Raw genomic sequence first — 55,979 nt, forward strand, 5'->3', positions numbered from 1 at the left:
CCGGCCTACTCGGGCAAACCCATCAACACCCAGGTGATCCTCGACACCGTCGGGGTGATTCAGGACGCCTATGTGCTGGAGCACCACGAACCGATTCTGCTGATCGGCATCCCCGAAGAAAAACTCCACGGTTTCAGCGCCCGATACAAAGGGATCAAGGTCAGCCAGCGGGTAGTCGTCGGGCATTCCAGCGACCCGAGCGCGGTCACCGTGGATGCCATCGCCGGCGCAACCGTCACCGCCATGGTGGTCAATGAGGTCATCATGCGTGCCGCCCATGAAGTGGCCGTATCGTTGAAGCTGATCGAGGACAGGGGCGGGGTGGTGAACAAGCCCGCCACCGTGCGCCAGGATTTTTACGAGCCCGCCACCTGGGAGCAACTGACCGGTAACGGCGCCATTCGCCGGTTGAACCTGACCCGTGGGCAGGTCGATGCCGCCTTCAAGGGCACCGACGCCGAAGGCGTCGACAACGCCGGCCCGGATCAAGTCGATGACACTTTTATCGAGCTGTACACCGCCGACTTGAATCCACCGACCATTGGCCGTGCGCTGCTGGGCGACAATCAATATCGCTTCCTCATGCAGGAACTTAAACCCGGCGAACAGGCCATCGTGGTGCTGGGGCGTGGGCTGTTTTCCTATAAAGGCTCGGGTTATGTGCGCGGCGGGATTTTCGATCGGGTGCAATTGCGCCAGTTCGGCAACGTCATCAGCTTTCGCGACATGGACCATCAGCGGCTCTCCGACGTATTTGCCAAGGGCATGCCCGAGTTCACTGAAATGTCGGTGTTCATTGTGCGCAAACCGGCCGGTTTCGATCCGGGATCGCCTTGGTCCCTGGAGCTCCTGGTGCGGCGTCAGACGGGACCGGTCAGCGGCACCTTCAGCAGCTTCGAACTGCCTTATCAACTGCCCGAACCCTACCTTGAGCGACCTGCGCCCAGTGCCGAAGAACGGGCGGCCATCGAGGAAGCCAGCCGGCCGATGTGGTTGAACATCTGGTACCAGAAACACTTCCAGATCGCCGTCCTCGCAAGCGCGTTGTTGCTGCTGACGGCCATCCTGTTCCTGCAAGACAAATTCACCCGCCGGCCACGCTTTCTGCACTGGCTGCGTCGTGGTTACTTGCTCTTTACCGTGGTCTTTCTGGGTTGGTATGCCCTGGGGCAGCTGTCGGTGGTCAATGTCCTGACCTTCGCCCATGCGCTGTTCGATCACTTTCGCTGGGAGCTGTTTCTCACCGATCCGCTGATCTTCATGCTCTGGGTCTTCACCGCCGCGAGCATTCTGCTGTGGGGCCGTGGCGTGTTCTGCGGCTGGCTGTGCCCGTTCGGCGCCTTGCAAGAGCTGATCAACGAAGCCGCGCGCAAGCTGAAAATCCCCCAGTACGAATTGCCCTTCGCAGTGCATGAACGCTTATGGGCGATCAAATACATCATTTTGCTGCTGCTGTTCGGCATCTCCCTGGAGTCGATGTCCACCGCCGAACTGTTCGCCGAGGTGGAACCGTTCAAGACCGCCATCACCCTCAGGTTCGACCGCCAGTGGTGGTTCGTGCTCTACGCGGTGGCGCTGCTGGTCATCAACCTCTTCACGCGCAAAGTCTATTGCCGCTACATCTGCCCGTTGGGTGCGGCGCTGGCGATTCCGAGCAAATTTCGCCTGTTCGACTGGCTCAAACGCCGCAAGGAGTGCGGCACGCCCTGCCAACTGTGCGCCAAGGAATGCGAAATCCAGGCGATTCATCCTGATGGCCGGATCAACGCCAACGAGTGCCACTACTGCCTCGATTGCCAGATGACGTACCAGAACGACAACAAATGCCCGCCGCTGATCAACAAGCGCAGGAAGCGCGACAAAGCGGCACCCGCTCCTGTGCAACTGATACCTGTCGTGGAAGTGACCGCTCTGGAATGAACCCCACGAGCGCCTGTCCGCAGTGACCGTTTTTATCCCTTCAAGGAAAACACCTGATGAACGACACAGAGTCCAAGAAAACCACTGAAGTGCCGGAACCGACCGGCCTCAGCCGTCGCGGCTTCCTGGGCACCAGCGCGGTGACCGGTGCGGTACTGGCCGGTGCCACGGCCATTGGTGGCGCGGTGTTCACCCGTGAGACCTGGGCAGCAGCGGCCAAGGACGCGCAACTGAAAACCCACGTCGGGCCGGGCGAACTGGATCAGTACTACGGTTTCTGGAGCGGTGGCCATCAAGGTGAAGTGCGGATCATGGGCATTCCGTCAATGCGCGAGTTGTTGCGTGTTCCGGTGTTCAACGTCGATTCCGCCACCGGTTGGGGCCTGACCAACGAAAGCAAACGGATCATGGGCGACAGCGCGCATTTCCAGAATGGCGACTGCCACCACCCGCATTTGTCGATGACCGACGGCAAGTACGACGGCAAATACCTGTTCATCAACGACAAGGCCAACAGCCGCGTCGCGCGTATCCGCCTGGACATCATGAAGTGCGACAAGATGCTCACCGTGCCCAATGTTCAGGCTGTTCACGGGTTGCGCCTGCAGAAAGTGCCGCACACCAAGTACGTGTTCGCCAATGCCGAATTCGTGATTCCGCACCCCAATGACGGCAGCACCTTCGACCTGCAAGACAAGAACAGCTACACCCTGTTCAACGCCATCGATGCCGAGAAAATGGAGATGGCGTTCCAGGTCATCGTCGACGGCAACCTGGACAACACCGACGCCGACTACACCGGTAAATATGCGGCGTCGACCTGCTACAACTCGGAGAAAGCCTACGACCTGGGCGGCATGATGCGCAATGAGCGCGACTGGGTGGTGGTGTTCAACATCCCGCGCATCGAAGCGGCGATCAAGGCCGGCAAGTTCATCACCCTCGACGGCTCGAAAGTGCCGGTGGTCGACGGTCGTAAAACCGAAGGCAAGGACAGCGCGTTCACCCGTTACATCCCGACGCCGAAGAACCCCCACGGCCTCAATACCTCGCCCGATGGCAAGTACTTCATTGCCAACGGCAAGCTTTCGCCGACTTGCACCATCATTGCCATCGCCAAGCTTGACGATCTGTTCGACGACAAATTCAAGGACCCGCGAGACGTGGTGGTCGGTGAGCCCGAGCTCGGTCTGGGCCCGCTGCACACCACTTTCGACGGCCGCGGCAATGCCTACACCACGCTGTTTATCGACAGTCAGGTGGTGAAGTGGAACGTGGAAGAAGCCATTCGCGCCTACACCGGCGAGAAGGTCAACTACATCAAGCAGAAACTCGATGTGCAGTATCAGCCGGGCCACAACCACGCCTCGCTGACCGAAACCAGTGAGGCCGACGGCCAATGGCTGATGGTGCTCAGCAAGTTTTCCAAGGACCGCTTCCTGCCGACCGGCCCGTTGCACCCGGAAAACGATCAGTTGATCGATATCTCCGGCGAGGAAATGAAACTGGTGCACGACGGCCCGGCCTTTGCCGAACCCCACGACTGCGTCATGGCCCGCCGCGACCAGATCAAGACCAAGAAGATCTGGGACCGCAACGACCCGTTTTTTGCCGAAACCGTGGTCATCGCCGCGAAGGACGGGATCAAGCTGGAGACCGACAACAAGGTCATCCGTGACGGTAACAAAGTCCGCGTCTACATGACCTCGATGGCCCCGGCCTACGGCCTGCCGGAGTTCACCGTCAAACAGGGCAACGAGGTCACGGTGACCATCACCAACATCGACCAGATTGAAGACGTGACCCACGGCTTCGTGATGACCAACCATGGCGTCAGCATGGAGATCAGCCCGCAGCAGACTTCATCGATCACCTTCATCGCCGACAAGGCTGGCCTGCATTGGTACTACTGCAGCTGGTTCTGCCATGCGCTGCACATGGAAATGGTCGGTCGCATGAAGGTCGAGAAGGCCTGACCGTTGCCCATCGACAGGAGCGAAGCAATGACTGATAGCAAGGGAAACCCGGTGAAGGTCATTGCGCTTGCGCTCCTGCTGATGTCCGGCAGTGCGCTGGCGGTGCAACCCGTCACCACGTTGCCGTTGACGGTGGACGCCGATCAACGCTGGCACCTGCCGGCCGGGGAATACCGTGGCTCGTTCAGCGTCGATCAACCGATGCAGATTGTCTGCGAGCCGGGCGCGGTATTTCAGGGCGAGGGGCAGGGCAACGGCTTGATCATCAGTGCGCCGGATGTCGGCATTGAGGGCTGCACGTTTTTGGACTGGGGGCACGACCTCACCGTCATGAATGCAGCGGTATTTATCCAGCCCAAGGCCCATGGTGCGGTGATAAAAGGCAATCGCCTACAGGGTAAGGGTTTCGGTATCTGGGTCGATGGCACTCAGGATGTGAGCCTGATCGACAACCGCATTCAGGGGGATCCGGCGCTGCGCTCCCAGGATCGCGGCAACGGCATTCATCTGTATGCCGTGCATGGCGCCCGGGTCATCGGCAACCAGGTGCGCGACACCCGCGATGGCATCTACATCGACACCTCCAACGGCAACCTGCTGCAGGGCAATACCCTGGAAGACCTGCGTTACGGCGTGCATTACATGTTCGCCAACGACAACCGGCTGATCGGCAATACCACCCGCCGCACCCGCACCGGCTACGCCCTGATGCAAAGCCGCAAGCTCACGGTGATTGGCAACCGCTCCGAACAGGATCAGAACTACGGCATCCTGATGAACTACATCACCTATTCAACCTTGCGCGATAACTTCGTCACGGACGTGCGCGACGGCTCGACCGGCGACAGCATGATCAGCGGCGCCGAGGGCAAGGCGTTGTTCATCTACAACTCGCTGTTCAACAGCATCGAACACAACCACTTCGAGCACAGCGCCGTGGGCATTCACCTCACCGCCGGTTCCGAAGACAACCGCATCGCCGACAACGCCTTTGTCGGCAACCAACGGCAGGTCAAATACGTCGCCACCCGCTTGCAGGAATGGTCGGCGGATGGTCGGGGCAATTACTGGAGCGATTACCTGGGCTGGGATCGCAACAACGATGGCCTGGGCGATATCGCCTATGAACCCAACGACAACGTCGACCGCCTGCTGTGGCTATACCCGCAAGTGCGGCTGTTGATGAACAGCCCCGGGATTGAATTGCTGCGCTGGGTGCAACGGGCCTTTCCGGTGATGAAATCGCCGGGTGTCCTGGACAGCCATCCGCTGATGAATCCCACCACCCAACCCCTGACCCAGGAGCCCACCGCATGAACGTCATCGACATGGAAGGCGTCAGCCAGCGCTATGGGTACACCACCGTGTTGCATCAATTGAACCTGAGCCTGGGCGAAGGCGAAGTGCTGGGCTTGTTCGGGCACAACGGCGCGGGCAAGACCACCAGCATGAAACTGGTGCTCGGTCTGCTTCAGGCCAGTGAAGGGCAGGTCAGGGTGTTCGGCCGCACGCCCAGTGATCCGCAGGTTCGGCGTTTACTGGGCTATTTGCCGGAGAACGTGACCTTCTATCCGCAGATGAGCGGCCTGGAGACCTTGCGGCATTTCGCCCGACTCAAAGGCGCAGCGCCCGCGCAGGTGGACGTGCTGCTGGAGGAGGTCGGCCTGGCGGGCGCGGCGCATCGACGGGTCAAGACCTATTCCAAAGGCATGCGCCAGCGCCTGGGACTGGCGCAAGCCTTGCTCGGCGAGCCGCGTTTATTGCTGCTCGACGAACCGACCGTCGGCCTCGATCCGATCGCCACTCAAGACCTCTATCGGTTACTCGACCGGCTGCGCAGCCAGGGCACCAGCATCATTCTCTGTTCCCACGTATTGCCGGGGGTCGAGGCGCATATCAACCGTGCCGCGATTCTGACCCAGGGGCGCCTGCTGGCCCTCGGCAGTCTGCGCAGTTTGCGCGAGGAAGCCGGGTTGCCGACGCTGATTCGCGCCAACGGGCTCAAGCACGCCGGGCCGTTGCAGCGATCCTGGAACAACGCCGGGCATGTCACTCAGCGCTGGGGCGTGGAGGGCCTTGAAGTGGCAGCGCTCAATGGCAACAAATTGGACCTGTTGCGCCAATTACTCAATGAACACGAGCCGGCCGACGTGGAAATCGACCCACCGTCCCTGGAGGACATCTACCGCTATTACATGGGCCGGGCCGGTGCGACCCCCAGTGGAGAGACCGTATGAACCCGATCTGGAACATGGCCCGCAAGGAATTCAATGACGGTTTGCGCAACCGCTGGTTGTTGGCGATCAGCCTGTTGTTCGCCGTGTTGGCGACCGGCATCGCCTGGTTGGGGGCGGCGGCTTCCGGGCAATTGGGCTTCACTTCAGTGCCCGCCACCATCGCCAGCCTGGCCAGCCTGGCGACGTTCCTGATGCCGCTGATTGCCTTGCTGCTGGCCTATGACGCCATTGTCGGCGAAGACGAAAGCGGCACGTTGCTGCTGTTGCTGACCTATCCGCTGGGGCGCGGGCATATTCTGCTTGGCAAGTTCGTCGGCCACGGATTGATCCTGGCGCTGGCGACCCTCATCGGTTTCGGCTGCGCGATGCTCGCGATTGCGGTGCTGGTGGAGGACGTCGAACTGAACCTGCTGCTCTGGGCGTTTGGACGATTCATGCTGTCGTCGACGTTACTGGGTTGGGGCTTTCTAGGGCTGGCCTATGTGCTGAGCAGTGTGTCTGCCGAGAAATCCACGGCCGCCGGGTTGGCGCTGGGGGTGTGGTTCTTCTTCGTGCTGGTGTTCGACCTGGCGTTGTTGGCACTGCTGGTGCTCAGCGAAGGGCAGTTCAACCCGAAAGTATTGCCCTGGTTACTGCTACTCAACCCCGCCGATGTCTATCGCCTGATCAATCTCTCCGGTTTCGAGCCCGGCGCCGGCAGTGCTGGTGTACTGACCCTGGGCAGCGATTTGCCTGTACCGGGCTCGATGCTCTGGTTGTGCCTGTTGCTGTGGGTGGCGGTGCCTTTGGGCTTGGCCTGGTTGCTGTTCCGTCGACGGGCGACATGAATTCACACCCTGGTTTTTGGAGCATCTGACGATGAGTAATCTTTGTTCGACGACGATACGCGCCGTGGCGGGCCTGATGGTTTGTCTGCTGCTGGCGGCCTGTGACAAACCCGTGCAAGCCACCTACAGCGACGCCGCCGCTGCCTTCCATCCCAGTGATGAATGCCATGTTTGCGGCATGATCATCGACGGCTTCCCCGGGCCCAAGGGCGAAGTGGTCGAGCGCAGTGGCATCAAGAAATTCTGCTCCACGGCGGAGATGATCGGTTGGTGGCTGCAACCGGAAAATCATCATGGCGAGGCTCGGTTGTATGTCCACGACATGGGCCGCAGCCCGTGGAATGCACCCAATGATTCCCATCTGATCGATGCCAAGGATGCGTTTTACGTGGTCGGCACCCAACTCAAGGGGGCAATGGGTGTGGTGTTGGCGTCCTTCTCCAGTCAGCAGGCTGCGGAAAAACTGGCCGCCGACCAGGGCGGTCGTGTGCTGCGGTTCAGCGAGATCGATCAGGCGGTGCTTCAGCAGCCAGCGATGTCGCACTCGACTCATTGATTGGCGAGCCATCGAGAAAAGTGATCGCCGTCAAGTCAGTATTTCTGCGTCTGTTCAAAGATAGGGGCTCACAACGTCCCCAGTGCTTGGCATTAACGATGCCCAGGAGAACATGATGCAAACCGAGTTTCAGGATCGTCTGGCGGTGATCACCGGTGCCAGCTCCGGGATTGGCCTGGCGTTGTGCGCCGCGCTGTTGCCGCGTGGGGTCAAGGTGCTGGCGATGTCACGCACTGCCGGTGATTTGCCAGCCTTGCAGCAGATCTACGGTGAACGGCTGCAATGGTGTGCCGGGGACGTCACGTGCGAGGAAGACTTGCAAGGGTTGGCCCGGAGGGCTGCGGCGCTGGGGCGGGTGGATTATCTGGTGCCCAACGCGGGCATTGCCGAAATGGCCGACAGCCTGGACATGCCGGCCTTCCAGCGCCAATGGGCGGTCAACGGTGCCGGGGCGTTGAACACCCTGGCGGCGTTGCGCGGTGAGTTGGCGAGCCCGGCTTCGGTGGTGTTTGTCGGTAGTTTCCTGATCGGTTCGAGCTTTCCCGGTCTGGCTGCCTGCATCGCCAGCAAGGCCGCGCTGGTGGCTCAGGCACGCACATTGGCGGTGGAGTTTGCGCGGTATGACGTGCGCATCAATCTGGTCTCGCCAGGGCCGACCGCGACCTCGATGTGGGACAACCTGGGGTTGAGCGACGGTGAGCTCGATGACGTCGCTGATACCTTGGGCAAACGTCTGCTGCCCGGTCATTTCCTCGATGCGTCGGCGGTGGCCAATGTGATTATTTTTCAACTGTCCCAAGGCGCCCGGGGTGTCTATGGGCAGGATTGGAAGGTTGATAACGGTTATACGTTGGGGTGATGGGTGAGCTCGGCGTACATATCCGTTTCTGCGATAACGGCTGCTTAGGGTTCCGCCCTTACGGCGGGTCACTTTGGAAAAGCGCCAAAGTAACCAAAACGCTTTCGCCCCTGACGTACGGCCCTTCGCCTAGGCTCAGGGTACCCTCGCTCCGGTCCTGCTCCGTGGGCCCGCCGCCATCGGCCATCCATGGCCGGGGGCGGCTACCGCGGCATCCTTGCCGCGGTGCCCACTGCGCAGAACCTGCGCTCGGCCTTCCGACGGGGCAGATCAAGATCAAAAGCCAAAGCCAAAGCCAAAGCAACAGGAGTCGTTCCCACACTGATCGTTCCCACGCTCTGCGTGGGAATGCCGCCGGGGACGCTCCGCGTTCCGCTCGCGACGCAAGACTTGAGTCCTGCGCACTGGTGACGCGGAGCGTCACGGGATGCATTCCCACGCGGAGCGTGGGAACGATCAGGTGTACGCGCAGGTGTTGAGGACGCAGGCCGGCCGGTAGGCCGCCTCGCGGTGCTTTTGCGGTACTCGCCCCCTCGAGAGGACGAGTGGAGGTTCTGCGTAGTGGGCAACCCGGCATGGATGCCGGGTTAGCCGCCCCCGGCCATGGATGGCCGATGGCGGCGGGCCCACCGAACGACAGGGGCAAAAGCGCTTGGTTACTTGGCGCTTTTCCAAGTAACCCGCTGTAAGAGCGGAACCAATAGCAGCCGTTACCGCAGAAACGGATATACACCCAAACCCAAACCCAAACCCAAACCCAAACCCAAACCCAAACCCAAACCCAAACCCAAGCCCAAGCCCAAGCCCAAGCCCAAGCCCAAGCCCTAATGCGAAGTCCCCTCCACAAACTCAATCTTGTTCCCCACGTTGTACTTACCCGACGGCTTGTTCATCGGCAGTCGCTTGATCTCTTCAAGGGTATTACTGTCATACACAATCAGCGCGCCATCGCTGGCCCAGACGCTCAGCAACAAGTAGCGGCCATCGCGAGTGAACTCAACGTGGGCAGCCGTCTTGCCGGGCATCGGGCGCAAGGTGTGGGCGATTTCCAGAGTCTGTTTGTCAATCAGGTGGATCGCATCGTTGTCCGGCCCGAAGAACACGTCGGTCCAGGCATACCGCGAGTTGACATGACTGCGCATGAAGAAACCCGGCCCCAGGGTCGGAATTTCCTTGATCAGTTTCCAGGTTTTGAAGTCGATGACCGAGATCAGCCCCTTGCTGATGTTCGGCGTGGCGAACACCCACTCACCGTTGCGTTTCCAGTAGGTCCCCGACCCAAGATGCGGCATGCCCGGCAGCGGTATGTCGGTGACCACCTTGCCACTGTCGAGGTCGATCACCTGACCGCCCTTGGCCTTGCGCGACGTGGCCAGCAGTTGCTTGTAGTCCGGTGAAAAGGAAAAGTCGTCCAGCACATCCTCGGCCTGGATGCGTCGTGGTACGAAGTCCGGTGTACCGGCGCTCGACAACTCCCAGACTTCCTTCACATCCTTGAGCGCCACGATGAAACTGTCCCGTGGCGGGGCGGTGTAGACCGCGCTGACCCGTGACGCGGTGCCGTCCTGGCCGATTGCGGGGATGGTTTTGACCAGCGACAGATCGCGGGCATCGAGCACCACCAGATTGCCCGGCAGATAATTGCCCACCAGCACCCAGCGGCCATCCTTGCTCACCGCCAGGTTGCGGGTGTTGAGCCCGGCGCGGACCTCGGCGATCAGCTTCAGGTTGTGCAGGTCGTACAGGCTGACCCAGCCATCCCGTGAGGCGACGTAGACGAAGCGTCCATCCGGCGAGAACTTCGGCCCGCCATGCACCGCAAAGTGCGAAGCAAACCGTGCCAGCACTTCGAAGCGATCGCCGTCGAGGATGTTGATGTGGTGGTCGCCGGCTTCCACTACCACAAACAGGTTCAGCGGATCGGCGCCATGCTGGGGCGTGTCGGGCAGTTTACTGATGTCGGCGAGGATGGAATGACTGCCGCTAATGTCGTCGTTATTCCAGGTGGGCGGGGTGGCGGGTGGTTGCTGAAGGTAATCCACCAGCGCGTCGATCTGTGCCGGGCTGAACACATTGGCATACCCGGTCATCTGACTCGCGGGGCGACCATTCTGGATGACACTGCGGATTTCATCGGGTTTGATCCGGCTCAGACTCTCCGGCAGCAAGGCCGGCCCCGTACCGCCTAAACGGTTGGCGCCATGGCAGCGCTGGCAATGTTGTTGGTAGAGGTCGGCGGCCGCGTCGGAGGATGGAAGCGCTGCACCGGCATGGGCTGCACCGATCCATAACAATGGGGCAAGCAGCATGCGCCTCATATCGCCACCTTGCCGTGGCGTTGCAACACGGGAACGGAGTAAAAGCGCGCCGGGTATTCCTGCTGTTGGGCAGCGAACAGATCGACCACTTTGCCGATCACCGTCAGCGTCGGAATGCCCGGTGGGCAATCCAGCGCCAGGGTCGGCAACTGGTGCAGCATGCCTCGGGCGACGTGCTGGTCGGGACGCGTGCCATTGCTGATCAGCGCCGCCGGTGTCTCGGCGGCCATTCCGGCCTCGATCAGGCGCTGGGCAATAATCCCGAGGTTCGATAACCCCATGTAAAACACCAGGGTCTGGCTGCTGTCGGCGAGGCTGCTCCAGGGCAATTGCAACTCACCATCGCGCTGCAAATGCCCGGTAATGAAGCGGCAGGAGTTGACCAGATCCCGGTGGGTCAGCGGAATGCCGGCATAAGCGCTGCACCCGGAAGCGGCGGTGATGCCCGGGACCACCTGGCAGTCAATGTTGCGTTGCAGCAGATACTCCAGCTCCTCGGCGCCACGGCCGAATATGAACGGGTCGCCTCCCTTGAGCCGGACCACGCGCTGCCCCGAATCGGCGAGGTCGGCGAGCAGTTCGTTGATCTGTTCCTGGGGCAGGCTATGGCAGCCGCTGGCCTTGCCGACGTAATGCCGGGCGCAAGTGAGGGGGATCAACGTCAGCAGCTCGGGGCTGATCAGGCGGTCGTAAACCACGGCGTCGGCCTGCATCAACAGGCTCCAGGCACGCAGGGTCAGCAAGCGTGGATCACCGGGGCCGGCGCCGACCAGGGCCACTTCGCCCGGTCTGAACGGGGACGCAAGTGCGGCCGGTAAAACAATCGATGGGTGCATGGGACGTCCTTGGTTCTTCATCAGGTTGGCCGGCCCCATCCTTTGCCAGATGGCTCGCCAGGCGGGTGCTTCAGTGCATGACGCAAGGGATGGTGATTAATGGCGGCATACCGATTTCTTCATCACTGAGGTGACAACCGGGGTCCTGGCCCCAGAGGTCGCCTTCGGCCCAGGCACGGGTGCGGGTATTGCCGTTGCAGATGTTCAACCAGCGGCATTGGCCACAACGGCCACCGACGGCGCGAGGATGCGCGCGCAGCTGCTGCAACAAGGCGTCCGGCCGGTCCAGCCAGAGCGTGCGGAACGGCGTGTGCCGGACGTTGCCCACCGAGTGCTGCCACCAGTAGGTGTCGGGATGCACTTCGCCGGTGTTGTCGATGTTGGCGATGCCGCTGCCCGACGCGTTGCCGCCCCAGGCCCGGAGCATGTGTTCCAGGCGCGGGTAATGTTCGGGCAGATGCAGGCCCACCCATTGCAGCAAGAGAATCGCGTCGGCGTCGTTGTTGCCGCTGACAAAATCGCTGTCGCGACCCTGCTCGATGTCTTCCCAGGCCTGTTCGAAGATCAGTGTCATCGCTTCGCGGCTCATCTGCTGCCGGGCGTCGAGCTTGCGGCTGCGTTTGCCGCGACCGCTGTAGTTGAGGTGCGACAGATAAAACTTCTGCACGTCGTACTCGCGCATCAGCGCCAGTAATTGGGGCAATTGTTGATGGTTCTCTTGGGTCAGGGTGGTGCGCAGGCCGACGCGAATACCCTGCTCACGACAGAGACGGATCGCCCGCATGGAACTGGCGAAGCTGCCCTTGAGTTGGCGGAACGCATCATGGGTGGCTTCCAGGCCATCAATGCTGATCCCGACATAGTCGAAATTCGCCGCGCGGATCTGCGCGATGTTCTGCTCATTGATCAGCGTGCCGTTGGTGGACAACGCCACAAAGAAACCCTTGGTGCGGGCGTAGGCGCTGAGCACAAACAGATCGTCGCGCAACAGCGGTTCGCCGCCGGAAAGAATCAGCACCTTCACCCCGGCGTCGTGCAGGTCGTCGATCACGGTCAGTGCGGCGGGCGTATCCAGTTCGTCGCGAAAGACGCTGTCGGCAGAAGTGGCGTAGCAGTGTTTGCAGGTCAGGTTGCAGCGCCTGAGCAGGTTCCAGATCACCACCGGCGGCCGGTTGCTGCCCGGTGGGCTGGTTCTGGGGGCAGGCGCCTGGCCGGTCAGGGCACGCAGGTATTGGCTGATCCTCAACATGCAAATCTCCTTGAACAAGCACGTGTTCAGCGTGGCACTGGCGATAGCCGCAAACCGGTTTTCTTCAGGATGCGGCTGCTCACCAGCATCTCGTCGGCGGCGCAGGCGTCGCCCAGCAAGTAGCGCAGGTGTTCGCGGTAGCTGTCGATTTCCTCGCGGCTGCGGCCGTGGACCATGGCGAACAGGTTGTAGCGCCACGCGGTTCGTCGCGGGCGCCGATAGCAGTGGCTGACGAAGGGCTGCGCACCGATCAGTGCGCCGAGGCGCGGCATGTCCGTGTCGCGCACATCCCAGACCGTCATGCCGTTGTAGCGATAACCCAGGCGATAGTGGTTGGGGACGGCGGCGATGCGCCGGATGGCGCCCTCGGCCTGCAAGCGCTTGAGCAAATCCAGGGTGGATTCGATGCTCAGCTCCAGCTGTTCGGCGAGCCAGGCCCACGGGTCGTCCAGCAGCGGCAGGCCGGCCTGGGTCAGCTCGATCAGATGCCGAGCCAGGGTGGCTTCAGACCGGGAAGTACAGACCGACATGGTACGTCTCCTCTTTGGGCAAGTTGAGCAGCGGCAGGCCGGTCAGGGTTTCGATGTGCTGCAGGGTCTCGGCGATACCTTGTTCGGTCGGGCAACCGAGCACAAACCACATGTTCCAGGCGTGTTCGCGTCGGTAGTTGTGCGCCACTTCAGGCAGGGCCTGCAGTTGCTCGGCGACGTCTTCGAAACGCTCCTCCGGCACCGCCAATGCGGCAAGGGTGAAGGCGCCGCCGAGGCGTTCGATGTCGAACATCGGGCCGAAGCGCGTGAGCATGCCGTCTTCCAGCAATTCATGGAGGCGGTCGAGCAGTTCGGTACTGCTGCTCTCCAGTTCGGTGGCCAGTGCCTGCCACGGGTGGCGCACCAGCGGCAGGCCCAGTTGCAGGCGGTTGATCAGCCGACGGTCGAGGTCATCCATGGGTGGGGGCTCCGGTTGGTGAGGGGGTAAAGCGTCCGCCGCACTGTTTGAACGCGTGAGTGCTGAACAGCAGTTGGTGGGGCAGGTCGCTCAGCAGGTGTTTTTCCAGTAACGCCTGGATCTGCGCTTCGACCCGCTCACGTTGGCGCCCATGAACCATGCAAAAGAGGTTGTAGCGCCACTGCGGCAGGCGCCGCGGCCGTTGGTAGCAGAGGGTTATGCCGTGCGCCCGGCCCAGGCGCTGGCCGACTTCGTCGATCAGCGCGTCCGGAACATCCAGTACCAGCATGGCGTTGGCGGTAAAACCCAGCGCGCGATGGTTGAGCACCAGGCCGACCCGGCGAAACAGCCCTTGCTCGTGCCACTGGTGCATTTGCGCGAGTACCTGGTTTTCGTCGGCGTCTATCCGTTCGGCGAGGGCCAGGTAGGGGCGCGATACCAGCGGCAATCCGCCTTCCAGATGCCGACGCAGCGCCAGTGCCTGTTTGGGATTCAACCCCGGCTTCATGAGCTTTCTCCCAGGGCAAAACCGAGGTCGATGCGGTAAGCGGTCAACATCGGCAGATCCAGCGGCATGAGGCCGGTGTCTTTCTCAAGTTGTTCGAGAACGCGTTCGATGTGTTGGCGATCAGGACCGGTCAGCACAAACCACAGGTTGTAGAAATGCTCCCGCGCGTAGTTATGGTTGACCTCGGGATACTGGCTGACGTGCTCGGCGACCTGTTGCAAGCGTTCGGCGGGCACGGCGAGGGCGGCGAGGGTGCTGGCCCCGGCGCGGCTGTGTTCGAACACCGGGCCGATCCGTGAGAGGGTGCCGGCCTGATCCATTTCTTCCAGGCAAGTCATCACCTGGGCCACGCGACAACCGAGAATCCGCGCCATCTCCTTGTAAGGCTCCGCGCACAGCGGCATGCCGTGCTGGAAGCGGTCGATCAGTTGGCGGCTGAGCAGGTCGAGGTTCATTTCAATAGCCCATTTTTTGCGCGCGACTGCTGAAGAAGATGCCGCTCGGCGCGGTGGCGGGAAGGGTGTTCAGCTGCTTCAGGCTGTACGGGTCCCAGACCTGAACCTGATCGCCATCGCGTAACGACAGCCACAGCTGATCGCCGCGGGCGGTGAATTCCATGTGCAGCACCGCTGGCCCTGGCCGCAGATCGGCGACCACGGCATGGGTTTCGCTGTCGATGACCTGTACCCGATCGTTGTCCGGGTAGGCGAAATTGACCCACAGCTGCCGACCGTCCGGGCGCGACGTGACGAACACCGGTTGGCCAGCCACCGGGATGGCAGCGGTTTGCTTCCACGTGCGCGAATCCATCACCAGCACCTGGTGACGGCCGACGGCGGGCACGAAGGCCTGGTGATCGGCGACGGCCCAGCCCTCCAGATGCGGCATTTTGTAGACGGGCAATTTCGCCTGGCCGCGTCCGTAATCACCGAGCACTCGCTGTACACCGCGCTCGGGGTGCCAGAGGTCGAGTTGCGCCATGCCGTCTTCGCCGAACAGTCCCGCCATGTAATAGCGACCATCCGGGGTCACCAACGCGTCGTAGGGTTGCTGGCCGATGTCGGTGAAACGGCTGATTTGCGGCGTGTTGCCCTGACTGAAATCGGCGGTCCAGATCTCGCCGGTATCGAACAGGCTGAATACAAAACGCTGACCGGGCGCATCGACCAGGCCGACCACCCGTGAGCGCTTGCTGCCATCGGCCAGGGGCGTGGCCGGAATATCGGCCACCAGTTGCAGGGTTTCGGCATCGAAGACCTTGACCCCGCCGGGCACGTAGTTGGACACGGCGATGAGTTTGCCGTCCTGACTGATCGCGCCGCCGATGCTGTTGCCGCCCTGTATCACCCGTTGATCGATGCGTTGGGTCAGCAGGTCGATCTTGCTCAGCCCGCCGTCGCGGCCGAACACATAGGCATAACGCTGGTCGCGGGAAAACACCACCGAGGCATGGGACAGATCGCCCAAACCCTCGAGTCGGACCAGTGCCGTGCGGGTGTCGCTTTCGATGATTTGCACGCTGCCGGTGGCGCGCTCCACCACCACGCCCAGATCGCCGGTACCGCGCAAGGGTGACTGAGCGCAGGCGGACAACAACAGCCCGGTCGCCGCTAAAAGCAGGGTTGATCGGATCATGGTGCGGGATATCCCTGGAGAAGAAGATCGACCAGCCAACGGATGTCATCCGGGCTGAGCAGCGGGGCCCAACCGGGCATCGCGGTGCCGGGCCGGCCTTGGCTGACGGTGGCTATCAGGCTGTCCCTGGACTTGCCCGCCAGCGTCGCGCGGGTCAGGTCGGGACCCAGCCCGCCGGTCATGTGCAGTCCGTGGCAGGCGCCGCAGTCCTGGGCCAGCAGGTGTTCGAGTTGTGCCTGACGCTTGGCGTCGGGCGCGGCAACCGCAGTTGCGCAAATGAGGAGGAGGGCCGCCAGAATCGCAGCGTGTCGATAAACCTTCATGACGCCCTCCAGTTGGCTATTTGAGACTCAGGACCCAGGTTGCAAGTGTCTTCGCTTCTTCATCCGTCACCGGGTTGGCTGGCATTGGCATCGGGCCCCAGTTGCCTTGCGTGCCGTTCTTGATGTGGCTGGCCAGGGTGTCCACGGCCCCGGCCACGCCCGCGTTCTTGGCCGCGACATCCTTGAGCGCCGGGCCAACCAGCTTGGTGTCGATGGAATGGCAAGCGGCGCAGGGTTTGCTCTTGAACAACTCCTGGCCGTCTTGGGCCATGGCCGGCTGCACGCTCAGCGCAGCGGTCAGGGCGAACAGTGAAAACAGAGTATTTTTCATGGGGATTCCTTGCATTGATGGAGCTCAATAGATGTCGTGTTGGGTGTTGTAGACGTTGAATTTTCCGGTGGGGGTGATCAGTCGCTTGTCCTTTATGACTGATTTGAGCTTCAGCGTTTTGTCGTCGATCACTACCAGCGCCGATTCCTCCGACTGACCGCTCCACACGGAGAACCAGACTTCATCGCCGGCCTTGTTGTATTCCGGCTGTACCACCCGCATGGCGCCTTGCTTGATGCCGGCGTACTCGGCGATGGGCAGCACGGTGTAGCCGGCGTCGAGTTTGTCGATGTTGAACACCGCTACCGACTGGCTCAGCTTGGCGTCGGGGTTGAGGGTGGTGTCGACATACAGATGACGGGAATCAGGGTGGGTTTTGATAAACAGCGATCCGCCGCCCTGGCCCTTGAGTGAGGCGACCTGTTTCCAGGCGAATTGCGGGTGTTTGACCGGGTCGGTACCGATCAGGGAAATGCCGTCATCACCGAGGTGGCTGGTGGCCCAGACTGGCCCATAAGTCGGATGGTTGAAGTTGGCGCCGCGCCCCGGGTGAGGGGTTTTGCCGACCTCCACCAAAGCTGCCAACTTGCGATCTTTGGAGTCGATCACGGCGACTTTGTTGGAGTTGTTGGCGGCGGTCATGAAGTAGCGGTGGGTGCTGTCCCAACCGCCGTCATGCAGGAAGGGCGCGGCATCGATGTAGGTGATGGTGAGGTTTTTGATGTCCTGGTAATTGACCAGCATGACCTTGCCGGTTTCCTTGACGTTGACGATGAACTCCGGCCATTCGTGGGAGGCGATAATCGCCGCGACCCGAGGTTCTGGGTGATATTCCTGCTTGTCGACGGTCATGCCACGGGTCGAGACGATCTGTTTGGGCTCCAGGGTTTCGCCATCCATGATGGTGAATTGCGGCGGCCAATAGGAGCCAGCGATGGTGTACTTGTCTTCGTAGCCCTTGAACTTGGAGGTCTCCACCGAGCGCGCCTCGATGCCCACTTTGACTTCGGCGACCTTGGTCGGCTCCACCGGCCACAGGTCGATCATGTCGATCCGCGCGTCTCGACCAATCACTAGCAGGTAGCGACCGGAGGCGGAGATCCGCGAGATGTGTACCGCGTAACCGGTCTCGATCAGCTTGACGATTTTCTTGCTGTCACCGTCGATCAGGGCAATCTTGCCGTCATCGCGCAAGGTCACCGAAAACAGGTTCGGCAGGTTGAGTTTGCTCAGTTGCTTCTTCGGACGGTCCTCAGGCTTGACCAGCACTTTCCAGGTTTTCAGCGTCTCGGCCATGCCCCATTCAGGTGGCGTCGGCGGCGTGTGCTGAATGAACTTGGCCATTGACGTGATCTGATCCTTGGTCAGCGCATTGGACGTCCCCCAGTTCGGCATGCCCGCCGGTGAACCGTAGGTAATCAACGCCTCCAGAAACGGTTGCCCGCGGGACTGGGTGATGTCCGGTGTCAGTGGTTTGCCGGTGGCGCCTTTGCGCAGAACACCGTGGCAGCCGGCGCAACGCTGGAAGTAAATTTCCTTGGAAGAGTCGAACTCGGCCTGACTCATGTCGGGCGCTCCGGCGGATTTGACCATCAGCGGGCTGGCCGCAGCGGCAGCGGGCTCGTCGGCCCGGGCCGCATGAGTCACCGCAAGGGCCAGCGCCGAACACAATGTGGCGACAGTCAGAGCAAACGTTTTTCTATTGCTGATCAGCATTCCATTTCTCCTCAGGCAAGACCTTTGCGATGTGCTGAAACGGCAGCGCAGAACGCAGGTTCTTAGTGCCGTGCAAGGCTATGCCCGAGCAGGCCAATGCTCGCTTGACCGCGATCAAGTTTGCTGGCCATGTCACTTGCCAGGTTGTCGCAGGGGCCCGTAGCGTGTGGCTTGAATCCGCTTTTGTAACAGGCAGCCCATGGACCGAATCCAGTCTTGCGAACCCTTCTATCAACCGCTCAATAATGAGGAGGCGCTGTTCGAGCAAGCCTGGCGACACGGCATGCCGGTGCTGATCAAAGGCCCGACGGGATGCGGCAAGACCCGCTTCGTCCAGCACATGGCCCATCGGCTGAAACTGCCGCTGTACACCGTGGCTTGCCATGATGATTTGAGCGCCGCCGACCTGATCGGCCGTCATTTGATCGGTGCCCAGGGCACTTGGTGGCAGGACGGGCCACTGACCCGCGCGGTGCGTGAAGGTGGTATTTGTTACCTGGACGAAGTGGTCGAGGCGCGCCAGGACACCGTGGTCGTACTGCATCCGCTGGCCGATGATCGTCGCGAGCTGTTCCTGGAGCGCACCGGTGAAGTGCTGCAGGCGCCGCCATCATTCATGCTGGTGGTGTCGTACAACCCCGGCTACCAGAACCTGCTCAAAGGCATGAAGCCCAGCACCCGACAACGCTTCGTGGCGATGCGTTTCGGCTATCCGCCGGTGGCCGACGAAGAGCGCATTGTCGCCCGGGAAGCGCAGGTGGACAGCGCGCTGGCGGCGCAAGTGGTCAGGCTGGGGCAGGCCCTGCGAAGGCTGGATCAACATGACCTGGAGGAAGTCGCCTCGACGCGGCTGCTGATCTTCACCGCGCGAATGATCCGCTCCGGCATGAGCCCGCGTGAGGCGTGCATGGCCTGCCTGGCCGAGCCGCTGAGCGATGATCCGCTGACGGTTGCGGCGCTGATGGACGTGGTTGATGTCCACTTCGGCTGAGGCCAGACGCGTTGCGCCGGGGCACTTGCCGGGCGATCTGGCGATGTGGTTTTTCATTCTGGCCGAGCTGTCGGTGTTCGCCATTCTGATTCTGGTGTTCGCCGTGACCCAGGCACTCAAGCCGCAGCTGTTCGGTGAAAGCCGTCTGTTGCTCAACACCTCTACCGGCCTGGCGATGACCCTGAGCCTGCTCACCGCGGGGCTGTTCGCCGCGCTGGCTCAAGAGCAAATCAAGCGCTCCCGGTCTCGCTACGGCGCTGTCTACCTGCTAGCGGCCTTGCTCGCCGCCAGTGTCTACGTGGTGTTGAAACTCACGGAATACCGACACTTGCTGGCCTCGGGGCTGGGCATGGAGCACAACACGTTTTTCACCCTCTACTGGATCCTCACCGGTTTTCATTTTCTCCATGTACTGCTCGGCATGGTCATTCTCGGATGGCTGGCCGAGCGCTGTCGTCGTGGCCTGTACAACGCCGCCAACCGCAGCGGGCTTGAATCGGGTGTGCTGTATTGGCACATGGTCGATCTGATCTGGGTGGTGCTGTTTCCGCTGGTCTACGTTCTGAATTGACGGAGGTTCTGATGTCGGCTTCCAGGTTTTTGCTGGTTTGCTGGGCAGCGCTGGCCACGTTAAGCGTGTGCACGGTGGTGCTGGCACAGATGGGCGCGACGCGGCTGCTGTCGGTGGCCATTTTGCTGGTGGCGGTTGGCAAGGCCTGGTTGATTGCCGATGGCTTTATGGAAATGCGCCATGCCCCGCGATTGTGGCGGCGGTTGATGGTGAGCTGGGGGGTGGTGTTGGCCGCCGTTGTAGGGCTGACGCTAGTGTTGGTCGACTAGCCAACCTGTGGCGAGGGGGCTTGCCCCCGTTGGGCTGCGCAGCAGCCCAAAAACCCGCAATCACATTTCATCAGGCATACCGCATTCATAGATTTTGCGACTGCTGCGCAGCCGAACGGGGGCAAGCCCCCTCGCCACAGGGTCAGGCGTTCGGCTTCATGGTGCCAATACCCGACCCAAACCATCTGCCTTTCTTGATCGCCATCAAGCAGGTTTCAACCCTTCGCTTTCTATCATGGGCACGCCAAGCAAAGAGGAAGCGACCATGTCAGAGACCTTCACCAAAGGCATGGCCAGGAATATCTACTTCGGGGGAAGCATCTTCTTCTTCCTGATATTCCTGGCCTTGACCTATCACACGGAACAGACCTTTCCAGTGCGCAGCAATGAAGCGCAGTTAACCGAATCAGTGATCCGCGGCAAGACGGTCTGGGAGCAAAACAACTGCATCGGCTGCCACACGCTGTTGGGCGAGGGCGCCTACTTTGCGCCTGAGCTGGGCAACGTGTTCCAGCGGCGCGGCGGGGAGGCGGGCTTCAAACCCTTTCTACATGCCTGGATGAAAATGCAGCCGCTGGGCGTACCGGGCCGGCGAGCGATGCCGCAGTTCAAGTTGAGTGAGCAAGAGGTGGATGACATCGCCGAGTTCCTCAAATGGAGCTCGAACATCAACACCAATGGCTGGCCGCCAAACAAGGAGGGCTAAGAGATGAGCATTGCTAATCCGCATCTGAAATTCGCCTCGCAAGCCGTGGCCAAACCGTACTTCGTGTTCGCCCTGATGCTGTTTCTCGGTCAGGTGCTGTTCGGTTTGATCATGGGTGTGCAATACGTGGTGGGGGACTTTCTGTTCCCGATCATTCCCTTCAACGTGGCGCGGATGGTGCACACCAACCTGCTGATCGTCTGGCTGCTGTTCGGCTTCATGGGCGCTGCCTACTACCTGATTCCGGAAGAGGCCGACCGCGAACTGCACAGTCCGAAGTTGGCGATCATTCTGTTCTGGGTATTCGCCGCCGCGGGCGTGCTGACGATCCTCGGCTATCTGCTGGTGCCTTATGCGGGCCTGGCCAAACTGACCCACAACGAGTTGCTGCCAACCATGGGCCGGGAGTTCCTGGAGCAGCCGACCATCACCAAGATGGGCATTGTGGTGGTGTGCCTGGGCTTTCTCTACAACATCGGCATGACCCTGCTCAAAGGGCGCAAGACCACCGTCAGCATGGTGATGATGACCGGGCTGATCGGCCTTGCGGTGTTCTTCCTGTTCTCCTTCTACAACCCAGGCAACCTGGCCCGCGACAAGTTCTACTGGTGGTGGGTGGTGCATCTTTGGGTGGAAGGCGTGTGGGAACTGATCATGGGTTCGATGCTCGCTTTTGTCCTGATCAAGATCACCGGTGTCGACCGGGAAGTCGTGGAGAAATGGCTGTACGTAATCATCGCGATGGCGCTGATTACCGGGATCATCGGCACCGGTCACCACTTCTTCTGGATCGGTGCGCCTGAGGTCTGGTTGTGGGTCGGCTCGATCTTCTCGGCACTCGAACCGCTACCGTTCCTGGCCATGGTGATCTTCGCCTTCAGCATGGTGAAGAATCGTCGCCGGCAACACCCGAACCGCGCCGCCACACTGTGGGCCAAGGGCACCACGGTCACCGCGTTCTTCGGTGCGGGCGTCTGGGGTTTTCTGCACACCCTGGCACCGGTCAACTTCTACACCCACGGTTCGCAACTGACGGCGGCTCACGGTCACCTGGCCTTCTACGGTGCTTACGCGATGATCGTGATGACCTTGATCAGCTACGCCATGCCGCGTTTGCGCGGGCTGGGTGAAGCCGCTGACGAGCGTTCGCAGACCTTGGAAATCTGGGGCTTCTGGTTGATGACCCTGTCGATGGTGATGATCACGCTGTTCCTCACCGCTGCCGGTGTCGTCCAGGTATACCTGCAACGCTGGCAGGCCGACGGGATTGCGTTGCCATTCATGGCCACGGTCGAACATCTGCAAGTGCTGTTCTGGGCCCGCCTGGGTGCCGGTCTCGGCTTCTTCGCCGGGTTGCTCTGTTATCTGCTCAGCTTCAAGCAACGGAGCCGCGCCGCCTTGCGCGCCCCGGCTGCGGTCGTACCTTCATGAACGAGTGCAATGGCTAGAAAAGGTCGGCCCGGCTGATACAGCGGGCCGTTTTTTTGGTTTCCAGCAAGGGCAAGCATCATGGCGTTTACCGTCGAACTGGAAGAGTGGGTAGGCAGTGTCTGGCATCGCTTCATCACCCGGCGTGCCAGCCCGGACTTCCCTGAAGCACGGGTTGAACTGGCCAGCCAGCAACGCCCGCTGGCGCTGTTGTTTCGCGCCATGGGCGGTGCCAATGGCATCGGTGTGGAAGCGGCCAGCGACCGCGATCTGCTGCTGCGGCGCAACGTGTTGCAGCAGATCGCCGGCACCTGCAAACAAGTGCCGTTGGCGTGGTGTGACGCGAGTAATTTGCGGCTGCCATCGAGCCTGGCGGTGTTTCCTGAAGTCGCACTGAACGAGGAACTCTATCGGTGGCTCGCGTTGCTGGCGGCACAAGCCGGGCATATGCGTCACTGGGGTCGGGACAATCAACGCTGGACGCAACAGCTGTTGCGGCGCTATCCCGCGTTGCGTATCCGGTATAAACGACTGGTCGATGCCCATCTGCAATTGCGCCCCGATCCGGCCTCGTTGAACGCCAGCGAAGCGGCACTGGAACGGGCGCTATGCCAGGCGCTGCGCGAACCTGGCAGTGTTGAGCATTTCCCTCGCAGCGAACGGGCCGCATGGCCGCTGCCGCTGTGGTTGTACCCGCCACAAAACCTCGCCAGCCCGCAGGCTGCCGATCTGGACGATGAATCCGAAGAGTCTTTGACCACGCCGCCCGGCGAACAGAAAAGCGGGCGTAAACGCGCGACGCGGATCGATGAAAACACCCGCGATAGCGGGCTGTTGGTGGTGCGTCTGGAGAACCTGTTCAGCTGGACCGAGCACGTGGACCTGGATCGCTGGTCGGACGACAGCGAAGACCCGGACGCCGCCCGAGTCGCCGACGACCTGGATGAATTGACGCTATCTCGCACCCGTCTGCGCAAGGGCGGCGGACTCAAGCTGCACCTGGATTTGCCACCGGCCGATGTCGACGATATTCCCCTCGGCGAGGGCATCAAACTGCCGGAGTGGGATTACCGCAAACAGCAGATGCAGGACAGCTTCGTCAATCTGCAAATGATGGTGCCCCGCGACTGTGAGGCGCAGCCATTACCGCCACGGCTGAAGGCATCGGCGCACCGTCTGCGCCGCCAGTTCGAGCACCTGCGCAACGACCGCCAATGGTTACGCCAGCAACCTCAAGGGTCTGAACTGGACATGCAGGCCTGGCTGGATTTTCACGTCGAACGCGAGCATGGCCAGTGTGCCGAACGCGGTCTGTTCATGGAGCAACGGCAGACCCGCCGCGACCTGGCGTGCCTGTTGCTGGCCGACGTGTCGATGTCCACCGACGCCCACCTTAACGATGAGCACCGCGTCATCGACGTCATCCGCGACAGCCTGCTGCTGTTCGGCGAAACCTTGTCGGTGCTGGGCGATGATTTCGCCCTGTACGGGTTTTCCTCGCTGCGCCGTCAGCAAGTGCGCATGCAGGAACTCAAGGCGTTCACCCAGCGTTATGACGACACCACCCGAGGTCGCATTCAAGGTCTCAAGCCGGGGTATTACACGCGCATGGGCGCTGCCATTCGCCAAGCCACGCAACTATTGGGCACGAGCAAGCGGCGCAGCAAACTGTTGCTGCTGCTCACGGATGGCAAACCGAATGATCTGGATCTGTATGAAGGGCGCTACGGTGTTGAAGACACCCGCGAGGCGGTGCTGGAGGCGCGGCGTCAGGGGCTGACGCCGTTCTGTATCACGATCGATCGCGAGGCCGGGGATTACCTGCCGTACATGTTCGGCGCCAATGGCTACACCTTGATCCGCCAGCCCGAACAGTTACCGTTGCGCTTGCCGCAGTTGTATCGTCAGCTGACTCAGCCTTGAGCGACACGGTCCATGTAGCACTGCCGAGCCTGCGAAGCGCAGACCCTGTGGCGAGGGGGCTTGCCCCCGTTCGGCTGCGAAGCAGTCGTAAAAACAGCCAGTGTGTTTTATCTGGCACAACATGATTACCGGGTTAGGGCCGCTTCGCGACCCAACGGGGGCAAGCCCCCTCGCCACAGGGGCTGTGCTTCGCAGGCGCGAGATGTGTGGATAATTGCGGTGTGGCTTCAGGAAATGCTGCGTGGCAGCCAGAAAAACATCGTCACGCAGAAGATCGTCAGGCCAACGCAGAACCACATGAATCGGCGCTGCCGACGTTCTCCGGCGCGTTCAGCCAGTGCCGGCAGGGGCATGCCGCATTGGCGGCACTCGGTTTGTTGTGCGGGGTTGGTGTGTTGGCAATACAGGCAGACGGGCATGGCACTCACTCGAACTGTTCCAGGCGCAAGCGATCAAGAATGGCGATCTGGCGGCCGTCCTGAGTGATGATGTTTTCATCGATCAAGCGGCGAATGATCCGCGAAAAGGTTTCCGGCTGGATCGACAGATGCCCGGCAATCAGCTGCTTGGCCATCGGTAGCTCGAATTGGCTGTCAACGGTTTGCTGGCGCACCAGTTGCGTCAGCAAATAACGCACGACCCGGTGGGTGGCGTTTTTCAGTGACAGGGTTTCGATTTCGTTGACCCGTTGATGCAAGCGAACGCAGAGCTTGCCCAGCAGCGCAAAGGTCAGCCGACTATTGCTCTGCAGCAGGCGCATGTAGGTGCTGTTGGATAACCGGTAGAGCTGGGTGGGGCAGATCGCTTCGGCCGAGGCCACATAGTTCGGGGTGTCCATCAGCATCATCGCCTCGGCGAAGGTTTGCCGATCGCTGATGACCTCGAACACTTTCTCCTGCCCATCGGGTGTCAGTCGGTAGATTTTCACCGCGCCGGCAATGATGAAGTAGAACGAATCGGCCGGCTCACCCTGACGGAACAACGGCTCGCCCTTGTCGATGCTCAGCAAATGGCTGGTACTCATCAATTCATCCAGCTGTTCTTCGTTCAACGGCTCGAACAAGTGATGACTGCGCAGAATCTGGTGATGGACGCGATGAAGCACCATAAGAATTCATCCTGAAGATTGAGAGGGGGATCAGGTCAGACGAGACCTAGAGAAACGCCGCTGGCCAAGGCCAGTATTGAGGTCAACACAACAAACCAGGCCAGTGGCTGGATGACTTTTTTCATGACGACTCCGGTAATCGAAAGGGATCCAGGATTTCTAAAAGGTTGCCCATGCAGAGCAAGACGCGGGCCAGGCTTGGAGGGCCTTGTTTATGGGGGTTCTCAAGCATGAGGGTAAAAAAGACTATGCTGTATAGGGTTTAAATAACCCTTAAATGGTCATTTTTACCCTGATGACCGATCACCTTTGTGGCGAGGGGGCTTGCCCCCGTTCGGCTGCGCAGCAGTCGTAAACCGGCTGATGGGGTCTATCTGACACGTCGGGGATGCTGGTTTCAGGAGCGCTTCGCACTCCAACGGGGGCAAGCCCCCTCGCCACAGGGCCACCATTCTCCCAGTCCAGGCAGGTTCGAATGAGCATCGGGGCACGTCCCTTGCACACTTGATCTGTGACAAAGGCAATGAATCGCTAATACCCGATGATTGGCCCTGGATTTACCTCGGCGCGTACGGGTTGGCGCCAGGTCAGCAAACAGGTAGAGGAGTGGCTTTATGCAAGTGCTTGACCGCCGTAAAGCGATGGCCATCGCGCCGCTGTTACGGCTGGCCTTTCGGCCGTTTTTCCTCGCCGGCTGCCTGTTGGCGGTGCTGGCCATTCCGCTGTGGCTGGCGGCTTTTAGTGGTTCGATGTCCGACTGGCAGCCGGCAGGCGGTTGGCTGGGCTGGCATCGGCATGAATTGTTGTTCGGGTTCGGCTTGGCGATTATCGCGGGCTTTTTGCTGACGGCCGTGCAGACCTGGACCGGTCGCCCCGGCCTCAGCGGCAAGCCGTTGGCCGCTCTGGCGTTGCTGTGGTTATTGGCGCGAGTGGCCTGGCTGGCCAACGTGTCGTGGCCGTTGCTCGCGGTGCTGGAAATGGCGTTCCCGTTGGCGGTGGCGGCGCTCATGGGCTTCACCTTGTGGAAGGTGCGGCAGAAACGTAACTACCCGATTGTGGTGGTTCTGCTGTTGTTGGCCGTGGCCGACGGGTTGTCCCTGTACGGTTTGGTCGAGGGACATGAAGGCTGGCAGCGCCAGGGTGTGCTGACCGGCATTTGGCTGGTGGCGGCGATGATGGGGTTGATCGGCGGGCGGGTGATTCCGTTCTTCACCCAGCGTGGCCTTGGTCGGGTGGAAGGCGTTGCCGCCTGGCCCTGGCTGGATCGACTGCTGTTGGTAGGTTCGCCGCTGGTGGCGTTGTTATATGCCGCAGGACCTGCGCTCAACCCCAATGTCTGGGTGGGCCTGCTGTTCGCGGTGCTGGCGGCGGGACATCTGGTGCGCCTGGTGCGTTGGCATGACCGGGCACTCTGGCACGTACCGTTGCTGTGGTCGCTGCACCTGGCTTATGGCTGGTTGGCGGTGGCTTGTCTCGGGATGGCGCTGTGGCATTTCGGCGCGCCGATTAACCCGAGTCTGGCGGTGCATTGCCTGACCATCGGGGCCATGGGCGGCCTGGTGCTGGCGATGATCGCGCGGGTCAGCCTTGGGCATACCGGCCGTGCGCTGGAGCCGCCGTCGGGGATGACCCTGGCGTTCATCTTGCTCAATCTGGCGTGCCTGAGCCGGGTCGTGTTGATCGAGTTCTTTCCCTTGCCGGCATTGTGGTTGGCTGGTCTGTGCTGGGCGCTGGCGTTTGCGCTGTACGCCTGGCGCTATGGGCCGATGCTGCTGCGGGCCCGGGTGGACGGTCATCCGGGATGAGCACGCGAACTGACAGAGGCTGGCGCTGATGTATCCCTTTTTACTGGTCACGCATTTGCTGGCAGCGATTGCCTTCATCGGCACGCTGTTTTTCGAGGTGGTCATATGGCATCGCGCGCGCCAGCAGTTGGCGGACGTATCGCAAGTGGCGGCAGATCAGGCGATTGCCGTGCGTTCGCGCAAGGTACTGCATGGCGTGGTGTTGCTGTTGTATGGCGCCGGCATCGGCCTGGCGTGGCAGTACCGGGGCGCATTGGGTCAGCCGCTGGCCAGCAGTTTTGGCCTGTTGCTGAGCCTCAAGATCCTGCTGGCCCTGAGCATCATCGGCCATTACTTGCTGCTGGCCTATTGGCTGACCCATGCGCGCCTGACAGCGACTCGCGCCAGCTGGATTCGCCGCAGCATCCTCGGGCACATGGTGTTGATCGTGATCCTGGCCAAGGCGATGTTCTATTGGCACGGTTGATCACAAGCAGTCCAGGATAAACAAAACCCGCGTCAACCGATGGGCTGACGCGGGTTGGGTGTGACTGGCGATCGATCAATGACGAGGGTTCAGGGCATTGATGAACAGCACGTTGTTTTCCAGATGGATGTGTTGCATCAGGTCGTCTTTGAATTCCAGCAGCCCGCGATAGAGGGCGCGCCAGGTGTTACAGGCATCGGCAGGCGGGATGATGTGATTGGTCAGGGCGAGCATTTTTTCCAGTGCTTCACCATGTTGATCATGTTCGAAACGCAGCACCTGGATCGGCGGAGCCGCTTGAGCACCGATGCCTTGTTGCAGCATCGGGAACAGCACCTGTTCTTCCTTGAGCATGTGGCCTTCGAGTTCTTGCTGCATGTCGGTCAGAAGATCGGCCAGGCCGTTGGGGCAGCTGCTGCGCGCACCATGGACCTGCTCGACGCGGCGGGCCAGGCGGATCAGTTCCGGCAGTTGCTCGCGGTGGCGGGCGTGGTAGCGCGCCAGAAGGTGGGCGATCAACAGTTCCAAAGGTTCGTTACGCCAGTCGTGCTGGGTTTCGCCGGCGTCTTGCAGAATGTTCAGGGCGTCGGCAATGAGGACCGGATCGAGGTTTTTGCCAAGGGCCGCTTCACGCAGGCTTTTATGCCCGCCGCAACAGAAGTCCAGTTTGAAGGTATGGAAGATCCGGGTGGCACCGGGAATGTCGCAGGCCAGTTGGCCGAGGCTTTGTTCCAATAGGGTCTGGCTCATCAGGGTTCCTTGTTTGGGTTTCAACGGTTCCCCAGGCTCATTGCATCCGGCATGCCATATTTAAACGATTGAAAAACATGGATTTGTTTTTAGTTGTGGTGATAGACACCCTGACGCTTTAGGGTGAATCCAACCATAGAGGGTGATTACTACCATGCTGCGAGAAAGCCTGGCAGCCGACCTGATCGTCGAGTTGCCCAATGCCGTGCGGTTGCAACGACTGGTCCAGACCCTGCGCGAATACTTCAACAGTGGCGCCGTGGGCTTGTTGCGTCTGGATGACGACAGCCTCAGGCCGGTGGCGACGGTGGGGCTGGTTCATGAAGCGTTGGGGCGCCGGTTCGTCATCGCCCAGCATCCCCGGCTGGCGGCAATCATGGCGTCGCGCGAGCCGACCTGGTTCGAACCCGACAGTCGCCTGCCAGACCCCTATGACGGCTTGCTCGACAACCACGTCGGCGAACCGCTGCCGGTGCATGACTGCATGGGCGTGAGCCTGTATGTCGAGGGGCGGATCTGGGGCGCGATCACCCTCGATGCGCTGCATGCCGGGACCTTCGACAGCCGGGCGCGGGAAGAGCTCAAGCGCTGCACTTTGCAGATCGAAGCCGCTGTGCGGGTCACCCGGCTCGAGCAGGAAAACCGCAGCTTGCGCCTGTCCCGCAGCGATCCCCAGGATTTGCGAATGCCGGTCGAGGAGGGCGAGATCCTTGGGCAGAGTGAGGTGTTGCATCAGTTGCTCAATGAGCTGGATGTGCTGGCCGACTCCGATCTGCCGGTATTGCTGTTGGGCGAGACTGGCGTTGGCAAAGAGCTGTTCGCCCGGCGTTTGCATCGTCTTTCAAGGCGCCACCACAAACCGCTGATACACGTTAACTGCGCCGCGTTGCCGGAGTCTCTGGCAGAGAGTGAGTTGTTCGGGCATGTCAAAGGCGCTTTTTCCGGCGCCACCAGTGACCGTGCCGGACGCTTCGATGCCGCCAACGGTGGCACGCTGTTTCTCGATGAAGTCGGGGAGTTGCCCTTGAGCGTGCAAGCGAAGTTATTGCGCACCCTGCAGAACGGCGAGATCCAGCGCCTCGGTGCCGACAAGCCGCTGCACGTCGATGTGCGCATCATCGCTGCCACCAACCGGCACCTGCCGGACAGCATCCGCGACGGCTTGTTTCGCGCCGATCTGTATCACCGGCTCTCGGTGTACCCGGTGCCGATTCCGCCCCTGCGCGAGCGCGGTAACGATGTGTTGATGCTGGCCGGGCATTTCCTTGAGCTCAATCGGGCGCGGCTCGGCCTGCGTGGTTTGCGCCTGTCACCGGCGGCCGAACGCGCGCTGCTGCTTTATACCTGGCCGGGCAATGTGCGCGAACTGGAACACGTGATCAGTCGGGCCGCGTTGAAGCAGCTCAGTCGCGGTACGAGCCGCGCGTTGATCATGACGCTGGAGCCTGAAATTCTCGATCTCGACAGCGCGATGGCGGCATCGGGGACGGTGGTCGAGCCATCCCCGGACGTTACGGCTGATCTGCCGTTCCAGCCCTTGGGCGAAGCCGTCGACGATTACCAGCGCAAGAAAATCCTCCAGGCCCTGAGCCTGTCCGGGGAAAACTGGGCCAGCGCCGCGAGGATTCTGGAGGTCGACCCCAGCAACCTGCACAAACTGGCACGGCGTCTGCGTCTCAAGTAGGCGACAGTGTTGATGGCGGTCAAGGTGGCTTTGCGCAGTGCCTCGCACACTGCGTAAAACCTTCCGGAGATCACCGTCATGCCGCTTTCCCTGGCTCAGATGCGCCGTAACTACACCCTTAATGGCCTGCAAGATGAGGCTGCGCTGGACGATCCGCTGACGATGTTCCGGCAGTGGTTGCAACAGGCCCGCGACACCGAGTGCGCACCTGTCGAGGCCAATAGCATGGTGCTGGCGACGGTCGACCCTGAAGGGCGGCCGCACTGTCGGGTTCTGTTGCTCAAGGGCTTGAGCGATGAGGGTTTTACTTTTTTCGGTAATTACCAGAGTGACAAAGGTCAGCAACTGGCCGCCAATCCCTATGCCGCGATGACGTTTTTCTGGCCGGGGCTGGAGCGTCAGGTGCGAATCGAAGGGCAGGTGTCCAGACTCGACCCAGCATTGTCGGATGCGTACTTCGATTCCCGTTCCATGGCCAGTCGCCTGGGGGCCTGGGCTTCACCGCAAAGCCGTCCGCTGGCCAGTCGTGCAGCGCTGGAATCCATGCTGGCTGAAACCATCAAACGCTTCGTTGGCCAGACTGTATCGCGCCCCGAGCATTGGGGCGGCTACTGCCTGCACCCTGAGCGTCTGGAGTTCTGGCAGGGGCGGGCCGACCGCTTGCATGATCGTGTCGACTATCGTTTGCGCGATGGTGCATGGCAACGCAATCGCTTGGCGCCTTGAGCCCCATTGCGCAGGACCTGTAGCGATGGAGGACAGTGTGGGAGCGGGCTTGTGTGGCGAGGGGGCTTGCCCCCGTTGGGCCGCGCAGCGGACCCAAGACCTGCGAGCGCTGCGCACTCGAACGGGGGCAAGCCCCCTCGCCACAAGCCCGCTCCCACAGGTTTTGTGCCCGGCACATTTTTTCTATGTCCCCGACGAGGTACCTCCTTGGAGGAATAGGCTCGCTCACCATTCCGGTTCAGGCTTCGGGCCATACCCTCATCTACGGGAAGACCTGGATATGGCCCATCTGGCGCAACGCATTTTTGACCCCCTGAACATCGCCGTGCTGACCATCAGCGATACGCGCACCTTTGACACCGACACTTCGGGGCAGACCCTGACGGATTTGCTGCAAACAGCCGGGCATGTGTTGATCGATCGCGATCTGGTCAAGGACGACATTTATCAGATCCGCGCCACCGTTTCCCGGTGGATCGCCGACCCCACGGTGCAAGTGGTTTTGATGACCGGCGGCACCGGTTTCACCGCTCGCGACAACACACCGCAAGCAGTCTTGCCATTGCTGGACAAGCATGTGGAAGGCTTCGGCGAACTGTTCCGCCAGGTGTCTCTGGAGGAAATCGGCATGTCCAGCCTGCAGTCCCGGGCACTGGCCGGCATGAGTAACGGCGTGCTGGTGTGCTGCGTTCCAGGCTCGCCGGGTGCCTGCCGGACGGCCTGGAACAAGATCCTGCTCGAACAACTGGACAGTCGCACCGGCCCGTGCAATTTCGCCCCGCATCTGAAACCGCAAGCTCAACGGGTCATCGGCGCCTGCGAGACGCGCACATGACTGGCCGGGTGTGCGACATCGGCAACCTGATTCCGGTGGACGAGGCCATCAGCCGCCTGCTGGACCAGGCACCGCCGCCGCCCCCGGCGCAAATGGTGCGTCTGGATCAAGCCATGGGGCGGGTGCTGGCGGCGGACATTCATTCCCCGGTGAACCTGCCGGCCTGGGACAACAGTGCCATGGACGGCTATGCCCTCAGGGCGGCTGACTTGCCCCAGGCGGGTGGCTGTTTATCGATTGGCGGGCGCATTGCGGCGGGGGATCAAGCAAGTTCACCCTTGCTCACGCAGCACGCAGTGCAGATCTTTACCGGCGCGCCATTGCCACCGGGTGCCGATACCGTGGTGCCGCAAGAGCGCTGTCGGGTCGAGGGCGAGCGCGTCTGGTTCCCGCCTGTATCCGTTGGCGACCATGTGCGCAAGGAGGGTGAGGAAGTTCGCCGCGGACATCTGTTGCTCAAGGCCGGTAAACGCCTGCGCGCCCAAGAACTGGGGTTGCTGGCTGGCGCTGGTATCGCGCGGGTCGAGGTCTATCGGCCGTTGCAGGTGTGCCTGCTCAGCAGCGGTAATGAACTGCGTGAGCCGGGCGATCCCTTGGCGCCGGGGCAGATTTACAACAGCAACCGGTATTGCCTTGCCGCGTTATTGCGCGGCTGGGGCGTCGAGGTACACGACTATGGCGTCATGGTCGATGAGTTGGCGGCCAGCCGGCATGCCTTGAGCCTGGCGTCTTCGGAATGCGACTTGCTGTTGAGTTCCGGTGGCGTGTCGGTGGGCGAGGAAGATCACCTCAAACAGGCGATCGAGGAACTGGGCAACGTGGATTTCTGGCGGCTGGCCATTCAGCCGGGCAAGCCACTGGCTTTTGGTGAAGTGGCCGGTAAACCGTGGATCGGCATGCCGGGAAATCCTTCGGCGGCGCTGATTACCGCGTTGGTGGTAGTGCGTCCGTTCCTGCTCAGGGCCCAAGGCGTGACTGATGTACTGCCGGTGCCGTTGGCCGTGCCAGCCGGGTTCGACTGGTTGCAGCGTAACAAGCGTCGGCAGTACCTGCGGGCCAGATTGACGCCCGGCGCCGACGGCCAGTTGAGCGTGGAACTGCACCCTCAGCAAAGCTCGGCCATGTTGACCGCCGCGTGCTGGGCCGATGGGCTGGCGGTGATCGAGTGCGAGCAGCAAGTGCTCAAGCACGACAACGTGATGTTCCTGTCCTTCGCCGACCTGATGCATTGATGGCAATTGATTGCCGTCAAGGCCGTGCCTGCCGGTCTCGCTAGACTGTGTGGCGAGGGAGCTTGCTCCCGCTGGGTCGCGAAGCGGCCCTGTTATTTAGGCCTGCTGCGCAGTCCAGCGTCGGAACGCCGCCCGGAGCAAGCTCGCTCGCCACAAGCGCTTTCCAACCATGACTGATTAGGCCCCGGACTGCGTTTTTTCATGAGGATTACCCATGCAACTGGTCTGCCCGGCAGGGAATCTGCCTGCGCTTAAAGCGGCGGTGCGCCAAGGCGCCGATGCCGTCTATGTCGGCTTTCGTGATGACACCAACGCCCGGCATTTCGCGGGGCTGAACATGGACGACAAGCAGTTCGACGCCGCGGTCGCCCACATCCGCCAGCATCAACGCAAACTCTACGTCGCGGTCAACACATACCCGCAGCCCAAGGGCTGGGAGCGCTGGCAGCGAGCGGTGGATCGTGCCGCCGATTTCGGCGTCGATGCGCTGATCGCCGCCGACCCCGGAGTGCTCAACTACGCCAGTCAGCGTCACCCGACACTGGCGTTGCACCTGTCGGTCCAGGGCTCGGCGACCCATGCCGCGGCGCTGGAGTTTTATGCGCAGCGCTACGGCATTCGCCGCGCGGTGCTGCCGCGGGTGTTGTCGTTGGCGCAAGTACGCCAGGTCGCTGCCAGCAGTCCGGTACCCATCGAAGTGTTTGGCTTCGGCAGCTTGTGCATCATGGCCGAAGGGCGTTGCCATCTGTCTTCCTACATTACCGGCGAGTCGCCGAACCTGTGCGGTGTCTGCTCGCCAGCCAAGGCGGTGCGCTGGAGCGAGGACGCCGAAGGCTTGAGCGCACGCCTCAGCGAAGTGCTGATTGATCGCTACACCCCTGACGAACCGGCCGGTTACCCGACCTTGTGCAAGGGCCGTTTCCTGGTCGGCGGCAAACGCTTTCATGCGCTGGAGGAGCCCACCAGCCTCGACACCCTGGACTTGCTGCCGGAACTGACGGCCATCGGCGTCGAAGCGGTAAAAATCGAGGGCCGCCAACGCAGCCCGGCCTATGTCGAACAAGTCACCCGTGTCTGGCGCGCAGCACTGGACGCCCATCGTGGCGCTCCGGGCAGTTTTCGGGTCAAGGAGGAATGGCGTCAGGTGCTGGCCGGTTTGTCCGAAGGCAGCCAGACCACCCTGGGTGCTTATCATCGATCATGGCAATGAGGGATTCGACATGAAACTCAGCCTGGGACCGGTCCTGTTTTATTGGGACAAGGAACAACTCAGCAACTTTTACGCCGAGATGTCGGCCTTGCCCCTGGATGTGATTTACCTGGGGGAAACCGTGTGTTCGAAACGCCGGGCCTTTTCGCTGGATCAATGGCTGGGGCTGGGCCGTGAGTTGCAGGAATGCAGTCAGGCGCAGTTGGTGCTTTCCAGCCTGACGCTGATCGAAGCGGCGTCCGAACTCTCCAGCCTGCGCCGGTTGTGCGACAACGGCCAATTGCTGGTGGAAGCCAACGACATGGGCGCGGTGCAGTTTTTGGCCGAACGCAAGTTGCCGTTCGTGGGCGGCCCGGCCCTCAATCTGTACAACGGTCACTCATTGGCGCAATTACTCGACAGCGGCATGACCCGCTGGGTGCCGCCCGTGGAATGTTCGGCGGCGCTGATTGGTGATGTGATCGGGCAGGTGCGCGAACTGGGCCGTGCAGTGCCGGAAGTTGAAATCTTCGCCTATGGGCATTTGCCATTGGCCTATTCCGCCCGCTGCTTTACGGCCCGAGCGGAAAACCGGCCCAAGGACGACTGCCAGTTTTGTTGCATCAACTACCCCGACGGCCTGGCGCTGACCAGTCAGGAAGGGCAGGCGCTGTTCACCATCAACGGTATTCAGACAATGTCGGCCGAGGTGACCAATCTGCTGGCCAATTACTCCGGGCTGGTGGCCTGCGGTGCCGATCTGTTGCGCTTGAGTCCTCGCGCTCAGGGCATGGCCGAGGTGATCGCGGCCTATCAGCGGGTTCGTCTGGGTGAGACTCCGCCGTTGTTCGTCGAAGGGTGCAATGGTTACTGGCACGGCCAGGCCGGCATGCTGCGCGTCGAGGAGGTCGGCCTGTGTTGAGTCGAAAAAAGTGGCTGTTGAAAGGTGCCGACCGGTTGTTGCCGCTGGTGCGCCGGGTGCCTTTTGCCGTGCAGCGTCTGGCGTTGCAGCAGGCGCTGAATCGCTGCCTCGCCGGGCCGGTGCGTGATGGCGAGTTTGAAGTTTTACGTGGGCGTTGGTTGTGCTTGCGGATTCCGGATTTGGGCTTGTCCTGGTATCTGACGCTCAGTGGTAAAGGGTTGCGGATTGCCGAGCAGGCCGTGGCGCATGTGACGATCAGTGGCAACTGGCGGGAGTTTTTACTGTTGGCGAGTCGTCAGGAAGATCCGGATACGCTGTTTTTTCGTCGGCGTTTGGTGATTGAGGGTGATACGGAGTTGGGCCTGGCGTTGAAGAATCTGATCGACAGTCTGGATCCTGATGTGTTGCCTGTTTGGGTGTGGCGCAATCTGGAGCGGGCGGGGAAGGGGTTGGCGGCCTGATAGTCGATCTGTTTTTCGGTCGGAGTACATATCCATTTCTGCGGTAACGGCGGCTTAGGGTTCCGCCCTTACGGCGGGTCACTTTGGAAAAGCGCCAAAGTAACCAAAACGCTTTTGCCCCTGACGTACGGTGCCTCGCCTAGGCTCGGCATGCCCTCGCTCCGGTCCTGCTCCGTGGGCCCGCCGCCATCGGCCATCCATGGCCGGGGGCGGCTACCGCGGCATCCTTGCCGCGGTGCCCACTGCGCAGAACCTGCGCTCGGCCTTCCGACGGGGCAGATCAAGATCAAGATCAAAAGCCAAAGCCAAAGCCAAAGCCAAAGCCAAAGCCAAAGCAAAGCCAAAGCAAAGCCAAAGCAAAGCCAAAGAAGCCGTTCCCACACTGATCGTTCCCACGCTCTGCGTGGGAATGCCGCCGGGGACGCTCCGCGTCCCGCTGTCGACGCAAGGCGTAAGTCCTGCGCACTGGTGACGCGGAGCGTCACGGGATGCATTCCCACGCGGAGCGTGGGAACGATCAATCAACACGCGCAGGCGTAGAGGAAGCAGGCCGGCCGGTAGGCCGCCTCGCTTTTGCGGTACTCGCCCCCTCGAGAGGCCGAGCGGAGGTTCTGCGCAGTGGGCAACCCGGCATGGATGCCGGGTTAGCCGCGCACGGCCATGGATGGCCGATCGCGGCGGGCCCACGGAGCAGGACCGGAGCGAGGGCATGGCGAGCCTAAGCGAGGCACCGAACGAAAGGGGCAAAAGCGCTTTGGTTACTTTCGCGCTTTTCGAAAGTGACTCGCTGTAAAAGCGAAACCAACAGAAGCCGTTACCGAAGAAACGGATATACACCCTGCCGAGGCGAGTGCACCTGCCACATAGCGGGCAAGCCCACAGGGTTTTTGTTGTTCTTCAGGCCGTCGTTTCCTGCCGGCTTACATGCTGGCGAGCATCACTGGCAATCAACTGCCTGATCCCTTCAAACAACTCATCGCTCTGCGCCTGCGTGCAGTCCTCACCATGGCGTTTGCGCAGCCCATAGTGGCTGAGAATCAGATGCACATCAGCATGCAGGCCATGTTGCTTGAGGCAGTTTTCAACGCATTGCAACGGGCAACCATCCAGCGCGAAGATCCGGCGCCCCGAGCGTGCCTTGTTGACCAGCGCTGCCACGTGCCCGCCAACACCGACGATGCAGGACATTTCAGCCAGGCCGCTGCGGTCCAGTCGCACGGCCAGGGTATTGGCCAGTTGGGCGACATTGGAGCAACCTGAGCAGGAGTAAACCAAAGGCAGGGTTGAACGGGGCATTTGCACTCTCCGTGGATGGACGCTGCCAGTGTGCAAGGCGCCTGGCATTGCGCCTTGATGACGGTCAATTCCGGCTATTGGAAAGCCGCCAGCTCCTCTTCAGCGAGGATGCTGATATGGCGACGCTCCATGGCGATCAGGCCGCACTCCACCAGACGATGCAAAATCCGCGAGAAGGTTTCCGGCTGAATCCCAAGCTTCGACGCCACCAGGCGTTTGGACACTTGCAAGACAATCTGGCCGGTAACCGGGTGGCGTTCCTGGAACAGAAAATTGATCACCCGACGAGTCGCACTGGCCATGGTCAAGGTATCGATGTCGCGCAGACGCAGGTGCAGGTGAACACTCATGCTCGCCAGGATCGCCAGGCAGACTTTCGGCTGGTCCTCCAAGGCATTGCGGTAATGGTTGCCCTCGATACTCACCAGCACGCTGTCCTTCAGGGCCGTGGCGCTCACCGGGTAGAGCCGGGCCTGGCTGAACAGCAAGGCTTCGGCAAAGGTCTGGCCGGGCTGGATGATCTCCACCAGGTTTTCCTGGCCTTCGCCGGTGAGCCGATACAACTTGACCTGGCCGCTGACCAGCAGGAAAAAACGCCTGGCCGGATCCCCTTGATGCATGAGCGTGCTGTGACAACTCAGGCGCTTGAGCATGGCCAGGCTGCAGACTTCCTCGAAGACTTTCTCCGGCAGTTGGCTGAACAGATGATGACGGCGCAACGTTAAAACGATGGAAGGGTGGGTCAGCATGGCGTACCTCCGCTGACCGTCATAGTAGAGAGCGCAGGCCCATTGACCTATGCCTCTGCAGGCCTACCTCCAAGGAGGGATGCCTGTCAGCCTGCACTGCGCAGATGCTCCATGGCCCACACTGCCGCCTCCACCCGCGAGCGCAAGCCGAGTTTGTGCAGCAGGTTTTTCACGTGGACCTTGACCGTCCCTTCGGTGATGCCCAGCTTGTGCCCGATGACCTTGTTGCTGAAGCCGCTGGCGATGGTTTTCAACACCTGACGCTCACGCTCGGTCAGTTCCACCACGGCCTGGCGTGCAGGAGCGCGCAGTGCCTGGGCCATGACTTGAGTCAGCCCCGGGCTGATGACCAAGGCGCCGTTCAAGGCATCGCGGATGTACTGGATCAACAGTTCCGGTTCCATGTCCTTGAGCAGATAACCGTCGGCATCCAGGCGCAGTGCATCGCGAATATCGTCTTCTGCATCCGACACCGTAAACAGCAGCACTTTGCCGGTGTAGTGCATCGCCCGTAATCGGCGCAGGGTTTCGATGCCATTCATTTGCGGCATGTTGTTGTCGAGCAAGACCAGATCCGGTCGAAGCGGCTCAATCAGACCGAGTGCTTCTTCACCCTGGCTGGCTTCGCCGACGATCAGGAAATCATCTTCGAGTTCGAGCATCTGGCGAATGCCGTGACGCATCATCGGGTGGTCGTCTACCAGCAGGATTCTGTGTTGCGGGGACGGGGTCATAGGGTGCTGCCTTCTGTTTGCTGCCCGAGAAATTCCGGGTGGAATTCCAGTTGGACACGGGTGCCTTGGGGTTCCCTGGAGATGATCTGCAGCTGGCCGTGCAAGCTGCGAGCCCGCTCATCCATGATGTTCAGGCCGTGGTGTTCGCGTTGGTCGACGTTGCCGCTGAAGCCGCGACCGTCGTCTTCGACCGACAACCTGACCGTCTCGCCGTCTTGGCGCAGTTGTAGCCAGGCGTTTTGTGCATGGGCGTGGCGCAGACAGTTGGAAAGCGCCTCGCGGGTGATCTGCAGAATATGGATTTGTTCGCTGGCCGATAGCTGGAAGGCCAGCGTGTCGACGTGCAGATGCACCTGAAACTCCCCTCGGCGGGAAAATTCCTCGGCGGTGTCCTTGAGTTCCTGCACCAGTCCCGCGTCGTGAATCTGTAATCGAAAAGTCGTCAGCAACTCGCGTAACTGGCGATAGGCATTGTTCAGTCCCTCGCGCAATTCGGCCGTGACGGTTTCCAGGGTCTGGACCGGTTCACCCCGGCGCATCAGGGTCTGCATGCGGCTGACTTGCAGCTTCATGTAGGACAGGGCCTGGGCCAGTGAATCGTGCAGCTCGCGGGCGATGATCGTGCGTTCCTCGAGCAGCAGCAGGCGATGATCCTGTTCCCGTTGGCGCTTGAGCGAGAGCGAGGTGCCGATCAGGTTGGCCAAGGCCTGGATCAGTTGGGTTTCCCAGGCTTGCATGGGGTGCCCGTCGACAAAGTGCGCCTTCAGCTCACCCAGTTCACTGCCCTGGTTGCTGATGCTGAAGGCTTGCGGATTGGCTTTGTGGTGCTTCTGGCAAGTGGCGCAATCGCTACTGGCGCAGACTTCGCGGATGTTCGCGCCATGCAGGGCCAGTAACTGTTGGGCCGGTGCCTGCAGTTGACCTTGCAGGCACAGCGACAGACGCAAGCCGGGCAGGCGTTGCTGGAAGCGTCGAATCAACTCATCCAGGCCTTCGGCATTGGCCAGGCGTGTGGCCAGGCTTCGGCTGCTTTGATACAGGAGCTCCAGGGCGGCATTGGCTTGTTGCAGGTTCAGGGTTTTTTGCCGGACCTGACTTTCCAGGGTGCGATGCGACTCTTCAATCGTCTCGGCCATGGTGTTGAAACTCGTGGCCAACTGGCCCAGTTCGTCCTGGGACTGATGGTTGACCCGCACCTTGAAGTCGCCGCGACGAAAGCGCTGGGTTGCGTCCACCAACTCCTTGAGGGGCGTGACGACACCGTACTGTAACTCGTACAACCCGATCAGCAGGACAATCATGGTGGTGAACAAGGCCAGGCCCTGGATCACCTGTTGCCAGCCTTGCTTTTGTTCGCTTTGACGCTGCAACAGGTTGACGAACTGGTTCAGTTGTTCAACGAAGGACAGGGCCTGGACCTGAAAATAGGCCGCATCGCCGCGTAGCAGTGCCGGGAGTAAATCCTCGTTCCATTGTTGCTGGATTTGCCCATAGCTGATTTGCAGGGCGGCGGTCGGGCCATCTTCCAGCACGGCCTTGAGTGACTGGCTGGTGAGACGGGTTTGCAGGCTGTCGGTGATGGCGGCGATTTCTGAGGGCGTTGCACCCGCGGCCAGTTTCCAGCTCAGGTGATAAGTCTCCATGCGCACCGAGCCTGCGGTGTTGATGGCGGCGGCATCGCCCTGGCTGAACCAGGCGATCAGCCCGGCGCTCAGCGAACTGGCGAGCGCCAGCACGGCGATCAGGATCACCGCCAGCCCGGCGCGAGCGGGCAGGGAGCTGCGCAACCAGCGCATCATCGGCGCAGGTCCCGGAAGAAATCAGGAAAACAGAGCATGTGCAGCACCAGAGTGGGTTTTGCCGCCGATCCCGGGCGCGCTACCTCTAAAGAGTTGTCGACAGGTCCTTGTCAGCAAAAACGCGGGTTAAAACTCTTAACAAGCTGATAAATAAAGGGTTTTAAGGCTTTCTTGCACTACCTCCTTAGAGGTAGACCGCACAAGCATAGGCCTATGCCCCCATGGGCTTCGTTGACCTGGGTCAAGTTTTTGCGGGGTTGGCCTCTCTAGTCTGCCGCCATGGCTAACTGACTGGAGAGCATTGTGACCCAACCGCGTGTACGACAAGGCTTGGTGCTGGGCATGAGCACGCTGGCCTTCACTGTGTGCTTCATGGTCTGGATGATGTTTGCCGTGCTCGGTGTACCGATCAAGGACCTTCTCCAGCTCAACGAAACCCAGTTCGGCCTGCTGGCTGCGACCCCGGTCCTGACCGGCTCGCTGGTGCGTTTGCCGCTGGGTTTGCTGACCGACCGCTTTGGCGGACGCAGCGTGTTCTTCCTGCTGATGCTGGCCTGCGTCGCGCCGCTGTATTTGATCAGCCACGCCACCGCCTACTGGCAGTTCCTGGTGCTGGGTTTGTTCGTCGGCCTGGCCGGCGGCTCGTTCTCGGTCGGGATTGCCTACGTCGCCAAATGGTTCGACAAGGAGAATCAAGGCTTCGCCATGGGCATCTTTGGCGCCGGTAACGCCGGAGCCGCGGTGACCAAGTTTCTCGCCCCGGCACTGATCGCCGCCGGTAGCTGGCAACTGGTGCCGAAAGTCTTCAGCGCGATCCTCTTTATTACCGCGCTGCTGTTCTGGTTTCTCAGTGCCGAAAACAAGGACCACCGCAGTGCCACCGGCGCTACCTTGCGTGAGCAACTGCGCTCGCTGAAGGACCCTGCGGTGTGGCGCTACTGCCAGTACTACTCGATTGTCTTCGGCGGCTACGTCGCCCTGGCACTGTGGATGACCAAGTACTACGTGCAGGAATACGGTTTCAGCCTGCAAAGCGCGGCGCTGCTGGCGGCCTGTTTTTCCCTGCCCGGTGGCGTGCTGCGCGCCGTCGGCGGCTGGATGTCGGATCGCTGGGGGGCGCAAAGCGTGACCTGGTGGGTGTTGTGGGTCAGCTGGATCTGCCTGTTCCTGCTCTCGTATCCCCAGACCCAACTGCAAGTGCAGACCATCGATGGCCCGGTGGATTTCCACATCGGCCTGAGCCCCGCGCTGTTCACCGTGCTGCTGTTCGTCATGGGCATCGCCTTCGCGTTCGGCAAGGCCTCGGTCTTCAAGTACATCGCCAACGACTACCCCAAAAACATGGGTGCGGTGTCCGGCATCGTCGGCCTCGCCGGTGGCTTGGGCGGTTTCGTGCTGCCAATCCTGTTCGGCGCCCTGGTGGACCTCACCGGCGTGCGCTCTTCCTGCTTCATGTTGATGTACGGCGTGGTCTGGGTCTCCCTCACCTGGATGTACTTCAGCGAAATACGCAAAAGCCCGGTGCTGGGTAAAGCGCCGCTGCTGACCCCGTCCCCGATTTCCAGCATTGCCCTAGGAGAAGAACATGTCCGTTCTGCAAAAGCCTGACAAAGGCCCGGTCATTCATGACTGGCGCCCCGAGGACCCAGCATTCTGGGGAAGTAGCGGCAAACAGACCGCCACGCGCAACTTGTGGATTTCCATTCCTGCGCTGTTGTTGGCCTTCGCGGTGTGGATGGTCTGGAGCACGGTGATTGTGCGTTTGAACGCCATCGGCTTCACCTTCACCACCGACCAGCTGTTCTGGCTGGCGGCGTTGCCGGGGCTGTCCGGCGCGACCTTGCGCGTCTTCTATTCCTTTATGGTGCCGATCTTCGGTGGCCGTCGCTGGACCGCCCTGAGCACCGCGTCGCTGTTGTTGCCATCGATCTGGATGGGCTTCGCCGTGCAGGACCCGAGCACCTCCTACAGCGTGTTCGTGTTGATTGCCTTGCTCTGCGGTTTTGGTGGCGGCAACTTTGCCTCGAGCATGTCCAACATCAGCTTCTTCTATCCCAAGTCGCAGCAGGGCACGGCCCTCGGCCTCAACGCCGGGCTGGGTAACCTGGGCGTCTCGGTGATGCAGTTCTGTGTGCCGCTGGTGATTACCTTCGGCGTGTTCGGCTTCATGGGCGGCTCGCCGCAAGCACTGCCGGACGGTGGCCAGTTGTGGCTGCAGAACGCCGGGTTCATCTGGGTGCCTTTTATTGTCCTGGTGACGGTGCTGGCCTGGTTCGGCATGAATGACCTGTCCAGTGCCCGCGCTTCGTTCAGCGAGCAGGCGGTGATCTTCAAACGCAAACACAACTGGCTGATGTGCTGGTTGTACCTGGCGACCTTCGGTTCATTCATCGGTTTCTCCGCCGCGTTTCCGCTGCTGATCAAAACTTCCTTCCCCGACGTGATTGCCTTGAAATTCGCCTTCCTCGGCCCGTTGGTTGGCGCTTTGGTGCGGCCATTGGGCGGCTGGCTGGCGGACAAGCTCGGTGGCGCGAAAGTGACCTTGTGGAACTTCGTGGCAATGATCGCGATGGTCTTCGGTGTGATGCACTTCCTGCCGCAGAACGGTACCGGCGGCAACTTCTACGGCTTCCTCGGCATGTTCATGCTGCTGTTCATCACCACTGGCGTCGGCAACGGCTCCACCTTCCGGATGATCCCGGTGATCTTCCGCACCCAGCATGAAAAAGCCTCGGCCGGAAAACCGCCAGCCGTACGCGAACAAGCGCTCAAGGATGCCGGTAAAGAATCGGCCGCCGTCCTGGGCTTCAGTTCGGCCATGGGCGCCTTCGGTGCGTTCTTCATTCCCAAATCCTTCGGCTCTTCGATGGCCCTGACCGGCGGCCCGGAGATGGCCTTCTACATGTTCGTCGGCTTTTACCTGAGCTGCATCGTGGTGACCTGGTGGTGGTACGCGCGCAAAGGCGCCGCGACACCCTGCTGAGACGACCCGAATTCAATCATTGCGTGGGCGGGGCACAGACTCCGCGACAAAGCCTGAGAGGACTACACCGTGAGTCATTTACTGGATCAATTGCGGTTTTTCAACCGTAAGCAAAACGAGTTTTCCGACGGTCATGGAGAGACCCGCAAAGAGTCTCGCGACTGGGAGAACGTCTACCGTTCGCGCTGGCAGTACGACAAGATCGTGCGTTCTACCCATGGGGTGAACTGCACCGGCTCCTGCTCGTGGAAAATCTACGTCAAGAACGGCCTGATCACCTGGGAAACCCAGCAGACCGACTACCCGCGTACCCGTAACGACCTGCCGAACCATGAGCCCCGTGGCTGCCCCCGTGGTGCCAGTTACAGCTGGTACATCTACAGCGCCAACCGCCTCAAGTACCCGAAAATCCGCAAGCCGTTGCTCAAGCTCTGGCGCGATGCGCGGCAGACCATGGCGCCGGTCGAAGCCTGGGCCAGCATCGTCGAGGACAAGGCCAAGGCCGACTCCTATAAAAGCAAGCGCGGCATGGGTGGCTTCATTCGTTCCAACTGGGAAGAAGTCAACGAGATCATTGCCGCGGCCAACGTCTACACCATCAAGCAATACGGCCCGGACCGGATCGTCGGCTTCTCGCCGATTCCGGCCATGTCGATGGTCAGCTACGCCGCAGGCTCGCGTTACCTGTCGCTGATCGGCGGTGCCTGCTTGAGTTTCTACGACTGGTACTGCGACTTGCCACCGGCCTCGCCGATGGTCTGGGGCGAGCAGACCGACGTGCCGGAATCGGCCGACTGGTACAACTCCAACTACATCATTGCCTGGGGGTCCAACGTCCCGCAGACCCGTACCCCGGATGCGCACTTCTTCACCGAAGTCCGTTACAAGGGCACCAAGACGGTCGCGATCACCCCGGATTACTCGGAAGTCGCCAAGCTCACTGACCTGTGGCTGAACCCTAAACAAGGCACCGATGCGGCGCTGGCCCAGGCGTTCAACCATGTGATCTTCAAAGAATTCCACCTGGACAAGCCGAGCGCCTATTTCACCGATTACGCCAAGCGCTTCACCGATTTGCCAGTGTTGGTGCTGCTCAAGCAAATGGTCGACAAGGCACCGGGCGCCGGTTACCAGCCGGACCGCTTCCTGCGCGCCAGCGACCTGACCGACAACCTCGGTCAGGAAAACAACCCGGAATGGAAAACCATCGCGCTGGATGTCAGCGGCGAACTGGTTTCCCCTCAAGGCTCCATCGGTTATCGCTGGGGCGAGAAGGGCAAGTGGAACATCCTTCCTCGTGAAGGCGGCGAAGGCCGTGAGATCGATCTGAAGCTGAGCCTGATCGGTGATGACGTGGCCGAAGTGGCGTTCCCGTATTTTGCCGGCGAGTCCCACGAGCACTTCCAGCACGTGGCCGGCGAAGCTGTGCAATACCGCCGCGTGCCGGTGCATAACGTGGTGCTGGCGGACGGCAGCGTGGCCAAGGTCGCCACCGTGTTCGACCTGTCGGCAGCCAACCTGGCCATCGATCGCGGCCTCGGTGGCGCTAACGTGGCCAAGGATTACAACGACGCCTCAGTGCCCGGCACCCCGGCGTGGCAAGAGCAGATCACCGGCGTCAGCCGCGAGAAAGCCATCCAGATTGCCCGTGAGTTCGCCGACAACGCCGACAAGACCAAGGGCCGCTCGATGATCATCGTCGGCGCGGCGATGAACCACTGGTACCACATGGACATGAACTACCGCGGGCTGATCAACATGCTCATGCTCTGCGGGTGTGTTGGCCAGACCGGTGGCGGTTGGGCGCACTACGTCGGCCAGGAAAAACTCCGTCCGCAATGCGGCTGGCTGCCCCTGGCGTTCGGCCTGGACTGGAACCGTCCGCCACGGCAAATGAACGGCACCAGTTTCTTCTACGCCCACAGCTCGCAATGGCGCCACGAGAAAATGAGCATGCACGACGTGCTCTCGCCATTGGCCGATAAATCACAATTCCCTGAGCATGCCCTGGACTACAACATCCGCGCCGAACGTGCCGGCTGGTTGCCCAGCGCACCGCAACTCAACACTAACCCTTTGCACATTTGCCGCGACGCCGCTGCGGCCGGCATGGACCCGAAAGACTACGTGGTCAAGTCGCTGCAGGACGGTTCGCTGCGTTTCTCCTGCGAACAGCCGGACAGCCCGGTCAACTTCCCGCGCAACATGTTCATCTGGCGTTCCAACCTGCTGGGCTCCTCGGGCAAGGGCCACGAGTACATGCTCAAGTACCTGCTCGGCACCAAAAACGGCGTGATGAACGAAGACATCGGCCAGGTCGGCGACTGCAAACCCGAAGAAGCCGAATGGGTGGACGAGGGCGCCATCGGCAAGCTCGATCTGGTCACCACGCTGGACTTCCGCATGTCCTCGACCTGCGTCTATTCCGACATCGTCTTGCCGACCGCGACCTGGTACGAAAAAGACGACATGAACACCTCGGACATGCACCCGTTCATTCACCCGTTGTCGGCGGCTATCGATCCAGCGTGGGAATCGCGTTCCGACTGGGAAATCTACAAAGGCATCGCCAAGGCGTTTTCCAGCATGGCCGAAGGGCATCTGGGCGTTGAAAAGGACCTGGTGACCATCCCGTTGATGCACGACAGCGTCGGCGAACTGGCCCAACCGTTTGGCGGCACCGACTGGAAAAGCGACGGCGTTGCACCGGTGCCGGGAAAGAACGCACCGAACCTGCATGTGGTGGAGCGTGACTACCCGAACATCTACAAGCAGTTCTCGTCCCTCGGGCCATTGCTGGAGAAAAACGGCAACGGTGGCAAGGGCATCAACTGGAACACCGACACCGAAGTGAAATTTCTCGGTGAACTCAATCACAAAGAAGGCGACGCCGGTATCAGTCACGGCCGTCCGAAAATCGACACGGCGATCGATGCCGCCGAAGTGATTCTGTCCCTGGCGCCGGAAACCAATGGCCATGTCGCCGTCAAGGCCTGGGCGGCGTTGTCGGAATTTACCGGTATCGATCACAGCCACCTGGCGCTGTCCAAGGAACACGAGGCGATTCGATTCCGCGACATTCAGGCACAGCCACGCAAGATCATTTCCAGCCCGACCTGGTCGGGGCTCGAAGACGATCACGTCAGCTACAACGCCGGCTACACCAACGTTCATGAAGGGATCCCATGGCGCACCATCACCGGTCGCCAGCAGTTCTACCAGGATCACCCGTGGATGCAGGCGTTCGGCGAGCAACTGATGAGTTATCGCCCGCCCGTCAACACCCGCACCATCGAAGGGGTTAAAGGCAAGCGCAGTAACGGCCACAAGGAAATCGTCCTGAACTGGATCACCCCGCACCAGAAGTGGGGCATCCACAGCACCTACAGCGACAACCTGCTGATGCTCACCCTCAGCCGTGGCGGGCCGATTGTCTGGCTCTCGGAGAACGACGCGAAAAGCGCCGGCATCGAGGACAACGACTGGATCGAATGCTTCAACGTCAACGGTGCACTGACCGCCCGGGCGGTGGTCAGCCAGCGCGTCAAGGACGGCATGGTGATGATGTATCACGCACAGGAACGGATCGTGAACGTGCCAGGTTCGGAAACCACCAAGACCCGTGGCGGTCACCACAACTCGGTCACCCGGGTGGTGCTCAAGCCGACCCACATGATCGGCGGCTATGCCCAGCAAGCCTACGGTTTCAACTATTACGGCACGGTCGGTTGCAACCGCGATGAGTTCGTCGTGGTGCGCAAAATGTCCAAAGTCGACTGGCTCGATGGTTCAAGTGGCGATGACCTGCCACGTCCGCTGCCGACCGATATCGAGGAGAACTGAGATGAAGATTCGCTCACAAATCGGCATGGTTCTGAACCTGGACAAGTGCATCGGTTGCCACACCTGTTCGATCACCTGCAAAAACGTCTGGACCAGCCGCGAAGGCATGGAATACGCCTGGTTCAACAACGTCGAATCGAAACCCGGGATCGGCTATCCGAAAGAATGGGAAAACCAGGACAAGTGGAAGGGCGGCTGGATCCGCAACGCCAACGGCACGATCAACCCGCGCATCGGCGGTAAATTCCGCGTGTTGGCGAACATTTTCGCCAACCCGGATCTGCCGAGCCTCGACGATTACTACGAACCGTTCGACTTCGATTACCAGCACCTGCACACCGCGCCGCTGGGCGAGCATCAGCCCACTGCGCGCCCGCGCTCGCTGATCTCCGGCAAGCGCATGGAAAAAATCGAGTGGGGCCCGAACTGGGAAGAGATCCTCGGCACCGAATTCGCCAAGCGTCGCAAGGACAAGAACTTCGACAAGATCCAGGCAGACATTTACGGCGAATACGAAAACACTTTCATGATGTATTTGCCGCGCCTGTGCGAGCACTGCCTCAACCCGACGTGCGCGGCGTCGTGCCCGAGCGGGGCGATCTACAAGCGTGAAGAAGATGGCATCGTCCTGATCGACCAGGAAAAATGCCGTGGCTGGCGGATGTGCATCAGCGGCTGCCCGTACAAGAAAATCTATTTCAACTGGAAGAGTGGCAAGTCCGAGAAATGCATCTTCTGCTACCCGCGGATCGAAGCCGGGATGCCGACTGTTTGCGCGGAAACCTGCGTCGGGCGCATTCGTTACCTCGGGGTGCTGCTGTATGACGCCGACCGCATCAGCGAAGTGGCGAGCACCGCCAATGAGCAGGACCTGTACGAGAAACAACTGGAGATCTTCCTCGATCCGAACGACCCGGCAGTGATTCGCCAGGCCCTGGCCGATGGCGTACCGCAGTCGGTGATCGATTCAGCCCAGCGTTCGCCGGTCTACAAAATGGCCGTGGACTGGAAACTCGCACTGCCGCTGCACCCGGAATACCGCACCTTGCCGATGGTTTGGTACGTGCCGCCGCTGTCGCCGATCCAGAACGCCGCCACTGCCGGTACTGTCGGTATGAACGGGGTGATCCCGGATGTCGACAGCCTGCGTATTCCACTCAAGTACCTGGCCAACCTGCTGACGGCGGGCGATGAAAAACCGGTCAAGCGTGCGCTTAAACGCTTGCTGGCAATGCGCGCCTACAAACGTTCCGAGCAAGTCGACGGGGTTCAGGACCTGCAAGTGTTGAAGGACGTCGGCCTGAGCGTGGCCCAGGTCGAGGAGATGTATCGCTACCTGGCGATCGCCAACTATGAAGACCGCTTTGTGGTACCGAGCGCGCACCGTGAAGACGCCATGAGTGACGCCTTTGCCGAACGCTCCGGTTGCGGCTTCAGTTTCGGCAGCGGCTGCAGCGGTAGCTCTGACACCAACATGTTCGGTGCGAAGAAAGCCAACCGCCGCGACATCCTGAAAACCGTCCAGTTGTGGGAGGAATGAGCATGCAAATTCTCAAAGTGATTTCGCTGCTGCTCGATTACCCGACCGAGACGCTGATTGGCGGTCGCGACGAACTGGAGAAAGCGATCATCCAGTCACGGGAAATCAGCCCTAAACAGCGCGGCGCGTTGTTCGAATTGCTCGAACTGATCTGCGCCAATGACCTGATGGATGGGCAGGAGCACTACGGTGCGCTGTTCGGCCGGGGTCGTTCGCTGTCGTTGCTGTTGTTTGAGCATGTGCACGGCGAGTCCCGCGACCGTGGTCAGGCGATGGTCGACATGATGGCGCAATACGAAGAAGCCGGTTTTGCCATCGGCGTCAAAGAGCTGCCCGATTACATCCCGCTGTACCTGGAGTTCCTGTCCACCCGCGAAGACATCGAGGCCCGCGAGGGCCTGGCGGATGTTTCGCACTTGCTGGCCTTGCTCGCGGCGCGCCTGGAAGAGCGTGAAAGCGCCTATGCCAGCTGCTTCCGGGCGCTGTTGCAAATCGCCGGGGCCGAGCCGCATCAAGCGGTCGCCGACCTGCGGGCGCAAGTCGCGGCGGAGCCTCGCGACGACTCTCTCGAAGCCCTCGACAAGATCTGGGAAGAGGAGGCCGTGGACTTCCTCCAGGCCGAACAGCAGGACCGTTGCAGTTCATTGCCTAGCGCACCGGGCAAGGCCCGTGAGGAAAGCGCGGTGCCGTTGCACTGGGTGGATTTTCAGCATGAAGGGTTGGCCGCCGCGCCAGCCAAGGAGGTCGGTAATGTCTAAATGGAATCTGTTGTTGTTCGGGATCTATCCCTACGTCGCTTTGGCCATTTGCCTGATTGGCAGTTGGGCACGCTTCGACCTGTCGCAATACAGCTGGAAGGCAGGTTCGAGCCAGATGCTCAATCAGCGCGGGATGCGCGTGGCGAGCAACCTCTTTCACGTTGGTGTGTTGTTCGTGCTGGCCGGGCATTTCGTCGGCCTGCTGACCCCAGCGTCTGTCTATCACCACGTGATCAGCACTGAGAACAAGCAGTTACTGGCCATGGTGTCCGGCGGGTTCTTTGGCCTGCTGTGCTTGATCGGCTTGCTGATGCTGGTCAATCGGCGGCTCACCGATCCTCGGGTACGTGCCACCTCCAGCCCTTCGGACATCCTGATTCTGCTGGTGCTGCTGGCGCAGTTACTGCTGGGGCTGCTGACGATTGCGGCGTCCACCGCGCATATGGATGGCTCGGTGATGGTGATGCTCGCCGATTGGGCGCAGAACACCGTGCTGTTGCGGCCGATGGAAGCGGCGGCGGCCATCGCGCCGGTCGGGCTGACCTACAAGCTGCACGTGTTTCTCGGTTTGACCCTGTTTGTGCTGTTCCCCTTCACCCGTCTCGTACACATGATCAGCGCACCGATCTGGTACCTGGGGCGTCGTTATCAAATCGTTCGTCAGAAGTACTGAGGAGACAATCATGTCAGGTGGATGTGGATGTGGTGGTGGTAACGGCGGCAGCGGTGGCTGCGGGTCTTCCAAAAAAGCCGAGGACGTTCTCGACATCGCGCCGGTCGCAGAGGCGCAGTTTGAAGCACTCCCGGTTGAGCCGGCGGCTGCCGATGACGCCCCGGCGCAGTTGATCGCCAGCAGCGAACAGGAGTGGCCGATCATCAGCGTCAATGAGGTATCGATCACCCCGGAGGCAATGGCCCAGGAGCTGCAATATCACCCGGCCGAAAGCCGCGAGGAAGCGGTGTACCTGGCCGCCCGGGCGCTGGTGATCCGCGAGTTGTTGCAGCAGCGCATTGCCGAACTCGGCGTGTCGATGGAGATTGGCGCTGGCGAGAACGAAGAAGAAGCGGCCACGCGCTTGTTGCTCGAACGCGAGGTACACGTACCGCAGTGCGACGAAGAAACCAGCCTGCGCTACTACGAAAACAATCGCGGGCGCTTTCACAGCGCACCGTTGCTGGCGGTTCGGCACATCCTCCTCGAGTGTGCGCCGGACGATGTCGAGGCGCGCGCCGTTGCGCATGATCAGGCGGAAGTTCTGCTGCAACGTCTGGAAGACTTTCCCGGCAGTTTCGCCGAGCTGGCCGTGAAGTATTCGGCCTGTCCGTCGAAGGCCCAGGGCGGTTCTCTGGGGCAAATCAGCAAGGGCCAGACCGTGCCCGAACTGGAACGTCAGCTGTTCACGCTGGCGCCGGGCCTGGCCAGTAAACCGCTGGAAAGTCGCTACGGCTGGCATGTGGTCAGTGTCGATCAGCGGATCGAAGGCATGCCGTTGCCCTATGAAGTGGTGTCGACAGCGATCCGCACGCAGTTGCAGCAAGGCGTCTGGCAAAAAGCGCTGGTGCAGTACCTGCAAACCCTGATCGGTGCGGCGGATATTCGCGGTATCCATTTGCAGGGCGCCGACTCACCGCTGGTGCAGTGAGCATCGTGGCAAACCGGGAGATGTGATGAACGCTGTAATGCAGGATGGCTTTGGACGGCAGATCGATTATCTGCGGATGTCGGTGACGGACCGTTGTGATTTTCGCTGTGTGTATTGCATGGCGAAAAACATGACCTTCCTGCCGCGTCAGCAGGTGCTCACGCTGGAAGAGTTGCAGCGTCTGGCAACGCTGTTCGTCGGGTTGGGCGTACGCAAAATTCGCCTGACCGGTGGCGAACCGCTGATTCGTCCGGGCATTGTCGAACTGTGCCGCAGCATCGCCGCGCTGCCCGGTTTGCGCGAACTGGTCATGACCAGCAACGGCTCGCAACTGAGTCGCCTGGCCCGGCCATTGGTGGAGGCGGGGGTCAAGCGGATGAACATCAGCCTCGATAGCCTGGACGGGCAGAAGTTTCGTGCGATCACCCGCATCGGCGATCTCGATCAGGTGCTCAACGGCATCGAAGCGGCGCGGGACGCGGGGTTTGAGCGGATCAAACTCAACTGCGTGGTGATGAAAGGGCGCAACTTCGATGAAGTCCCGGCGTTGGTGCAATACGCCATCGATCAGCGCATCGATATCAGTTTCATCGAAGAAATGCCGTTGGGCGACGTCGGGCGTTCCCGGGGCGAATCGTTTTGTTCAAGCGATGAAGTGCGGGCGCTGATCGCCAGCCAGCATCGGTTGCTCGACAGCACTGAAAACAGCGGCGGACCGGCGCGCTACGTGCGCCTGGAGCGCCATCCCGATACCCGAATCGGTTTTATTTCGCCCAACAGCCACAACTTCTGTGGCAGCTGTAATCGGGTGCGGATGACTGTTGAAGGGAAGCTGTTGCTGTGTCTGGGGCAGGACGATGCCCTGGATTTAAGAGGATTGCTGCGGCGTTATCCGCTGGATGACCAGCCGCTGATCAACGCGGTGCAGAAGGCCTTGCGCGGCAAGCCGTTGCGCCACGACTTCAGCCCCGAAGGGGAGGTGCAGATTGTTCGGTTCATGAACATGAGTGGGGGTTGAGCTGATCTTTAAAACACAGCAAATCCAATGTGGGAGCGAGCCTGCTCGCGATAGCGGTAGAACAGTCGACATCAATGTTGAATGTGCTGCAGTCATCGCGAGCAGGCTCGCTCCCACATTAGATTTTCTTTTGCCGTCATCGGACGTTTTTTTCACCGTCAAATCTTGATATCGATCAATTGCAGATCAGCCCTTTGTCCGTAGTCTTTACTGCATGTTGTGTTTTTTTGTCTATAAACATCTATATGTAGTATCTGGAGGCCGAATGCAGAGCACGCTGATCTCAGTTGGATGTAACCGCTTGCACAAGCGTGATGGCAGTCTGGTCGCCTTCGATGCAGACAAGATCCGTCAGGCGTTGATCGCTGCCGGCAAGGCAACCGGGGAGTACACCGAGGTTGAGGTTGAAGGTTTGCTTCAGGCGGTACTCGCCCGGCTGGACGGACTGCCAAGGCTGCATGTCGAGCAGATCCAGGATCGTGTCGAACGGGTATTGATGGACGCCGGTTTCTTCTTTGCCATGCGCGCCTACATCGTCTACCGCGAACAACACGGGCGTTTGCGTCGCGACCGCCGGACCATGGTCGAAGTGGCGACCTCGATGAACGAGTACCTGGACCGTGAAGACTGGCGAGTCCAGGCCAACGCCAATCAGGGGTATTCCCTGGGTGGGCTGGTGTTGAACGTATCCGGCAAGGTCACTGCCAATTACTGGCTGGACGAGGTGTACAGCGAGGCCATCGGCCAGGCCCACCGCGAGGCGGACTTGCATGTGCATGACCTCGACATGCTCGCCGGTTACTGCGCCGGGTGGTCGCTGCGCACCCTGTTGCACGAAGGGCTCAACGGTGTGCCGGGGCGTGTCGAAGCCGGTCCGCCGAAGCACTTGAGCAGCGCTTTGGGGCAGATGGTGAATTTCCTCGGCACCCTGCAAAACGAATGGGCCGGTGCTCAGGCATTCAGTTCGTTCGACACCTACCTGGCGCCTTATGTGCGCAAGGACCAGCTGAGTTATCAAGAGGTGCGCCAGGCGATCCAGGAGTTCATCTATAACCTCAACGTCCCGTCGCGCTGGGGCACCCAGACGCCTTTCACCAACCTGACTTTCGACTGGGTGTGCCCGCAGGATTTGCGTGAGCAGATACCTGTCATCGGCGGGGAGGAAATGCCGTTTGCCTATGGCGACCTGCAAGTCGAAATGGACCTGCTCAACCGCGCCTACATCGAGGTGATGCAGGCTGGCGATGCGAAAGGGCGAGTGTTCACCTTTCCGATCCCGACCTACAACATCACCCATGATTTTCCGTGGGACAGTGAAAACGCCGACCGCTTGTTCGAGATGACCGCGCGTTACGGCTTGCCTTACTTCCAGAACTTCCTCAATTCGGATCTGCAGCCCAATCAGGTGCGCTCGATGTGCTGCCGTTTGCAGCTGGATGTGCGCGAGTTGCTCAAGCGCGGTGGCGGTTTGTTCGGTTCGGCGGAACAGACCGGGTCGCTTGGTGTGGTCACCATCAACTGCGCCCGTTTGGGCTATGTGTTCAAGGGCAACACCAGTGGTTTGTTGCAGCGCCTGGACACGCTGATGGAGCTGGCGATGGAGAGTCTGGAGGTCAAGCGTAAAGTCATTCAGCATCACATGGACGCCGGTTTGTACCCTTACACCAAGCGTTACCTGGGCACCTTGCGCAACCATTTTTCCACCATCGGCCTCAACGGTCTGCATGAAATGCTGCGCAATTTCAGCGGCGACGAGGAGGGTATGCACACCGAACAGGGCCGCAAGTTTGCCCTGAATATGCTCGACCATGTACGCGCCACGTTGCTGCGTTTCCAGGAGGAAACCGGTCATCTCTATAACCTGGAAGCGACACCGGCAGAAGGCACCACTTACCGCTTCGCCAAGGAAGACCTCAAGCGCTATCCGGACATTCTCCAGGCCGGCAGTGTGCAGGCGCCGTATTACACCAACTCCTCGCAACTACCCGTGGGCTACACCGAAGACCCCTTCGAGGCCCTGGAACTTCAAGACGAGCTGCAATGCAAATACACCGGCGGCACGGTCCTGCACCTGTACATGGCCGAGCGAATTTCCTCGACCCAGGCCTGCAAGCAACTGGTGCGCAAAGCCCTTGGCCGCTTCCGCCTGCCGTACCTGACCGTGACCCCGACGTTCTCGATCTGCCCGGTGCACGGCTACCTCGATGGCGAGCATGAGTTCTGCCCCAAGTGCGACGAAGCACTGCTGCTGCAAGAGCAGAAGCTCGGCACCGTTCATTGATTTCGATCCACTCAACCGCAAGGAGCTTCACCATGACTGCATCACAAACACTGCCCCAGGCTCAACGTCAACGCTGCGAAGTCTGGACCCGGGTGATGGGTTATCACCGTCCTGTGTCGGCGTTCAATCCGGGTAAACAGTCGGAGCACCGCGAGCGGGTGCACTTCACTGAAAGCGCGGCACTGGCCGGGCGCCAATGAGTCGAATGCTTCGGGTCGGGGGCATGGTGCCCCTGACCACTATCGACTATCCGGGACAGCTCGCCTGCGTGCTGTTTTGCCAGGGTTGCGCCTGGCGTTGTCGTTATTGTCATAACCCGCAGCTGATTCCCCCTCGTGGCAGTGAGGAAGTGGATTGGCGGCGGGTGTTGGCATTTCTGCAACGTCGTCAGGACCTGCTTGATGCCGTGGTGTTCAGCGGTGGTGAACCGACTCTGCAGGACGGTTTGCTCGGTGCCATGGATGAAGTGCGGGACATGGGATTTCGCATCGGCTTGCACAGCGCCGGCATCAAGCCGGCGGCGTTCGCCAAGGCACTGACCGGCGCGGATTGGGTCGGTTTCGATGTCAAGGCGTTGCCCGAGGATTGCCAGGCCATCACCCGGGTCGAGGGAAGCGGAACCGCTAACTGGCGCAGCCTCGAGCATCTGCTGGCCAGTGGTGTCGACTACGAATGTCGCACCACGGTGCATTGGCATCTGTTCGAACCGGCGCGTCTGCTGATCCTGGCCAAACGCTTGAATGCGCTTGGCGTCAAACGCTTTGCCGTGCAACTGGTTCGCACCGAGCGGATGTTCGATCCGCTGTTGCCGAGCGTTTCGGCTCAAGCGTTGCTGCCAGAGTTGTGGGAGGCCATGCGCGAGTTGTTTCCAGCCTTCGTGTTGCGGGGATAACGGGGGCTGGGGAACTCAAGCCCAGCCCCAGAATTGCAACCACCAGCCAAATCCCACCATGCCTTCGGCCAGGAGCAGGCAAGCGATGGCGGACCCGCGTCGCACCTGGGAAAGACCTTCGCGACTCAGCCGTTTCCAACCCAGTAGCAGGCTCCAGCCCACCGCGGCCAATAGCAGACAGGCCCTGGCCGGTTGCACCCACTCCAGCAGCAGACCTTCATAACGCAGTAATTTGACGGTGGTGGCCGACAGCCCGAGAAACAGGCCGGCACCCCCCAGGGGCGTGAGTGTCAGCGCCAGGGGCCAATACAGTTTGCGATCTCGCGCCAGTCGGGCCGTCAGACGCAGAAGCAGCATCAAGGCCGTGCCGAGCACAATCGAACTCAAACTCAGGTAAGCGACGATGCTGAAACCGTCGAGCCAGCTGAAGCTGTCGTTGAGCTGCGGGTAATGGGTCAGCAGCCACCAGGGGGCGTTATCCTGCAAGGCCCAGAACTGGTTGTGTTCGACCAGCCACTGGGCCAGGGATTGTTTGAGGGCGACAAACCATGGGCTGACCGTCCACTGAAACGCGCCCATGGCCAAGCCAATCACGCCGAACAGCAGCAAGCGTGTATCCCAAGGGGATAGGGTCTGCGCTGTCGCGTGAAGAATCTCCTGATTGCTGGAGCGGGCGATCAGTTGAACGGCACCGCGTTGCCCGCTGCAGCGTCCGCAGGCGTGGCAATCACTGGCGCTTTGCAGGCGGCGGATATCGAGCAGGGGAGCGCAGTTGGGCGGCGGCAGGCGTGGTGCGGAATTTTCTAGCCAGCGTTGTTCGTCGACCTGAAAGTGCACGGGGGCCAGCCTTGCGAGCAGGGCGAAGACACCGCTGACCGGGCACAGGTAACGGCACCAGACTCGCTTGCCCCGGGCGAACAACAACCCGACGATGACCGCTGCGACGGTCGAACCGCCCAGAATCAACAGCGCGGCCTGGGCGTAGTCATAGACGCTGATCAATTGGCCGTAGAGGGTCGTCAGGCAGAACGCCAATGTTGGCCAGCCGCCCCAACGCAACCAGCGCGGCACACCCAGGCCTTTACCGTAATGGCTGGCCCATTCGCTGAGCGAACCTTCCGGGCACAGAACGCCACAC

The 55,979-nt window shown here is 60.9% G+C and carries 52 protein-coding genes (2 of these 52 cut by a window edge); 33 read left to right on the plus strand and 19 right to left on the minus strand.

Annotated features, from left to right (window positions below; translation table 11 throughout):
• From nosR to ACQKPC_RS03340, 7 genes are all read left to right on the plus strand, one after another.
• A protein-coding gene (gene nosR / locus ACQKPC_RS03310; RefSeq protein WP_427623097.1) for a transcriptional regulator NosR crosses the window boundary here: on the plus strand, positions 1 to 1,920 show its 3' portion. It extends 261 nt beyond the left edge of the window; only the last 1,920 of its 2,181 coding nucleotides appear in the window; the start codon falls outside the window, past its left edge; it ends in the stop codon at positions 1,918 to 1,920.
• 53 nt (positions 1,921 to 1,973) lie between these two features.
• Positions 1,974 to 3,896: a TAT-dependent nitrous-oxide reductase gene (gene nosZ, locus ACQKPC_RS03315; protein ID WP_427623215.1), complete on the plus strand. Its 1,923-nt coding sequence runs from the start codon at positions 1,974 to 1,976 to the stop codon at positions 3,894 to 3,896.
• Positions 3,897 to 3,923: 27 nt separating this feature from the next.
• Positions 3,924 to 5,213, plus strand: coding sequence for a nitrous oxide reductase family maturation protein NosD (locus tag ACQKPC_RS03320; protein WP_427623098.1), 1,290 nt, complete (start codon positions 3,924 to 3,926; stop codon positions 5,211 to 5,213).
• Entirely contained in the window at positions 5,210 to 6,133 is a 924-nt protein-coding gene (locus ACQKPC_RS03325; RefSeq protein ID WP_427623099.1) for an ABC transporter ATP-binding protein, read from the plus strand. The genes ACQKPC_RS03320 and ACQKPC_RS03325 overlap by 4 nt, the downstream gene beginning before the upstream one ends.
• The gene (locus ACQKPC_RS03330) at positions 6,130 to 6,960 is read left to right on the plus strand and encodes an ABC transporter permease (protein ID WP_063340241.1); all 831 of its coding nucleotides are present in this window, start codon (positions 6,130 to 6,132) and stop codon (positions 6,958 to 6,960) included. The genes ACQKPC_RS03325 and ACQKPC_RS03330 overlap by 4 nt, the downstream gene beginning before the upstream one ends.
• A 31-nt stretch (positions 6,961 to 6,991) precedes the next feature.
• A complete protein-coding gene (locus ACQKPC_RS03335) occupies positions 6,992 to 7,516 on the plus strand; it encodes a nitrous oxide reductase accessory protein NosL (RefSeq protein WP_427623100.1) in 525 nt (174 codons plus the stop codon).
• Between the two features lie 115 nt (positions 7,517 to 7,631).
• Positions 7,632 to 8,375, plus strand: coding sequence for an SDR family NAD(P)-dependent oxidoreductase (locus ACQKPC_RS03340; RefSeq protein ID WP_427623101.1), 744 nt, complete (start codon positions 7,632 to 7,634; stop codon positions 8,373 to 8,375).
• Between the two features lie 824 nt (positions 8,376 to 9,199).
• Here ACQKPC_RS03340 and ACQKPC_RS03345 read toward each other — a convergent pair.
• From ACQKPC_RS03345 to ACQKPC_RS03395, 11 genes are all read right to left on the minus strand, one after another.
• Positions 9,200 to 10,693: a cytochrome D1 domain-containing protein gene (locus ACQKPC_RS03345; protein ID WP_427623102.1), complete on the minus strand. Its 1,494-nt coding sequence runs from the start codon at positions 10,691 to 10,693 to the stop codon at positions 9,200 to 9,202.
• Complete coding sequence (gene cobA / locus ACQKPC_RS03350) at positions 10,690 to 11,529, minus strand: uroporphyrinogen-III C-methyltransferase (protein WP_427623103.1); 840 nt, start codon at positions 11,527 to 11,529, stop codon at positions 10,690 to 10,692. Before cobA ends, ACQKPC_RS03345 begins: the two co-directional genes overlap by 4 nt.
• 70 nt (positions 11,530 to 11,599) lie before the next feature.
• On the minus strand, positions 11,600 to 12,778 hold the full coding sequence (gene nirJ / locus ACQKPC_RS03355) for a heme d1 biosynthesis radical SAM protein NirJ (RefSeq protein ID WP_427623104.1): 1,179 nt from the start codon (positions 12,776 to 12,778) through the stop codon (positions 11,600 to 11,602).
• A gap of 26 nt (positions 12,779 to 12,804) precedes the next feature.
• Positions 12,805 to 13,308, minus strand: a complete 504-nt coding sequence (locus tag ACQKPC_RS03360; protein WP_427623105.1) for a nitrite reductase — start codon at positions 13,306 to 13,308, stop codon at positions 12,805 to 12,807.
• Entirely contained in the window at positions 13,283 to 13,726 is a 444-nt protein-coding gene (locus ACQKPC_RS03365) for an Lrp/AsnC family transcriptional regulator (protein WP_427623106.1), read from the minus strand. Before ACQKPC_RS03365 ends, ACQKPC_RS03360 begins: the two co-directional genes overlap by 26 nt.
• Positions 13,719 to 14,234 (minus strand): AsnC family protein, encoded by a 516-nt coding sequence (locus ACQKPC_RS03370; protein ID WP_427623107.1) that lies wholly within the window; start codon positions 14,232 to 14,234, stop codon positions 13,719 to 13,721. Before ACQKPC_RS03370 ends, ACQKPC_RS03365 begins: the two co-directional genes overlap by 8 nt.
• Positions 14,231 to 14,689 carry an Lrp/AsnC family transcriptional regulator gene (locus ACQKPC_RS03375; RefSeq protein WP_427623108.1) on the minus strand — a complete coding sequence of 153 codons (459 nt, stop codon included), beginning with the start codon at positions 14,687 to 14,689 and terminating at the stop codon, positions 14,231 to 14,233. The genes ACQKPC_RS03370 and ACQKPC_RS03375 overlap by 4 nt, the downstream gene beginning before the upstream one ends.
• 1 nt (position 14,690) lies before the next feature.
• A complete protein-coding gene (locus tag ACQKPC_RS03380; RefSeq protein WP_427623109.1) occupies positions 14,691 to 15,869 on the minus strand; it encodes a cytochrome D1 domain-containing protein in 1,179 nt (392 codons plus the stop codon).
• The gene (locus ACQKPC_RS03385) at positions 15,866 to 16,192 is read right to left on the minus strand and encodes a c-type cytochrome (protein ID WP_237885510.1); all 327 of its coding nucleotides are present in this window, start codon (positions 16,190 to 16,192) and stop codon (positions 15,866 to 15,868) included. Before ACQKPC_RS03385 ends, ACQKPC_RS03380 begins: the two co-directional genes overlap by 4 nt.
• Before the next feature lie 16 nt (positions 16,193 to 16,208).
• Positions 16,209 to 16,523: a c-type cytochrome gene (locus ACQKPC_RS03390; RefSeq protein ID WP_063340230.1), complete on the minus strand. Its 315-nt coding sequence runs from the start codon at positions 16,521 to 16,523 to the stop codon at positions 16,209 to 16,211.
• Between the two features lie 24 nt (positions 16,524 to 16,547).
• Positions 16,548 to 18,239: a cytochrome D1 domain-containing protein gene (locus ACQKPC_RS03395; protein ID WP_427623110.1), complete on the minus strand. Its 1,692-nt coding sequence runs from the start codon at positions 18,237 to 18,239 to the stop codon at positions 16,548 to 16,550.
• A gap of 199 nt (positions 18,240 to 18,438) precedes the next feature.
• Between ACQKPC_RS03395 and ACQKPC_RS03400 the strand changes: the two genes are divergently transcribed.
• From ACQKPC_RS03400 to ACQKPC_RS03425, 6 genes are all read left to right on the plus strand, one after another.
• Positions 18,439 to 19,230: a CbbQ/NirQ/NorQ/GpvN family protein gene (locus tag ACQKPC_RS03400; protein WP_038982739.1), complete on the plus strand. Its 792-nt coding sequence runs from the start codon at positions 18,439 to 18,441 to the stop codon at positions 19,228 to 19,230.
• Positions 19,214 to 19,801: a cytochrome c oxidase subunit 3 gene (locus ACQKPC_RS03405; RefSeq protein WP_427623111.1), complete on the plus strand. Its 588-nt coding sequence runs from the start codon at positions 19,214 to 19,216 to the stop codon at positions 19,799 to 19,801. The genes ACQKPC_RS03400 and ACQKPC_RS03405 overlap by 17 nt, the downstream gene beginning before the upstream one ends.
• A gap of 11 nt (positions 19,802 to 19,812) precedes the next feature.
• Complete coding sequence (locus ACQKPC_RS03410) at positions 19,813 to 20,070, plus strand: cytochrome C oxidase subunit IV family protein (RefSeq protein WP_427623112.1); 258 nt, start codon at positions 19,813 to 19,815, stop codon at positions 20,068 to 20,070.
• 265 nt (positions 20,071 to 20,335) lie between these two features.
• Complete coding sequence (locus tag ACQKPC_RS03415; protein WP_030130714.1) at positions 20,336 to 20,776, plus strand: c-type cytochrome; 441 nt, start codon at positions 20,336 to 20,338, stop codon at positions 20,774 to 20,776.
• A 3-nt stretch (positions 20,777 to 20,779) separates the two neighbouring features.
• On the plus strand, positions 20,780 to 22,207 hold the full coding sequence (locus tag ACQKPC_RS03420; RefSeq protein WP_008075044.1) for a cbb3-type cytochrome c oxidase subunit I: 1,428 nt from the start codon (positions 20,780 to 20,782) through the stop codon (positions 22,205 to 22,207).
• Positions 22,208 to 22,285: 78 nt separating this feature from the next.
• Positions 22,286 to 24,127, plus strand: coding sequence for a nitric oxide reductase activation protein NorD (locus tag ACQKPC_RS03425; RefSeq protein WP_427623113.1), 1,842 nt, complete (start codon positions 22,286 to 22,288; stop codon positions 24,125 to 24,127).
• 227 nt (positions 24,128 to 24,354) lie between these two features.
• Here the strand turns inward: ACQKPC_RS03425 and ACQKPC_RS03430 are convergent, their stop codons facing one another.
• The gene (locus ACQKPC_RS03430) at positions 24,355 to 24,546 is read right to left on the minus strand and encodes a protein DnrP (RefSeq protein WP_427623216.1); all 192 of its coding nucleotides are present in this window, start codon (positions 24,544 to 24,546) and stop codon (positions 24,355 to 24,357) included.
• Between the two features lie 5 nt (positions 24,547 to 24,551).
• Positions 24,552 to 25,235 (minus strand): Crp/Fnr family transcriptional regulator, encoded by a 684-nt coding sequence (locus tag ACQKPC_RS03435; protein ID WP_008075049.1) that lies wholly within the window; start codon positions 25,233 to 25,235, stop codon positions 24,552 to 24,554.
• Between the two features lie 614 nt (positions 25,236 to 25,849).
• Here ACQKPC_RS03435 and ACQKPC_RS03440 point away from each other — a divergent pair.
• Complete coding sequence (locus ACQKPC_RS03440; protein ID WP_427623114.1) at positions 25,850 to 27,040, plus strand: NnrS family protein; 1,191 nt, start codon at positions 25,850 to 25,852, stop codon at positions 27,038 to 27,040.
• A 28-nt stretch (positions 27,041 to 27,068) separates the two neighbouring features.
• Positions 27,069 to 27,506 (plus strand): hypothetical protein, encoded by a 438-nt coding sequence (locus ACQKPC_RS03445; protein ID WP_427623115.1) that lies wholly within the window; start codon positions 27,069 to 27,071, stop codon positions 27,504 to 27,506.
• 75 nt (positions 27,507 to 27,581) lie between these two features.
• On the opposite strand, the gene ytfE is transcribed toward ACQKPC_RS03445, so the two are convergent.
• On the minus strand, positions 27,582 to 28,256 hold the full coding sequence (gene ytfE / locus ACQKPC_RS03450; protein ID WP_008075057.1) for an iron-sulfur cluster repair protein YtfE: 675 nt from the start codon (positions 28,254 to 28,256) through the stop codon (positions 27,582 to 27,584).
• Positions 28,257 to 28,410: 154 nt separating this feature from the next.
• On the opposite strand from ytfE, the gene norR reads away from it, so the two are divergent.
• The 7 genes from norR (at position 28,411) to ubiT (ending at position 35,305) form a co-directional block, all read left to right on the plus strand.
• Positions 28,411 to 29,940, plus strand: a complete 1,530-nt coding sequence (gene norR, locus ACQKPC_RS03455; protein WP_427623116.1) for a nitric oxide reductase transcriptional regulator NorR — start codon at positions 28,411 to 28,413, stop codon at positions 29,938 to 29,940.
• Positions 29,941 to 30,018: 78 nt separating this feature from the next.
• Positions 30,019 to 30,666: a pyridoxamine 5'-phosphate oxidase gene (gene pdxH / locus ACQKPC_RS03460; protein ID WP_427623117.1), complete on the plus strand. Its 648-nt coding sequence runs from the start codon at positions 30,019 to 30,021 to the stop codon at positions 30,664 to 30,666.
• 280 nt (positions 30,667 to 30,946) lie between these two features.
• On the plus strand, positions 30,947 to 31,501 hold the full coding sequence (gene moaB, locus ACQKPC_RS03465) for a molybdenum cofactor biosynthesis protein B (protein WP_427623118.1): 555 nt from the start codon (positions 30,947 to 30,949) through the stop codon (positions 31,499 to 31,501).
• Positions 31,498 to 32,733 carry a molybdopterin molybdotransferase MoeA gene (locus ACQKPC_RS03470; protein WP_427623119.1) on the plus strand — a complete coding sequence of 412 codons (1,236 nt, stop codon included), beginning with the start codon at positions 31,498 to 31,500 and terminating at the stop codon, positions 32,731 to 32,733. The genes moaB and ACQKPC_RS03470 overlap by 4 nt, the downstream gene beginning before the upstream one ends.
• Before the next feature lie 214 nt (positions 32,734 to 32,947).
• Entirely contained in the window at positions 32,948 to 33,943 is a 996-nt protein-coding gene (ubiU, locus tag ACQKPC_RS03475) for a ubiquinone anaerobic biosynthesis protein UbiU (protein ID WP_008075068.1), read from the plus strand.
• Positions 33,944 to 33,953: 10 nt separating this feature from the next.
• On the plus strand, positions 33,954 to 34,844 hold the full coding sequence (locus tag ACQKPC_RS03480) for a U32 family peptidase (protein WP_427623120.1): 891 nt from the start codon (positions 33,954 to 33,956) through the stop codon (positions 34,842 to 34,844).
• The gene (gene ubiT / locus ACQKPC_RS03485) at positions 34,838 to 35,305 is read left to right on the plus strand and encodes a ubiquinone anaerobic biosynthesis accessory factor UbiT (protein ID WP_427623121.1); all 468 of its coding nucleotides are present in this window, start codon (positions 34,838 to 34,840) and stop codon (positions 35,303 to 35,305) included. Before ACQKPC_RS03480 ends, ubiT begins: the two co-directional genes overlap by 7 nt.
• Positions 35,306 to 36,202: 897 nt before the next feature.
• Here ubiT and ACQKPC_RS03490 read toward each other — a convergent pair.
• The 4 genes from ACQKPC_RS03490 to ACQKPC_RS03505 all read right to left on the minus strand — a co-directional run bounded on the left by ACQKPC_RS03490 (position 36,203) and on the right by ACQKPC_RS03505 (position 39,883).
• Positions 36,203 to 36,601: a putative zinc-binding protein gene (locus ACQKPC_RS03490; protein WP_427623122.1), complete on the minus strand. Its 399-nt coding sequence runs from the start codon at positions 36,599 to 36,601 to the stop codon at positions 36,203 to 36,205.
• 74 nt (positions 36,602 to 36,675) lie between these two features.
• Positions 36,676 to 37,350, minus strand: a complete 675-nt coding sequence (locus ACQKPC_RS03495) for a Crp/Fnr family transcriptional regulator (RefSeq protein ID WP_063340214.1) — start codon at positions 37,348 to 37,350, stop codon at positions 36,676 to 36,678.
• 86 nt (positions 37,351 to 37,436) lie between these two features.
• Positions 37,437 to 38,084, minus strand: coding sequence for a two-component system response regulator NarL (gene narL / locus ACQKPC_RS03500; protein WP_008067117.1), 648 nt, complete (start codon positions 38,082 to 38,084; stop codon positions 37,437 to 37,439).
• The gene (locus ACQKPC_RS03505; RefSeq protein ID WP_427623123.1) at positions 38,081 to 39,883 is read right to left on the minus strand and encodes a HAMP domain-containing protein; all 1,803 of its coding nucleotides are present in this window, start codon (positions 39,881 to 39,883) and stop codon (positions 38,081 to 38,083) included. The genes narL and ACQKPC_RS03505 overlap by 4 nt, the downstream gene beginning before the upstream one ends.
• Positions 39,884 to 40,186: 303 nt before the next feature.
• On the opposite strand from ACQKPC_RS03505, the gene ACQKPC_RS03510 reads away from it, so the two are divergent.
• From ACQKPC_RS03510 to ACQKPC_RS03560, 11 genes are all read left to right on the plus strand, one after another.
• Positions 40,187 to 41,491, plus strand: coding sequence for an MFS transporter (locus ACQKPC_RS03510; protein ID WP_427623124.1), 1,305 nt, complete (start codon positions 40,187 to 40,189; stop codon positions 41,489 to 41,491).
• Positions 41,469 to 42,866: a NarK family nitrate/nitrite MFS transporter gene (locus tag ACQKPC_RS03515; RefSeq protein WP_427623125.1), complete on the plus strand. Its 1,398-nt coding sequence runs from the start codon at positions 41,469 to 41,471 to the stop codon at positions 42,864 to 42,866. The genes ACQKPC_RS03510 and ACQKPC_RS03515 overlap by 23 nt, the downstream gene beginning before the upstream one ends.
• Before the next feature lie 69 nt (positions 42,867 to 42,935).
• Positions 42,936 to 46,709, plus strand: a complete 3,774-nt coding sequence (locus ACQKPC_RS03520) for a nitrate reductase subunit alpha (RefSeq protein ID WP_427623126.1) — start codon at positions 42,936 to 42,938, stop codon at positions 46,707 to 46,709.
• Position 46,710: 1 nt separating this feature from the next.
• Complete coding sequence (gene narH, locus ACQKPC_RS03525) at positions 46,711 to 48,249, plus strand: nitrate reductase subunit beta (RefSeq protein WP_038982852.1); 1,539 nt, start codon at positions 46,711 to 46,713, stop codon at positions 48,247 to 48,249.
• Between the two features lie 2 nt (positions 48,250 to 48,251).
• Positions 48,252 to 49,007, plus strand: a complete 756-nt coding sequence (gene narJ / locus ACQKPC_RS03530) for a nitrate reductase molybdenum cofactor assembly chaperone (protein WP_102614424.1) — start codon at positions 48,252 to 48,254, stop codon at positions 49,005 to 49,007.
• Positions 49,000 to 49,680 carry a respiratory nitrate reductase subunit gamma gene (narI, locus tag ACQKPC_RS03535; protein ID WP_192343689.1) on the plus strand — a complete coding sequence of 227 codons (681 nt, stop codon included), beginning with the start codon at positions 49,000 to 49,002 and terminating at the stop codon, positions 49,678 to 49,680. The genes narJ and narI overlap by 8 nt, the downstream gene beginning before the upstream one ends.
• Positions 49,681 to 49,690: 10 nt before the next feature.
• Positions 49,691 to 50,650: a peptidylprolyl isomerase gene (locus ACQKPC_RS03540; protein WP_008067098.1), complete on the plus strand. Its 960-nt coding sequence runs from the start codon at positions 49,691 to 49,693 to the stop codon at positions 50,648 to 50,650.
• Positions 50,651 to 50,675: 25 nt separating this feature from the next.
• Positions 50,676 to 51,668, plus strand: coding sequence for a GTP 3',8-cyclase MoaA (gene moaA / locus ACQKPC_RS03545; protein ID WP_427623127.1), 993 nt, complete (start codon positions 50,676 to 50,678; stop codon positions 51,666 to 51,668).
• A 265-nt stretch (positions 51,669 to 51,933) separates the two neighbouring features.
• Positions 51,934 to 53,949 (plus strand): ribonucleoside triphosphate reductase, encoded by a 2,016-nt coding sequence (locus tag ACQKPC_RS03550; protein ID WP_427623128.1) that lies wholly within the window; start codon positions 51,934 to 51,936, stop codon positions 53,947 to 53,949.
• Positions 53,950 to 53,981: 32 nt separating this feature from the next.
• Entirely contained in the window at positions 53,982 to 54,149 is a 168-nt protein-coding gene (gene nrdD / locus ACQKPC_RS03555) for an anaerobic ribonucleoside-triphosphate reductase (RefSeq protein ID WP_017338867.1), read from the plus strand.
• Positions 54,146 to 54,841 (plus strand): anaerobic ribonucleoside-triphosphate reductase activating protein, encoded by a 696-nt coding sequence (locus tag ACQKPC_RS03560; protein ID WP_176466953.1) that lies wholly within the window; start codon positions 54,146 to 54,148, stop codon positions 54,839 to 54,841. Before nrdD ends, ACQKPC_RS03560 begins: the two co-directional genes overlap by 4 nt.
• 15 nt (positions 54,842 to 54,856) lie before the next feature.
• Here the strand turns inward: ACQKPC_RS03560 and ACQKPC_RS03565 are convergent, their stop codons facing one another.
• Positions 54,857 to 55,979, minus strand: the 3' portion of a protein-coding gene (locus ACQKPC_RS03565; RefSeq protein ID WP_427623129.1) for a 4Fe-4S binding protein. The gene runs 257 nt beyond the window's last position; the window shows 1,123 of its 1,380 coding nt (coding positions 258-1,380); its start codon lies beyond the right edge, outside the window; its stop codon occupies positions 54,857 to 54,859.

Source organism: Pseudomonas sp. NPDC089918 (assembly GCF_050280605.1).
GTDB lineage: Bacteria > Pseudomonadota > Gammaproteobacteria > Pseudomonadales > Pseudomonadaceae > Aquipseudomonas.

Bases quoted from the DNA above. Each gene is read 5' to 3' on its own strand.
- ACQKPC_RS03420 (WP_008075044.1), top strand. From the start codon at position 20,780: ATGAGCATTGCTAATCCGCATCTGAAATTCGCCTCGCAAGCCGTGGCC.
- ACQKPC_RS03380 (WP_427623109.1), bottom strand. From the start codon at position 15,869: ATGATCCGATCAACCCTGCTTTTAGCGGCGACCGGGCTGTTGTTGTCC.
- pdxH (WP_427623117.1), top strand. From the start codon at position 30,019: ATGCCGCTTTCCCTGGCTCAGATGCGCCGTAACTACACCCTTAATGGC.
- ACQKPC_RS03490 (WP_427623122.1), bottom strand. From the start codon at position 36,601: ATGCCCCGTTCAACCCTGCCTTTGGTTTACTCCTGCTCAGGTTGCTCC.
- ACQKPC_RS03470 (WP_427623119.1), top strand. From the start codon at position 31,498: ATGACTGGCCGGGTGTGCGACATCGGCAACCTGATTCCGGTGGACGAG.
- ACQKPC_RS03375 (WP_427623108.1), bottom strand. From the start codon at position 14,689: ATGAACCTCGACCTGCTCAGCCGCCAACTGATCGACCGCTTCCAGCAC.
- narJ (WP_102614424.1), top strand. From the start codon at position 48,252: ATGCAAATTCTCAAAGTGATTTCGCTGCTGCTCGATTACCCGACCGAG.
- ACQKPC_RS03410 (WP_427623112.1), top strand. From the start codon at position 19,813: ATGTCGGCTTCCAGGTTTTTGCTGGTTTGCTGGGCAGCGCTGGCCACG.
- ACQKPC_RS03415 (WP_030130714.1), top strand. From the start codon at position 20,336: ATGTCAGAGACCTTCACCAAAGGCATGGCCAGGAATATCTACTTCGGG.
- ACQKPC_RS03325 (WP_427623099.1), top strand. From the start codon at position 5,210: ATGAACGTCATCGACATGGAAGGCGTCAGCCAGCGCTATGGGTACACC.
- moaB (WP_427623118.1), top strand. From the start codon at position 30,947: ATGGCCCATCTGGCGCAACGCATTTTTGACCCCCTGAACATCGCCGTG.
- ACQKPC_RS03550 (WP_427623128.1), top strand. From the start codon at position 51,934: ATGCAGAGCACGCTGATCTCAGTTGGATGTAACCGCTTGCACAAGCGT.
- ytfE (WP_008075057.1), bottom strand. From the start codon at position 28,256: ATGAGCCAGACCCTATTGGAACAAAGCCTCGGCCAACTGGCCTGCGAC.
- ACQKPC_RS03435 (WP_008075049.1), bottom strand. From the start codon at position 25,235: ATGGTGCTTCATCGCGTCCATCACCAGATTCTGCGCAGTCATCACTTG.
- ACQKPC_RS03360 (WP_427623105.1), bottom strand. From the start codon at position 13,308: ATGTCGGTCTGTACTTCCCGGTCTGAAGCCACCCTGGCTCGGCATCTG.
- ACQKPC_RS03385 (WP_237885510.1), bottom strand. From the start codon at position 16,192: ATGAAGGTTTATCGACACGCTGCGATTCTGGCGGCCCTCCTCCTCATT.
- ACQKPC_RS03430 (WP_427623216.1), bottom strand. From the start codon at position 24,546: ATGCCCGTCTGCCTGTATTGCCAACACACCAACCCCGCACAACAAACC.
- ACQKPC_RS03365 (WP_427623106.1), bottom strand. From the start codon at position 13,726: ATGGATGACCTCGACCGTCGGCTGATCAACCGCCTGCAACTGGGCCTG.
- ACQKPC_RS03540 (WP_008067098.1), top strand. From the start codon at position 49,691: ATGTCAGGTGGATGTGGATGTGGTGGTGGTAACGGCGGCAGCGGTGGC.
- ACQKPC_RS03400 (WP_038982739.1), top strand. From the start codon at position 18,439: ATGGACCGAATCCAGTCTTGCGAACCCTTCTATCAACCGCTCAATAAT.
- cobA (WP_427623103.1), bottom strand. From the start codon at position 11,529: ATGCACCCATCGATTGTTTTACCGGCCGCACTTGCGTCCCCGTTCAGA.
- ACQKPC_RS03370 (WP_427623107.1), bottom strand. From the start codon at position 14,234: ATGAAGCCGGGGTTGAATCCCAAACAGGCACTGGCGCTGCGTCGGCAT.
- ACQKPC_RS03390 (WP_063340230.1), bottom strand. From the start codon at position 16,523: ATGAAAAATACTCTGTTTTCACTGTTCGCCCTGACCGCTGCGCTGAGC.
- moaA (WP_427623127.1), top strand. From the start codon at position 50,676: ATGAACGCTGTAATGCAGGATGGCTTTGGACGGCAGATCGATTATCTG.
- ACQKPC_RS03320 (WP_427623098.1), top strand. From the start codon at position 3,924: ATGACTGATAGCAAGGGAAACCCGGTGAAGGTCATTGCGCTTGCGCTC.
- ACQKPC_RS03515 (WP_427623125.1), top strand. From the start codon at position 41,469: ATGTCCGTTCTGCAAAAGCCTGACAAAGGCCCGGTCATTCATGACTGG.
- nrdD (WP_017338867.1), top strand. From the start codon at position 53,982: ATGACTGCATCACAAACACTGCCCCAGGCTCAACGTCAACGCTGCGAA.
- ACQKPC_RS03495 (WP_063340214.1), bottom strand. From the start codon at position 37,350: ATGCTGACCCACCCTTCCATCGTTTTAACGTTGCGCCGTCATCATCTG.
- ACQKPC_RS03425 (WP_427623113.1), top strand. From the start codon at position 22,286: ATGGCGTTTACCGTCGAACTGGAAGAGTGGGTAGGCAGTGTCTGGCAT.
- ubiU (WP_008075068.1), top strand. From the start codon at position 32,948: ATGCAACTGGTCTGCCCGGCAGGGAATCTGCCTGCGCTTAAAGCGGCG.
- narL (WP_008067117.1), bottom strand. From the start codon at position 38,084: ATGACCCCGTCCCCGCAACACAGAATCCTGCTGGTAGACGACCACCCG.
- ACQKPC_RS03335 (WP_427623100.1), top strand. From the start codon at position 6,992: ATGAGTAATCTTTGTTCGACGACGATACGCGCCGTGGCGGGCCTGATG.
- ACQKPC_RS03560 (WP_176466953.1), top strand. From the start codon at position 54,146: ATGAGTCGAATGCTTCGGGTCGGGGGCATGGTGCCCCTGACCACTATC.
- ACQKPC_RS03330 (WP_063340241.1), top strand. From the start codon at position 6,130: ATGAACCCGATCTGGAACATGGCCCGCAAGGAATTCAATGACGGTTTG.
- ACQKPC_RS03345 (WP_427623102.1), bottom strand. From the start codon at position 10,693: ATGAGGCGCATGCTGCTTGCCCCATTGTTATGGATCGGTGCAGCCCAT.
- narI (WP_192343689.1), top strand. From the start codon at position 49,000: ATGTCTAAATGGAATCTGTTGTTGTTCGGGATCTATCCCTACGTCGCT.
- ACQKPC_RS03505 (WP_427623123.1), bottom strand. From the start codon at position 39,883: ATGATGCGCTGGTTGCGCAGCTCCCTGCCCGCTCGCGCCGGGCTGGCG.
- norR (WP_427623116.1), top strand. From the start codon at position 28,411: ATGCTGCGAGAAAGCCTGGCAGCCGACCTGATCGTCGAGTTGCCCAAT.
- nirJ (WP_427623104.1), bottom strand. From the start codon at position 12,778: ATGTTGAGGATCAGCCAATACCTGCGTGCCCTGACCGGCCAGGCGCCT.
- ACQKPC_RS03340 (WP_427623101.1), top strand. From the start codon at position 7,632: ATGCAAACCGAGTTTCAGGATCGTCTGGCGGTGATCACCGGTGCCAGC.
- ACQKPC_RS03445 (WP_427623115.1), top strand. From the start codon at position 27,069: ATGTATCCCTTTTTACTGGTCACGCATTTGCTGGCAGCGATTGCCTTC.
- ACQKPC_RS03395 (WP_427623110.1), bottom strand. From the start codon at position 18,239: ATGCTGATCAGCAATAGAAAAACGTTTGCTCTGACTGTCGCCACATTG.
- ACQKPC_RS03405 (WP_427623111.1), top strand. From the start codon at position 19,214: ATGTCCACTTCGGCTGAGGCCAGACGCGTTGCGCCGGGGCACTTGCCG.
- ACQKPC_RS03440 (WP_427623114.1), top strand. From the start codon at position 25,850: ATGCAAGTGCTTGACCGCCGTAAAGCGATGGCCATCGCGCCGCTGTTA.
- narH (WP_038982852.1), top strand. From the start codon at position 46,711: ATGAAGATTCGCTCACAAATCGGCATGGTTCTGAACCTGGACAAGTGC.
- ACQKPC_RS03480 (WP_427623120.1), top strand. From the start codon at position 33,954: ATGAAACTCAGCCTGGGACCGGTCCTGTTTTATTGGGACAAGGAACAA.